The following is a 57671-nucleotide window of genomic DNA, read 5'->3' on the forward strand; positions in this document are numbered from 1 at the left end:
CATTATACACGTGAGCGAATACTTAATCAATGAAGCAATCGGTATGTTCCCGTGTCAAAAAACCAAATAACCCGGGATAATCCACGAATCCCGGGCTATTTGGACATTTTTAAAGGTGTTTTTTAATTCTTAAGAACTTTTAACGAAAAATTATCAAAATATGTGGCTTTATTCGGGACGTCAATCATGGCCTTACGTTGCAGGTAGAGACCTACTTTGGTTGGCTGTTTGATTTGATCTTTTTGCTCGAAAATGAAATTGCCATTTAGATAAACGGAGAGAGTTGAGTCCTTCACTTCGACTTTTAGTGTATTAGTTGATTTTAAAAGATAAGAAGCTTGAGCGAGTACCTTTGCTTCCTTTTGTTGAACGTCTTTCACTTCAGCAATCGTTAATTTTCCTTTTTCCACGAAAATGACTTTGGCAACATCATCTTTTCCGGTGATGAATAAGCCGCCCAACCCATCATTTTTGCGAGCGATCACATCCACTTGAATTTGAAAATTTGACTCATCGGCCTTGTTCCAATCAAGCGGCAAAAAGTAGTGGTGAAGATTCGTATCCGTACTGAAAGCAGTAACGGTTTTATCGACGACGCCCCATGTGCCAAATGAATCGTCCGTTTTCCACTGACTGAGCTTGCTGTCGGAGAAGCTGTCCGTAATGCTTGTTGGAGGTGTAGGGGGCTTGGGGGTTGGAGTTGTTGGCGGGAATACCACTTTCACTTCATCCAACTTGGACCGATACAACAGTGATGCGGCTTCTGCCCGAGTGATTGGCGATTGGGGTCTAAATGTTGAGTCATTAAAGCCTTTGATGAGATCATTTTGAAGGGCGAGCGCAATATAGGGACGCAGCGCCTTGGAGATATCGTCTTGGTCACGGAAGTTGTCGAGTTGGGAGAGTTTCGGCGTTTGGGTGCGATCATAGCCCATTAATCGAACCAGCGCGACTGCGATATCTTCACGCACAGCATATTCATCTGGTTTATATAGATAGACGGAACCCGATTTATATCCGGTTAGGTACGATTTGGCCAGCTCTACGTAATAGAACGCCCAGTGTTTTTTATTGACATCTTCAAAGGTCTGAGAAATGTTGTTGGAGCGTTCAATATCGATGTTGGCGGCTGCAATCATGATTTTGGCAAATTCAGCGCGGGTGATCTTGGCATCAGGACGGAAGGTTCCGTCATTATACCCTGAGATAATTCCTTTGTTGGACATTTCCATGATGGCTTCATAGGCCCAATGGCTTCTGGATACATCTGAGAACCGTTCCGATGCGTGGGCGAGCGGGAGAAGAGTGAAGAATAAAGCAGCTGTCAGCAAATAGGTTAGCAGCTTTTTCATATGATCCTCCTTTAATGTGAAAAGATTTTTCTGACAGATATGACGTTGGAAATTACAGGAAGGTTGCAGAAGGACAAGCTTGATTAAAAAAAATAAGACAGCAGGAATAATTTGCCTGCTGTCTATTTTGAAAATCTAAATCAGGGGAATCTCCAGCGTCTTCTTCTGCGGGAGCATGAGGTAGAGGAAGAGGAAGAGGATTGTCGATCACAGCGTCTTTTACGCTTACAAGCAGAGGAAGAAGAGGAGGAAGAAGAGGAAGATTCTTTATGAATTGGTGGACAGGGGGATATAGGCGGACAGGGTTGTGGAGGTGGAAATGGAGGAAAAGGTTGTATAGCAGGTGGAAATGGAGGGAATGGTTGTACGGGCGGTAGTGGATGAACCTGTACGAATGCTGAGTAAGGCGAAACAACGGATGGGGGTGGCGGAGCTGGTGGGAAAGGTCGAATAGCTCTGGGAGGCGGTGGCGGTGGAGGTGGAGGTGGCGGTGGTGGTAGGAATGGGGCTGTTCTTCCTGGTGGCAGTGGAAATGGTACGATAATCACTCTTTTGCGAGGAAAACGGACATATGGGCTTCGGACGTATGGGTTGTTTTGAATAAGCCATTTGAGATTGATCTTGAAACGGCAGGAAATTGAATGAAGACTTTCTCCTTTTCCAGCGAGATATTGATACAAGATAACTCCTCCTTTCGAGATTATAGGATAATGTATGCGTGACACGGGGACATGCGCCAAGACGGTTGCCTACCAACTGGTAAAATGTACGTATGGCAAATGAATACAAACTCATCCAATACCATTTTCATTAGGAAAAAAAGTCATATTATTGCAATTTGGATTGTGCTCTATGTTTGTTTACAATAGAGTACATGGGAATTGCACCCAAATTCTATTGATTATGGGCATATGGGGGAGCCGTGGTATGGAGGTAGACAAACGAAGCCTTGAGGAGATGGTACACAAGCTCTCCATCGTTCAACAAACCTATCAAGAGATGAACTTGCATGAAGAGTTATTATCCTTGCTGCTCGCAAAGACGGACGAGGTATTCTTGTTACTTGATGAAGAGGGAAACATACGCGCAGCGAACCCGGGGTGTGAACCCAAATTAGGATTTTCCGCTTCTCAAATGGTGGGTCACCAGGTGGCTGAGTTCATTCATCCCGAGGATGTGGAGAATTTCTCGGTTAGTTTCACGACCATCAAGAACGTGCTTCGAGGAGACCTGATCGAATTTCGTTTCCGGCACTCTGCGGGATGGTTTGTATGGATGGAAAGTGTTACCAAGCCGATCTCTCAAGAAGGTCATTGGCAAGCATACTTCATGAAACTTCGGGAAGTGATGAATTGCAGGCTGATTGAAGAACAGCTGGAACTGAAGGGAAAAGTGTTTGAGAATGCGTTGGAAGGCATTTTAATAACCGATTTGGACGGAAAGATCTTATTGGTTAATCCTGCCTTTTGCCAGATCACGGGATATAGCGAGGAGGAGGTATTGGGTCAGAATCCTCGTCTGCTCAAATCAGGCGTTCATCCTCCCGAATTTTTTGAATCCATGTGGGACACGTTAAAACAATCGGGCAAGTGGGAAGGTGAAATCTGGAACCGAAACAAGACGGGAGAAGTTTTTGTTGAGGGAGCCTCCATTCGCTTAATTACGAATGAACAAGGGAAAGCCATGTATTTTGCCTCGGTGTTCACCGACATCACGAAGCGTATAGAGGAAGAAGAAAAATTGCGTCAAGATCTGCAACTGGCGAAACAGGTGCAAAAGCATGTCTTAAGCAGACCGATCGTGAACCAACAAATCGAGATTGACGCGACCTATTTGCCATCCAAGGCGCTCGGGGGCGATATGTACGCGTGGTATGAGATCGACCATCAACGCTATGGCGTTATTTTGCTTGATGTGGTCGGTCATGGTGTAGCGGCATCCTTAATCAGCATGTCAATTCGCTCCTTGCTAGGTGGCTTGATCAAACAGCTGGTATGTCCAGAGCTGGTGATGAAAGAACTAAACCGTCAAATGTACACGTTGTACTCGAATGATGAATTCTCGAATGATCATTTTTTTACAGCCATTTATGTCTTAATCGATACTCGAAATCGTCTGATTGAATACTGTAATGCCGGCCATCCAACCGGTTTGCTTGCCACCGGGAATGGTGAGATTACCCAATTGGATGAAGGAAGCGTTCCAATTGGATTAGTACGAGAGCTTCCGATCAAGAAGCATCAAATCGCCTACACGGATAAGAGCAGACTCCTATTGTTCACCGATGGGATAGTTGAGCCAAGAATGAACTCGTATGAGGAGACCCTTCAGAGTTTGCAAGGGAGTCTTTTGCAAAATCTCAAGATTAGCAACGACCACTATCTTCGGAAAATAAATCGGTTTTATACGGAAAGAGCTTGTCCTCTTGAGGATGACATCTGCGTTGTTTCCATTACCATTCAGTAAAACGATTTTTTACTATTCTAAATGTATTTGGTTTCCAATCCGCCTTTTGTTTACGTGGATTAAAACCTCGGTGCATGCTATAATTATAAATTGGTTCTTACAATTTATATAGCAATTTGCTGAGGTGATAGAATGACTGACAAACAAGGTGGATCGGACTTAAAATCCGCTACTTCTGCCAAAACATCCAAAGATTACGCTAAATACTTTCAACCGCCTTCCTTAAAGGATGCCAAGAAGCGCGGCAAAGAAGAAATCGCGGTCCTTAGCTTCTCTGAAGATCCGCAAATCAATCAAGCTGGCATGGAGATCCGCGAGCTGACCAAAGGAAAAGACCTGAAATTCCTGCTTCGTACGTATGGCTGTCAGATGAACGAACACGATAGTGAAACCATCGCTGGAATTCTCACCCAATTGGGTTATTCTTCAACGGAAGATGAGAAAGAAGCCGATATTATTCTGTTCAATACCTGTGCCATTCGTGAAGGTGCGGAAGACAAGGTGTTTGGAGAATTGGGTCACATGAAGCACTTAAAGCGGAACAACCCCAACATCATCCTTGGTGTATGTGGTTGTATGTCTCAGGAGGAAAGTGTCGTCAACAAGATTCTCAAGAGCTACCAACAGGTAGATCTGATCTTTGGTACACACAACATTCACCGCTTGCCTGTGCTAGTTCGTGACGCGATGTACTCCAAGGAGATGGTCATCGAGGTGTGGTCCAAGGAAGGCGATATCGTCGAGGACATGCCGAAGATTCGTGAAGGCAACATCAAAGCGTGGGTCAACATCATGTATGGCTGTGACAAGTTTTGTACGTATTGTATTGTTCCTTATACACGCGGCAAAGAGCGCAGCCGTCGACCTGAAGACGTCATTGCGGAAGTTCGCGATTTGGCACGTCAAGGCTTCAAAGAAATAATGCTGCTTGGTCAAAATGTCAATGCCTATGGTAAAGACTTGACGGATATGAACTACGGTTTTGGCGATCTCATGGATGAAATCCGCAAAATCGATATTCCGCGCGTACGCTTTACGACCAGCCATCCGCGTGACTTTGATGATCACTTAATTGAAGTTCTCGGCAAGGGTGGCAACCTGCTGGAATACATCCATCTGCCTGTTCAATCGGGAAGCTCCGAGGTCCTCAAGATGATGGCGCGCAAATACACTCGGGAGCACTACCTCGAATTGGTTCGTAAAATCAAGGCAGCGATCCCGAATGTCTCGTTAAGCACGGACATCATTGTTGGGTTCCCTGGTGAAACAGAGGAGCAATTCTTGGAGACGCTCTCGTTGGTGGAGGAAGTTGAGTATGATTTCGCTTATACCTTCATCTATTCTCCGCGTGAAGGAACTCCTGCTGCTGTCATGGAAGATACAGTGCCGGAGGATGTTAAGAAAGATCGTTTGCACCGCTTAATGGAAGTGCAAAATCGAATTAGCTTGGAAAAGAATCTGAAGCTTCAAGGGGAAATTGTTGAAGTATTGGTCGAAGGTGAAAGTAAGACCAACCCGGAAATTTTGGCTGGTCGCACCCGTACCAATAAGCTCGTTCATTTCCCTGGAGACCAAAGCATGATTGGCCAAATTGTCAACGTACGAATCACAGATGCAAAAACTTGGACATTGCATGGCGAGGTTATCAATTAGGTCGAGGTGTAAAGAGAGATGACAGAATCCACTTCAATTCATACAAATAAAGAAATCCTTGAGAAAGCGCGTGAAGTTGCGTTGATGATCGCAAAGTCCAAGGAAGTTGATTTCTTCAAACGTGCGGAGAATCAAATCAAACACAACGATCGCGTGCAAGATCTTATCCATGAAGTGAAGCAAAAGCAAAAACAAATCGTCAAGTTCGAAGCGATGAACAAACCGGAAGTAGCGAAACAACTGGAAGAAGAATACAATCAATTGCAGGATGAACTAGATAGCATTCCGGTTGTTGCCGAGTTCAAACAATCTCAAATGGATGTTAATGATTTGCTGCAAATGGTCACACATGTCATCACGAATACGGTTTCGGAACGGATTATCCTGGATACCGGCGGAGACCCATTGAGCGGAGAAACCGGCGGAGCTCCAAAGCGTCCTCATAAAGGATGCGGCTGCTAGTAAATTGACTGAAGTGAATCTTGCACCCTAGACGAATACCCTGCATACAAATGTACAGAAACGTTGTATGGAGGAGGTAACAGAATGTCGGGTACAGATAAAGATCTGCAGTGCCGGTTACTCATTGCAAAAGCTGTAGTGGGCAAGGGACATAAATTCTCGCAGACTACACATACCATCACGCCAACGCACACTCCTTCGACGATCCTGGGTTGCTGGATTATTAACAACAGTTTCCAAGCAGAGAAAGTCGGAGAAGCGATCGAAATTTCAGGGAAGTGTGATGTCAACCTGTGGTATTCTTTCGCAGACAACACGCAAACAGAAGTGAAGAAGGAATCCGTCTCATATGTCGAGAAAGTCCCTCTTTCCTACTTAGACAAAAATACCCGTGGTGATTTGGAGATTCTCGCCACAGCGGTAGAACAACCGAAATGCATCAAGGCTGAAATCCATGGTGGCCATGTGGTTGTGCGTGTGGAGAAGGAATTTGCAGTGGAAGTGGTAGGCGAAACCAAAGTATGTGTGGTTGTTTGCGACAGTTGCGATGATAAAGACTTCGATTATACCGGAGACTTTAACGATAGCAACAGCGAGTATGGAGACGATGATTTCGACGAATTACTCGATGATTTAGATTAAGAGAGGGACTTTGATTCCTCTCTTTTTTTCTTTTTTATTGGGTATTGGACAGTGCCCACTTCCTCCCGAGACGCATAGGCTATAGGAAAAAGGAGGAGGGGATACGACAATGACAAGATGGCCTATACAGGACGCAGCGTCGATTTGTCGTGATTCCCGTCGAATCCAAGCGATCCTTCACATACATGGGATATGTTCGCGGATACATTCTGTTGAGTCGGGTGGAGGGGCACAGGTTCAAGAGAGTGAAACTTTTCTGAGAACATACCGAATCCAGTTGTACCAATATCATGTCCTGCTTCTGGATCGTGCGGAGGGGACCGGGGTTTGGCTAAATCATCAGGTTAGCAATCAAGAGGAGCAGATTTTTGAGTCGATTCCCTTTTCATCGGAGGATTTGGAACAAAGAAGGGTCGTACAACTGGCTATTCGCAGTATTTACGCCCTTGGTCTGGATTATGGATCGGTCATGGTTGGCGTAAACTCTGTCGCAAACATGACCATTCTTGAGGTGCTGCCTGAATTTTATACGAAAGATGGCTATCAGCAGCTAGAACAAGAGAAGCTGAGTGATAATCTTCGCGTGGGGGAGAGGGTTGGTTTGTCCTCCCATCAAGTGATGTTGGGCGCTGACCCGGAGTTTGCTTTGCGTGATGGCGAAGGCAAAATTGGCGTTGCCTCACGCTATTTGGAGAAACAAGGTGTCATCGGTTACGATTCCGCGAGACTTCGGGAATTAATGGCGCACAATCTGCATCCATTAGTCGAGATCAGGCCACAGCCTTCTCATTCTCCTCGTGAGGTCTTTCGCCATATACTACAGGCTATGAGGATAGGGTTGAAAAAGATTCCTGCGAACTTGGAGTGGATCGCGGGAGGAATGCCCTTTTTTGGTTATCCGATTGGAGGGCATCTTCATTTTAGCGGAATCAAGCTGAGCTTTGCGTTGTTGCGTTGTATGGACGCTTTTTTGGCGCTACCCCTCGCTTTGATTGAAGATGAAGGCTGCAAGCGAAGGCGGTCACGATACGGTTTTTTGGGCGATTATCGCGAACAACCGTATGGAGGCTTTGAGTATAGGACGTTACCCAGTTGGTTGGTTTCTCCGCTAGTTACACAAGGAGTATTGGCCTTGGCGAAAGTAGTGGCTACTCATTGCGATCAATTGACTCAGCCAGCGATAACCGTTTCACTGAATCACTCTTTATCCAAAGCCTATTATCAAGGGGACAAAGAGAAGGTTCGGTCTGCGGTGATTCTCTTGTGGAGAAATTTGCTCAAACTGCCGATGTACCGAGAATATCAGCTGGAACTGGATGCGTTCTACCACTATATCATGTCGAACACGCGATGGAATAACGAACAGGATCTCCGACTCGAATGGGGACTGGTCCCCCACTCAACAACCCCAGCAAAGCATGCTATAATACTAAATGAGAAAATGCCTAGTAGGTGAAAATAAAAAATGTCACAATATACCCCGATGATCCAACAGTATCTGGCGATTAAGCAAGACTACCCAGATACGTTTTTGTTTTTTCGCTTAGGAGATTTTTATGAATTGTTTTTCGAGGATGCGATCCTTGCTTCCCGCGAGTTGGAAATAACATTGACCGGACGAGAAGGAGGGGGAGAAGAACGCATTCCAATGTGCGGAGTCCCTCACCATTCCGCTGAAACTTATATTGCCGAACTGTTAAAAAGAGGCTATAAAGTAGCGGTTTGCGAACAGGTAGAAAACCCGAAGGACGCCAAAGGAGTTGTCAAACGGGAAGTCACTCGCGTTATTACTCCGGGAACGATGATGGAAGGCAATTGGTTAACGGATAAAGAGAATAACTATCTGGTTGTCATTGCAGAGAAGGCAGGAAGCGAAGCTGTCGCCGCATGCGATATGAGTACTGGTGAAATGTATGTTACTTGTTTTGCCAGAAGTGGGACACAGGCGCTGGACGAAGCAATGCAGTATCGTCCGCTCGAAATTGTCTTATGCGACCAAGTAGCACAGCGTTACAAACCAGACGTAACCATTTCCTATTTACAGACACAAGATATCGATCTCGATCTGGCCATTAGCCAGTATGGACAAGAGGCTCAACTGCTTAATGAATCAATGAGACTGGCAGTTAGTTCCCTTCTTACGTACATAGGGGCGACTCAGAAACGTGGTCTTGCTCATCTGCGTGTTCTCAAGCAGTATGAGTCAACCCAGTATCTGCAGATGGACCCTTATTCCCGCCGTAATTTGGAACTGACGGAAACCATCCGGGACAAGAGTAAAAAGGGTTCGCTTCTGTGGCTTCTGGACCGCACGGAAACCGCGATGGGCGGACGGATGCTCCGCAGATGGATTGAACGTCCATTACTAACACTTTCCGAAATCGAACGTCGGTTGCAAGCTGTTGAATTTTTAAAAGACCAGCTATTGCTGCGTTCGGATATTCGCTCCAGTTTGGATGAAATCTATGATTTGGAGCGATTGGTAGGCCGAATCTCGTATGGAAATGCTAATGCCCGCGACCTCGTGCAGCTCCGTCATTCTCTGGAAGCGATTCCTGCGCTTATCCATTTGTTAGAGAATTGTGGCTCTGAGGTACTTGCCGCTCTGGCAGACGGAATGGATAGCTGCAAGGATGTGGCTCAATTCCTGAAGTCATCCCTTGTGGATGAACCTCCGATTTCTGTCCGAGATGGGGGGATTATTCGCTCTGGCTATGATGAATACTTGGACAAGCTGATTACCGCCAGCCGTGAAGGGAAGCACTGGATTGCCCAATTGGAACAGGCTGAGCGTGAGATGACCGGGATACGCTCCTTAAAGATCGGTTTCAATAAAGTGTTTGGTTACTACATTGAAGTGTCTCGCGCCAATCAATCTCTCGTACCACTAGATCGATATGAACGCAAACAGACACTTGCGAATGCGGAACGCTTCATCACCCCTGAATTGAAGGAAAAAGAAGCGCTGATTCTGGAAGCGGAAGAGAAAATGGTTGAGCTGGAGTATCAGCTTTTCACTGAAATCCGTTCCAGAGTCGCTCAACATATTCCTCGCATTCAGACGTTGGCGGAAAAGGTGGCAGCTATTGATGTGCTGCAGTCTTTCGCTACCGTCAGCGAGGAGCGGGGATTTATCCGACCAGAAGTGTCTGCGTCGGGTGAGTTACACGTAGTGGCAGGTCGACATGCCGTTGTAGAAGCTGTACTGGAGAATGAACAATACGTCTCCAACGACGTCCAACTAGATCCTTCTGAACGGCAAATCTTGCTGATTACTGGGCCGAACATGGCAGGGAAGAGCACATATATGCGTCAAATTGCCCTGATTGCCGTGATGGCTCAAATCGGATGTTTTGTTCCAGCCAAAGAGGCCAAGCTTTCGCTGATCGATCAAATCTTTACAAGAATCGGTGCGGCCGATGACCTGGTTGGCGGACATAGTACCTTTATGGTCGAGATGCTGGAAACTAAGAATGCGTTGGTCAAGGCCACAGATCGCAGTTTGATCCTGCTCGATGAGATCGGTAGAGGGACGTCCACATACGACGGAATGGCGTTAGCCCAAGCTGTCATTGAATATATCCACGACCATATCGGGGCCAAAACCCTGTTCTCCACACATTACCACGAGCTGACCCAACTGGAAGAATCGCTTCCAAGGGTGGTTAACGTGAACGCGCGTTGTGAAGAACGAAACGGTAAGCTGCTCTTTTTACACAAAATTGAGCCGGGTAGAGCTGATCGCAGCTACGGTATTCACGTGGCGGAGCTTGCAGAGATGCCAAGACCAGTAATAGAACGAGCACGAGTTATTCTGGAAGGTTTGGAAGCGGAGAAAAAGCGTCTGGACACGGAACAATTGTCCTTCGAGACTTACTTCCGAGAACCTGCTCCAGTGGCAGCAACTCATCAAGTGAATGAACAACCTGTCCAAACGGTAGAAGTAACATGTCCAAGACCGCAGGAACAGTCGATTCTCGAGCAGCTTCGTCAGCTAAACCTGAATGATACAACGCCGATGCAAGCTTTAATTACCCTGTCAGAATGGAAACGGAAGATCGATGAGTAATAACCAAGCGGGGGAGGAGAGATAAGCGAGTGGGCAAAATCCAAGTGCTTGATGAACACCTAAGTAACATGATCGCTGCTGGTGAGGTAGTAGAGAGACCAGCGTCTGTTGTGAAGGAATTGGTTGAGAACTCAATCGATGCGAGCGCAACCAAAATTGAGGTTCACATCGAAGAAGGCGGCCTCCAGTTGATTCGGATCATAGACGATGGCAATGGAATGGATCGGGAGGATTGTGTGATCGCCTTCGAACGTCACGCCACAAGTAAGCTTCGGACGGCCCGTGACTTGTTTCAAATCCGTACGCTTGGCTTTCGCGGAGAGGCACTTCCGAGTATCGCCTCTGTCGCGCGTCTGGAGCTGTTGAGCAGTCAATCGAGCAGCGAAGTGGGGACCAAACTACTGATCGAAGGCGGGCATGTCAAACAAATAGAAGATTCGGCGATGGTAAGAGGTACTCAGATTTTGGTTCGGGAGCTTTTCTACAACACACCGGCCAGGTTGAAATACATGAAGTCGATTTCTACTGAAGTTGGCCATATTTCTGACTATGTGAATCGTCTCGCCCTGACTCATCCGGATATTGCGTTTACGTTGACGCATAACGGCAAGGCTCTTTTGCAAACGTCAGGTGACGGGAAGATGCTTCATGTAATGGCTGCGATTTACGGCGTACAGATTGCCAAGCTCTTGCTCCCTATTGAAGGAGAGTCACTTGATTTTAAATGGCGTGGCTTTTTGTCCAAAACCGAAGTTACTCGCTCTAACCGTTCGTATATCAGCACCTTGATTAATGGTCGTTATGTGCGCAGTAACGCCTTAACAGCAGCGATTATGCGAGGATATCATACTTTGCTTCCAATTGGACGATATCCGATTGCGGTGATCGACATCGAGATGGACCCCACCTTGGTTGATGTGAATGTTCACCCATCCAAGCTGGAGGTACGTTTTAGTAAAGAGCAAGAGCTTTGCCAACAGATTGAGAAGTCGGTGCAATCCGCGCTGCGAGAAGGGCTTGGGATAATCAAACCACTGCAGATAGAGAAAAAGGCAAGAATTATCACAGAGAAACCGATTCAGCCGCAATTTGATTTGGCTCCTCCTTCGTCAGTTAATCGGCCTGCACAGACACCCACTCAAATGTGGACAGAGCGGGTAGGTGAGAATCGACCGCCAATTATCCGTAAACTGGAGCCCCATCCTGACTCGATTCAGGTTGTTCGCGATTCGAATCAGGATGGTTACGAGTCTGCTTCACAGACATGGCGAGAGCAGACGAAATCGGAGTTGATTCAATCCAATCCTGTTATAATCGACGAGTTGAAAGAAGAGCGCGAAGAATTAATGGAGCCAGCTGAATCAATGGCTACAGTTGAATCAGATAATCCGACACAGTCCGTCTATCCCCAAGAATCTGTGAATCACACTGAATTAATCGATTTTCTAAATTCTAGCGACAGTGAAGAGGTAGCCCAACAACACCCGGCTGTCCCGGCGCTTTTTCCTGTTGGACAGGTTCATGGAACGTATATCGTTGCCCAGAATGACAACGGAATGTACCTCATTGATCAGCATGCAGCGCAGGAGCGAATTTACTATGAGCTGTTCATGCGCAAGCTCGCCGAAGAAACCTCAATCAGTCAGCTTCTGTTACTCCCGCATACGATTGAGTGTACCTCAGCGGAAGAAGTGAAGCTGAAGAAACGTCTTGATTTACTTCTATCGCTAGGATTAGAGATGGAATGGTTTGGCAACCGAACTTTTGTGGTTCGTTCTCATCCACAATGGTTTCCGGAAGGGGCTGAACTTGAGATCATCGACGAATTAGTGCAATATAGTATTGGACTATCGGATAAAGAAACCGCAGATATTCGTCCAATTCGCGAAAAAGCAGCGATCATGATGTCGTGCAAAGCCTCGATTAAGGCTAATCGATACTTGACCATACCAGAGATGGAAGCGTTACTCGGAGATTTGCGTTCGACTTCCAGCCCGTTTACTTGTCCGCATGGTCGACCGATTATTATTCATTTCTCGTCCTATGATTTGGAGAAGATGTTCAAAAGGGTCATGTAATTCCTGTCGACAATGGAAAAAGCGCATAGAATTTGAGTTATTTCGCAACTTTGGAAAAGCCTAACTTTAGTTAGGTTTTTTTCATTTTGATTATTGCTATACTCGTCCAAGAAATTCCGACAAAAAGCGTGAATCGCTGAATTACCAGTGCAATCATTCTAATGAAGTAAGAGGTGTTTATGCACATGAATCAATCTGAACCCAGAATCAGGCTTTGGTCTCGCCGTTTAGGAAGTATATTCTTGGCGTTTCTCATTGCAATGATGTCCTTCATGAGTACAGAAAAAACGGCCAATGCGGCCTCGTCAACCTGGACAACGGTGGGATCAATGCCACCGCCAAACGTGTATTCCATAGTCGATGTAAACGGCACGCTGTATTCGGGGACATGGAACAACAGCAACGACGTATGGTCGTACAGTAACGGTATGTGGACACAGATAAGCGGCTCGCCGAGCAATGTGGTTTCCTTGCTTAATGTAAATGGCACGCTGTATGCAGGGGCGAACGATGGCGTCTGGTCGTACAGCAACGGTACGTGGAAGAAGATGAGTGGCTCGCTGAGCAATGTGCAAACCTTGGTCGAAGTAGACGGAACGCTGTATGCGGGGACAGAGAACGGCGGCGTAGGTGTATGGTCGTACAGCAATGGTGAGTGGACGCCGATGGACAAGTCGCCGGGCTATGTGCGTTCCTTGGTCGAAGTAAACGGTATGCTCTATGCGGGTACACGGCAAAGTAGTAATGGCGTATGGTCGTACAGCAATGGTGAGTGGACGCCGATAGACAAGTCACCGAGCTATGTGCGTTCCTTGGTCGGAGTAAAAGGTACGCTGTATGCGGGGACAGAGAACGGCGGCGAAGGTGTATGGTCGTACAGTAACAGCACGTGGACACAAATGAGTAAATCGCCGGGCAATGTGCGTTCTTTGCTCACGGTAAAAGATACGCTGTATGTGGGGACGCAGTACGGGTACAACGATGTATGGTCGTACAATAACGATACATGGAAGCAAATGAGCGGCTCACCGGGCGGTGTGTATTCCATGGTCGAAGTAAACGGCACACTGTATGCAGGAACGCAATCTGGAAGGAACGATATCTGGTCGTACAGCAACGGTACGTGGAGCGGCTCGCCGAGCGAAGTCTATTCCTTGCTCGAAGTAAACGGAAAGCTATATGCAGGTGTGTGGAACAACGGCAACAACGTATGGTCGTACAGTAACGGTACGTGGACAATCATGAACAACTCGCCAGGCAATGTGATTTCCATGCTTCTTTTAAACGGTACGCTTTATGCGGGGACGTGGAACGGCAGCAACGACGTCTGGTCGTACAGCAACGGTACGTGGACGTCCATGGACAAGTCGCCGAGTAATGTGTATTCCTTGCTAAATGTAAATGACACCCTTTATGCGGGGACATGGAACGGCAACAACGGCGTCTGGTCGTACAGCAACGGTACGTGGAAGCAGATGGAAGGTTCACCGAGCAATGTCTTTTCCTTGCTTAATGTAAACGGCACGCTTTATGCGGGGACGGAAAACAACGAAGGAGTATGGTCGTACAGCAACGACACGTGGAAGCAGATGGACAAGTCGCCGAGCAATGTGCATTCCTTGATAAATGTAAACGGCACGCTGTATGCAGGGGCGAACGATGGCGTCTGGTCGTACAGCAATGACACGTGGACGCCGATGAAAGACTCGCCGAGCAATGTGTATTCCTTACGATATGTTGGCGGCACGCTGTATGCGTCGACGGATGACGACAAAGGAGTATGGTCGTACAGCAACGACACGTGGACGCCGATGAGTGGTTCGACCAGCGGTATGTACACCTTGCTTCAAGCAGGCGGTACGCTGTATGCAGGGGGATATTATGGTGTAGGGCAATTTGTGCTTCCTGTTCCCGATGTACTGGACAATCTGCAAGCCGGCAACACGACGACGACAACAACTACGCTTACGTGGAATGCAGTTTCTGGAGCAACGGGCTATAACATCTACGAGAATGGGGGCAAAAAGGCGATCGCGACCGTATCTAGCCCTACCCACACAGTGAATGGCCTGACACCAGGCACCGTATATACGTTTACGGTGAAAGCACTCAATGAAACGATTGAATCGGCGCAGAGCAGCGCAATCGATGTTTGGACTGTTCCGAATGCTCCCATAGATCTGACAGCAACAACAAAAGATTCCCAAGTGGCGTTAAGCTGGTCTTCTGTAACTGGGGCAACAAGTTACAAAGTATACAGAGGGACGTCGAGCGGAAGTTATGATGCGACGCCAGTGGCAACTGTTACAAGCGAGACGACGTACACAGCGACAGGACTAACCAACGGGACGAAGTATTATTTTGTAGTAGTGGCAAGCAATACGGGAGGAGACAGCGTTGCCTCCAATGAAGCGAGTGCAATGCCCATCGTGTCCAGTGATGCGACCTTGAACGGACTGGCGCTGTCGAGTGGTACACTAAGTCCCGGTTTTTCATCTGGGAGAACTTCCTACGTATCCTCTGTGCCCAATAACGTATCCAGTCTGACGGTATCCGCAAGTGTAGCTAATGTCAACGCCACGATGACGGTAAACGGAAATCTGGTAGGAAGCGGTCAACCAAGCGGAGCGATCCCCTTGAAGGTTGGTAGCAATGCCATTTACATAGTTGTGACCGCGCAAGACAACACTGTGAAGACTTACACCATTGACGTGACAAGAGCACAACCTTCTCTTCCTTCTCCTTCTCCGTCTTATTATCCGGTTACAGACGTGAGCCTGAATCCGACGGAACTCAGCTTAACCGCTGGCGGCGAAACCTCAGTCATGCATGCATCGATCAAACCATCTTACGCTACCAATCAAAGCGTGACATGGAGTAGCAGTAATCCGCAAGTGGCGAAGGTTAGTAGTGATGGGGTTGTCACACCACTTGCTCCAGGTACCGCAACGATTACAGTTACGACTGTAGACCAAGCCAAGACAGCGACGTGCAAGGTGAATGTTGTTGAAGAGAATAAGTTGGTCGGATTTGAGGCGTCAGAAGATACGATTCTTCTAAAACCGAACCAATCGTCTCCCGTTACTCTGTATGCCGTCTATTCTAATGGCACCAAAGAAGACATCACCAAGAATAAAGAAGTGAAGTATCGTTCCAGTTCGAAGACAATCGCGACTGTAACGAAAGGCGTAATTAAAGCGGGGAGAAAAGAAGGTGAGGCGACGATTACCGTTACCTACCAAGGTAAGAAAGTAGAAATCTCCGTGGTGATTTCGATGCTGGATGTAACTAAATTGGAGCTAAAGCCGACCAACCTGCAACTAGGAGTGGGTCAAGAGGAACAGCTTCAACTGACTGCAACGCTATCCAACAAGAAAACTGTGGATGTAACCAAACGAGCGAAGTGGTCTACCAGTGACCCAGATTTGGCATCTGTTGATCCAACTGGCAAGGTGAAAGCCATTGCCCCAGGTACGGCTGTCATCAAAGCCATATATGGTGGCAAGACGTCCGAAATGTCCGTAAAAGTAGGCGAGGCAGACCAGGTCAAGCGCCTTCTCACAAGCAAACGGAAGGTGACGATAGCTGCAGGAAAAAAACAAGCTGTCAAGCTAACCGCTTATTATGAGAATAACTCGAAAAAAATCGTAACCGAGCAAGCAGATTGGTCGAGTGAAGACGAGGCGGTTGCTACCGTGGAACATGGTGTAATTAGTGGAGTAGCCAAAGGAACAGTGAAAATCAATGCGACGTACCAAGGGAAAACAGTGACAATCACGGTTACGGTTGCGGAATAAACAAGGAAAAGGCTTGCATCTCATTGAACTGCACACCAATTGTTAGACACACCTAACAATTGGAGGTGCAGTTTTTCTATGACCAAATTTACAGTAGACCCAACCCCGGACTTTATTAACCTATTGAATCAATGGTAATATGTTGGTAAAGTTATATAGCCGACCGTACGACAATCGTGGTAGAAGAAGCGGTAGATGAAACGAGTGATGCAGATTGATCATTACAACAGGCCTTGATCCCAGCGTAAGCACGCTAGAGCACGCGAAGCGGCTTGCCGAGCAGTTTGGCTTGCCGATAGTTGAGCGTAAAGACGCTTCTCTGGCTGCACTTCGACGCAAGTATCAAGTAGAGAAAATTCTAGTCGTATCGTCCAAGGGCGCAAGGATCGAACAACCACAAGGTCAGTCGTTCTTTTTTCACCCAAATACCGCAGCTTTTCGTATAAAGCGGCTGGAGCGGGGCGATACTGATACTATGCTTTCTGCTTGTCAAATACAACCGGGAGATTCAGTGTTGGATGCAACTCTCGGATTGGGCGCCGATGCGATTGTCTTTGCTTATGCTGTAGGCCCAACTGGTCAAGTGGTTGGCTTGGAATCTGAGAGAATCATAGCCCTTCTTGTGGCAGACGGATTGACGCATTGGGAAAGTGCCGAATCATTGCAACAGGCAATGGGGCGTATTCAGGTTGTCGCAAGTGATCACTTGGACTATCTGAGCGCTTTACCTGATCGCTCATTCGATGTTGTATACTTTGATCCGATGTTCGAACATGCGGTGGGAGAGTCTACGGGTATTTCGGGTTTGCGAGAGTTTGCCAATCACGCACCTCTGTTGGAACAAGCGATTCAGCAAGCGCTTCGGGTTGCGAGAAAACGTGTGGTGTTGAAGGAAGGCAAGGCAGGCAAACTTTTTGAACGATATGACTTTCTTCCGTATCGTAATCGAGAGCATCACGTCGTATACAGTTATAGAGAAGTTTAGGAGGGAGTGACTTGGCGGAGCACAAAGAAAAACTGGTCGTTATTGTGGGACCAACCGCGGTTGGGAAAACTTCATTGAGTCTGGATCTGGCACAAGCCTTCCACGGCGAAATCATTTCCGGAGACTCCATGCAAGTGTATCGGTATATGGATATCGGAACGGCTAAAGCCTCCCCAAAAGAACAAGCAGTTGTTCCCCATCATCTGATTGACATCATTAATCCGGATCAAGATTACTCTGTTGCTAGTTTTCAAGAGATGGCCAAGAGACTTATAACGGAGATGAATCAGCGTCAGTGTCTTCCTTTTATGGTAGGAGGGACTGGGCTATACATACAATCAGTCACACACAGCTATCAGTTTTCTCAAGCAGAGCAGGATTCAGAGCTTCGCGACCAGCTTCAGCGGATGGCCGATACAGAAGGTCCAGAGGTTTTGCACGAACGTCTTCGCGCGATCGATCCAATTACGGCGGATCGACTCCATCCCAATGATGTGAAGCGAGTGATTCGCGCAATTGAAATTTATCAGCAAACAGGTCAAACGATGGCTGATTACCAGCACCGAGCCGAATATTCACCGTATGACATTGTCATGATCGGACTCACCATGGATCGTGCCAAGCTGTACGAGCGAATTAACCAACGCGTTGATCTCATGATTGAAGAGGGACTGATTGAAGAAGTGCGTAACTTGCTGGATGCAGGTTTCGATCCATCCCTTCAATCCATGCAGGGTCTTGGCTACAAAGAAGTAGTCCCCTATTTGTATGGTGAAATTTCTTTGGATCATGCCATCCATGAAATAAAAAAACGTACCAGACATTTTGCCAAACGTCAGTTGTCCTGGTTTCGTCGTGTTCCCGAAATTCAATGGTTTGATTTGACCAACCCTGGTGAAACCGACAAGGTAATGGAAACAATTCGCCTATCTATGGCAGGAAAGTTTCACCAAATGCCGAATATATAAACTTACAAGTCCTTTTAGGGGGTATTTTCGAATGAAGCAATCCATCAACATCCAAGATACGTTCCTGAATCATCTACGCAAAGAAAACATCGCGGTCACCATCTATTTGGTGAATGGCTTTCAACTAAGAGGCTATATTAAAGCGTTCGATAATTTCACTATTGTGATTGATAGTGAAGGAAAACAACAGCTCGTTTACAAACACGCAATCTCCACATTTACACCGCAACGCCCAGTATCGCTCATGACGCAAGAAACCAACCAATAACCGTTGATATTGCTAAGATGATTGGAAAAACAAGAAGGTGAACCAGCCGGTGGTTCACCTTTTTTATTTTAACCTCCTGGAAAGAAACGGGCAGGTTTTTGGGATAGGGGAGTATACTGAGGTATGGGGCGAAGGAAGGTGAACGCTTGTGAAGCAACCAGCGAATGGTTCGGGTGAGAGAGTGGTTGGTACCACCAATCTTCCTAACCGAATACAAGTGGTGTTTCATCATACAGAAAAACAAAAAACACCAGAGACCCTGGCCGAAAGAGTTCGAACAACCGCATCTGTCAACCTCGTTCAGGTCTTTGACGAATTAGAAACGATGATCGGCCTTGCGGAAGCGAAGAAGCTGATGTATGAAATCTACGCCCTCCTCCGTGTCAATCAGGAAAGGGCCAAGCACGGCATGAAAATTGAACAGCAAGTGTACCATATGGTGTTTAAAGGGAATCCGGGAACTGGAAAAACCACTGTAGCCCGTATTGTTGGACGTATATTCAAGGAAATGGGAATAGTAAGCAAAGGGCATCTGATTGAAGTGGAACGAGCCGATCTCGTGGGTGAATTTATTGGACACACAGCTCAGAAGACACGGGAGTTGATCAAGCGAGCGATGGGAGGCGTCTTGTTTATCGATGAAGCCTATTCGCTTGCGAGAGGCGGAGAAAAAGATTTTGGCAAAGAGGCGATTGACTGCTTAACCAAAGCAATGGAAGACGCCAAGAACGAGTTTATTTGCATTTTGGCTGGGTATACAGAAGAAATGGAAGCGTTTTTGCAATTAAACCCGGGTTTGCCTTCGCGATTTCCGATTCAAATCTCTTTTGTGGACTATTCGGTAGAGGAATTAATGAATATTGCCGAACATATGGCTTCCACGAAGCAGTATGAATTGTCACATGCTGCCAAAGAGAAACTACGGATGCATTTAAACCATTGCCTTCAGAATCCGTTTCTCGAGAACTTTAGTAACGCTCGTTATATTCGCAATGTCATCGAGCAGTCCGCACGATTGCAGGCGGTAAGATTGTTGAAATCTGCGCAACTAACAAAAGAAGATCTACTAACCCTGCGCGCTGAAGATATCGTGTTTACCTAGAGTAACAATCGGTTTGTATCTGTGATAGAATAAGGGTTTAAAGGGCTGCAAGGAAAGGATGTCCATATAGATGACAGATAATCTGATCAAAACACATGAAACAGCGATACTAGTTGGCTGCAATCTTGATAATCGAGATGAAGAACGTGCTCGACTCTCGATGGAAGAATTACATGAGCTTGCCCGGACGGCCGACGTGGAAGTACTGGATGTCATGACACAGAATCGTGACCGGGTGGATTCGGCATGGTATTTGGGAACCGGGAAGATTCAAGAGATTGCCGCCAGATCCAATGACCTCGGCGTAGATATCGTGATCTTTAATGATGAATTATCTCCTAGCCAGAATCGAAACCTGGAAGGGTTATTTGATTGTAAAGTAATTGACCGTACCCAGTTGATCCTCGATATTTTTGCTGGACGCGCACATTCGCGTGAAGGGAAAATTCAGGTCGAGCTTGCCCAATACAGCTATCTGTTACCTAGACTAGCTGGTCAAGGAAAACAGCTGTCGCGTTTGGGAGGCGGTATTGGTACAAGAGGTCCGGGTGAAACAAAACTGGAAAGTGACCGTCGTCATATTCGCAAACGCATTAGCGAGTTGAAGGCTCAGCTGGATGATGTGGTTCGTACTAGAAACCTACATCGTGAACGGCGGAAAAAGAATCAGGCGTATGAGATTGCTCTTGTCGGGTACACCAATGCAGGCAAATCTACACTTCTGAACCGCTTGACCAACTCCAGCACGTTGCAGGAAAACAAATTGTTTGCGACGCTCGATCCAACGACACGCCAGTTGAATCTGCCAAGTGGTCAGGATGTGTTGCTCACCGATACGGTTGGATTTATTCAAGACTTGCCAACGAGTTTGGTTGCGGCGTTCCGTTCTACATTGGAAGGGGTCAAGGAAGCCGATCTTATTTTGCATGTGGTGGACGTTCACCATCCAGACTTCGAAATTCATATGGAAGTCGTTGATAAGGTGCTCGCAGAACTGAAAGCGCAAGAAATCCCTCAACTCATCGTCTATAACAAAGTGGATTTGGTTCATTCAGGCACCTACATCCCCAACCAATCCGACTCGATCGCCATGTCCGCCCTTCATGACGATGACCTGCAACGGCTTTTGAATCGGATTGAACAGATTGCGCTTCAATCTTTTCATGAAATGGTCCTGCAGGTTCCCGTTGAGCGGGGTGATATTCTCTCGCTACTTCATCGGGCTGGAGTGGAGATGGAACAGGAGTTTGACGAAGACTCGTCCGCTTATCGCATAACAGTCCGCTTAAATCAGGACAATCCGATCTATGGCAAGGTATTTGAGTTTCTGGAGAATAAACCAGAGGTTACACTGGAACCGTGGGAGTAAGATCATCTATCCCAACTATCATTGTTTGGTAAGAAAGGAAGTAATACTAGATGTTTAACCTTTTTACATATGGCAAAGAACTTCAACCAATCGTTGAAGACGTAGAACAACAAGTTGCCACTCGTCATAAAGAAATCGCATCATTGGTGGATTACAACCAATTGCGTGTTCTCCGTTCTTTTCAAAAACATGAAGTAAATGAGTTTCATTTTGCTCCTTCCACTGGTTATGGCTATGACGATATGGGACGATCTACACTAGAATCCATCTACGCTGACGTGTTTGGTGGGGAAGCGGCACTGGTTCGTCCGCATATTATCTCTGGAACGCATGCGATCGCCATCTGTTTATTCGGTTTGCTTCGTCCTGGTGACGAATTGCTCTATATCACTGGGAAACCATACGATACGCTTGAAGAAGTGGTTGGAGTGCGCGGAGAATCCCAGGGCTCTCTTAAGGATTATGGAATTGGATACAACACGGTTCCGCTGACAGCTGAAGGCGAGATTGACTTTGCGGCTGTTCAGAACGCCATAACATCCAAGACAAAAGTAATCGGAATCCAGCGTTCGCGAGGCTATGCTGACCGACCTTCTTTCACTATCGCCAAGATAGAAGGAATGATTCGCTTTGTAAAAGAAATCAATTCGAATCTGATTGTTTTCGTGGATAACTGCTACGGTGAGTTTACGGAAGAAAAAGAACCGTTACACGTCGGAGCAGACATCATGGCGGGATCTCTGATCAAGAATCCGGGTGGTGGTCTTGTAAAAACCGGTGGCTACGTGGTCGGAAAAGAAGAATACGTCCGTTTAGCCTCTTACCGTATGGCTGCACCTGGGATTGGAGCGGAAGGGGGAGCGTCGCTTTATTCGCTTTTAGAGATGTTTCAAGGGTTCTTCTTGGCCCCTCACGTAGTAGGAGAAGCGCTCAAAGGCGCCATATTTTCCTCGGCTATGCTGGAGAGACTCGGATTTAGAACCAATCCGCTTTGGCATGAACCGCGAACTGATTTAATACAATCAATTGAGTTCGGCTCTGCTGATCGCCTGATTGCGTTTTGTCAGGGTATTCAAAAAGCGGCTCCAGTCGATTCTCATGTTAAACCTTTGCCAAGTGAAATGCCAGGTTACGCTGATCCAGTTATTATGGCCGCCGGTACCTTTATCCAAGGAGCAAGTATCGAGTTTTCGGCTGATGGTCCGATTCGCGCGCCTTACCTTGGCTTTGTTCAAGGTGGACTTACCTATTCTCATGTCAAAGTGGGGATTCTTACTGCGTTGGATAATATGCTCACCCAAGGTTTGCTCGAGCTGCCGGCAAAGTAAGTTTCTCTTATGAGGGTATAGGAAAGAAGGCGGCATCTATTGAACATAGAACAGTCAGAAGTAAAAATGCGAATTTTGCAAGCTGCCAAGAAGCTTTTCGCAAGACAAGGCTATGAAGGAACGACCGTACGTCAGATTTGTGAAGCGGCGGGAGTGAATGTTGCCCTGGTCTCGTACCATTTTGGGGGCAAAGAAAAGGTATTTTATACGCTAGTCGATACGTTTTTTAGGACCCAGCAGCTACTTGAACAAATTCAATCCATTGAGAGTCCCGTTGAAGTGATGAAGAAGCTGATCCATGAGGCGATTATGTTTCGTGACAGAGAACCGGAGTTAACGCTTATTTTTCAAAATGAGGTTACCTTGCAAAGCCCGAGAACGAGTGAACTACGGATGTATACCTATCCGCTCTGTCAGTTTATTCGGGACAAGCTGTTGGAAGGGAGAGAACAAGGCGTGTTTTCCTTTCGGTCACTGGATTACACGCTTGTTTTTGTGATGCAGACCATTATGTTTTCAAACTGTCATCCGTTTTTCCAACCCATTCTTTCTGGTGAGATGCGAAGTCAAGAAGAAGCCGTACAAGACACGGTTTCTTTTGTTTTGAGAGGCTTAGGGTGTCCAGTATAAATTGAATGTATCAGGCTATGTGAGTTAAATTACGATTTCTATGTAACATTTCCTAACATAACGTTTGACATATTTCTTCACAGAGCGTATTATAGGAATAGATCAAGTGCACGACATACTTGATAAGACAAGTAAGTAAAGGGGGAGCATCTGATGAGTGATCAGATCCGTCGTAATATGGCTCTCTTCCCGATCGGCATTGTGATGAAGCTTACTGAATTAACTGCTCGGCAAATTCGCTATTATGAGCAGAACGACTTGATTCATCCGGCAAGAACGGAAGGTAAGCAACGTCTATTTTCTTTTAATGATGTAGATACTTTATTAGAGATCAAGTCATTGATTGAAAAAGGCCTAAACATCGCAGGCATTAAACAAGTTATGGATATGAAAGGCGCAGAAGTTGAGGAAACACAGATTACTGAGAAATCTGAAGCGAAGCGCAAAGAAATGTCCGAGAAAGAGCTTCGTCAACTATTGAAGCAACAAATTATGAATCCCGGTGCATCTCGTTTAGGCGAGACCGCACTGATTCGTGGAGAGCTATCACGCTTCTTCCACTAAACTATAAATCATACTGAGAATTGGATGAGGGGGAGATTGTTTTGAGACGTTACACCAAAGAGGACATTATTCGACTGTCGAAGGAAGAAAATGTGAAGTACATCCGTTTGCAATTTACTGACTTGATGGGTGTTATCAAGAATGTAGAGATTCCAGTCTCTCAGCTTGAAAAAGCGCTCGACAATAAAATGATGTTTGACGGTTCTTCCATCGAAGGTTTTGTGCGTATCGAAGAATCTGACATGTATCTGTATCCTGACCTCGACACTTGGGTAGTATTCCCTTGGGGCACTGAGGAAGGCAAAGTAGCTCGTTTGATCTGCGATATCTACATGCCGGACGGTTCTCCATTCGAAGGTGACCCTCGTCAAATTCTTAAAAAAGTAATCAAAGAAGCTGAAGCGCTTGGCTTCACTGACTTCAACGTAGGTCCAGAACCAGAATTCTTCCTCTTCAAATTGGATGAAAAAGGTGAACCTACTCTTGATCTGAACGACCAAGGTGGTTACTTCGACTTCGCTCCACTTGATATGGGTGAAAACTGCCGTCGTGATATCGTATTGACCCTTGAAAAAATGGGCTTCGAAATTGAAGCTTCTCACCATGAAGTTGCACCTGGTCAACACGAAATCGACTTCAAATATGCGAATGCAATCCATGCTGCAGACCAAATCTTGACTTTCAAGCTGGTTGTTAAAACAATCGCTCGTAAACACGGTCTCCATGCTACTTTCATGCCAAAACCATTGTTCGGCGTAAACGGTTCCGGTATGCACGCTCACCAATCCTTGTTCCGCGGCAAAGAAAACGCGTTCTACGAAGAGTCCGACGTGTTGGGCTTGAGTGAAACTGCTAAGCAATACCTCGCGGGTATCCTGCTTCACGCACGTGGTTTTGCTGCGATCACCAATCCATTGGTAAACTCTTACAAGCGTTTGGTTCCAGGTTACGAAGCACCTTGCTACGTTGCTTGGTCCGCGAAAAACCGTTCTCCATTGATCCGTATCCCTGCATCCCGTGGAATGGGTACTCGTATCGAAGTGCGTAACCCAGACCCAGCAGCTAACCCATACCTCGCTTTGGCCGTAATGCTGAAAGCTGGTTTGGACGGTATCAAAAACAAATTGCAAGCACCTCCTGCAATCGATCGCAACATTTATGTGATGGATGAGCAAGAGCGTGAAGAAAACGGAATCGATAGCTTGCCATCCACATTGAAAGAAGCAATCGAGTGCTTGAAAGCTGACCCAGTAATCTGCGAAGCTTTGGGCGAGCACGCTTTGCTCCACTTCATCGAAGCAAAAGAAATCGAATGGGATATGTTCCGCACCCGCGTACACAACTGGGAACGTGAACAATACATGAATACGTATTAAGATAAAAGCTGAAACCCTTACGCCACTTGGCGTGAGGGTTTTTTGTGGTGTTTTTTTAAATATAAATTGTCATCGGCTCGTGGGTCTGGAGGAACTGTACACCCAAAATGCAGCCCAAGCAGTACAAATGAAACGGATTAATGTATACGACTCTTTAGATTCAATCCTGCTCAATGGAGATTTTTGAAACTTTTAGGGTAGAATGACGTAATGATTAGAGAATATTGGATGCTCTAACAGGTAGTTGAATGTTTCTTGAACGAGGAGGTTTTCCATGGAGATCTTATTATGGATTATGATCATTACGTTATTCGGATTAAGCCTTGCTGGAATCTTTTTTCCGGTATTGCCTGATTTAATACTGATGTGGATTGGGTTTCTCTTATATCAGTTTGTTTTGGTTGCACCTGGGGCACCGGGACTTCCACCTTCTTTCTGGTGGGGGATGGGGATCTTAAGTGCGCTTTCTTATGCTGCGGATATACTGGCCAATATGTATTTTGTGAAGCGCTCAGGGGGGTCTCGGTTATCTTCGATAGGGGCTATTGCGGGGGTTATCCTCGGGATCTTTGTATACCCTCCACTCGGAATGATTCTGCTTCCATTTTTATTTGTGATAGCGATTGAGCTGTTCATCCAAAAGCAGTCCATTGAGAAAGCGATCAAAGTTGGATTTGGTTCACTTTTCGCGTTATTAAGCAGTGCGGTAGTTAAGGTATTCATTCAAATTTTGATGATTATCTGGTTCTTCATCGCAAGGTAATAAGCATGGATTAATCATTCACGTTGAAGGGGTGTTTCAATTGAGCGATCTGAAGTTGATTGAGGAGTACAAAACCAACTTGCAAAATTATTCGCTGGATCAACTGAGGCATATATCCGAGCAAGGGGGTTGGTCGCTCGGTCAAATGTACAGCCATGTGATCCTTGTGGCTCTGGAATACCTTGACAACGTGGAAGCATGTGCAGCAGCAAGTGGGGAGCAAACGCTCGGCAAGACGATGGCCGGTGAGAATTTGTACAAGAACGGTGGATTTCCGCCGATTAAAATCAAGTTGCCGGACTTGCCTGAAAACACACCCAGCAATTCGGAAAGTAAAGAGGACCTCTCCGACGGACTCGATCAAGTAAAGCAGAAGATGTTGGAATGGGAAGGAAAAGTGGAAGGCGTGAACTCCAACTATAAAGTTAAACATGATGGCTTCGGCTGGCTGAACGCGAAGGAGTGGTTTGATCTTATTGATATGCATTTCCGCCATCACCTGAGTCAGAAGAGGGAATTGGAACAAAAGCTAGGGTTATAAAATTTAATTCATATTCAACAAAACAGCTCCCCGACTAGCGGTGTTCGCTAAATGGGGAGCTGTTCTTTTGAAACAATGTTCAAACCAGTTTAATTAATGAATGGTACGGTAAACTCCGATGACCTTTCCAAGGACGGAAACGGATTGAAGAATGATTGGTTCCAAAGAGGAGTTTTCTGGCTGTAAACGAAAATGCGTCTTTTCTTTAAAGAATCGTTTTACTGTAGCTTCGTCTTCCTCAGTCATGGCTACCACGATATCGCCGTTGTTTGCAACACTTTGCTGACGGACAATGACATAGTCGCCGTCCAGAATTCCAGCTTCAATCATACTGTTACCGGAAACGCGAAGCATGAACACGTTATCGGACGACACGACATTTTCAGGGAGCGGGAAGTACTCTTCGACCTGCTCGATGGCGGTGATCGGTTGACCGGCTGTTACTTTACCAAGAACGGGAACTCTAACTACACTAAGGTCGAAATCTTCCTGGAATCGGTCGGAATCACCCAGAAGCTCAATCGCCCGTGGCTTGGTCGGGTCACGGCGGATCAACCCTTTTTTCTCCAGACGCGCCAAATGACCGTGAACAGTAGAGCTAGAGGCTAGTCCTACAGCTTCTCCGATTTCTCGAACAGATGGGGGATATCCTTTATCTTTTACTTCTCTACGAATGAATTCAATAATGGCTTGTTGACGATTGGAAAGCTTGGACATTTCCACACCTCGATCCTCGAGTCTTTTACTACATTATACCATGGGATCTTGCGTTCGACAAACATAAGTTCGTTTTTCTAGGACATCTCCTATTAAAAGAAGCGGGGTTCGTTAAAACTTCTGGTTTCTTCGTCTAACCTTACGGTGAAATTTAGCAAATGTTCCAATAGCCAAGTGGTATCCCCCGGAAAGCAACAAATAAAATCTGGAGTAACTCCACTTTTTTGATAAAAATTGAGTTTAGTGGCTATTGACTAGAAGATAACTCCAATTTATACGATGAACCCATTAACATAAAACGAATGGGTTGTTCGATTAATTAATTGAAAACTCGGAATTCTCGATTGCGTTATCGTGGGGTATTGCATCACATATATCATCTCAAAAGGAGGAGTAGTCCAAACCGAATGAATGCAAGGGAGATGGCTCTAGAATCTCTGTTCGGGGAAAATAAATGTAAGCGCTTTCTATAGTGATATCGTCAAGTTTGTTGAGCGAGAGGTATTTCTATAATGTAAAAAGGGGGAAGAACTAGTTATACTAGCCTGTGTTCAAACCATCCGAAGTTACTTCAGTTACAGCCGTAAAACTGTTTGAGATTATCAAGCAGGCAGGTATCCAGGCAGGAGTAGCCAATATGATTAAGGAACCTGTCGAATGGTTCAGGGGGTGGGCATGGGGAATACTGTATTCGAGTATCAGAATTATATCGAATCCAACCCAATACAAGTAAAAGACAACAAGAGAGTTCGGCACCAAAAAAATTAGCACGCTGTTTTTACGCTACACGATAGTCGCTATTCTAGGCAATTTGTCTTTTGCGGGTCGGTCGGTTATTGACGGGATGATCGTAGGAAATCTAGTGGCATCAGAATTAGCGGGTGTTGGTATCGGCTATACCATCATGGTATTGAGTCGCGCGGTCGGTACCCTGATGGCGGCTGGTGCTGGAGCGGTAGTTGCGCTCCGACTAGGGGAAGGAAAAACGGAAGAAGCGAGGAATATTGTAGGACAATCCCTTTGGTTTACCACCATTTTATCAATAGTTATCGCAATATTTGGATTATTAAACAACGAATCATTGATGCTTTTTTTGGAGCGACCGGCGATGCTGTCCCATTTGCTGTATTGCCGGTCATGCTTAGCTTCTTTGTTAGTGTCGATGAACGACCAGCTCGCCACAGGCTTCTCCTCCTTTTCCGTACAACTTACGATGTTTATTGCGATTGTGATCGATAATATTCTGCTTTCGGACTATGGGGGAGAATTACATGTCTTTGCATTTACGATCCAAAATGGATATATCATCAATTATCTTGTGCTCATGGCATTAGGGGCTGTCACAGGAGTTCAGCCGATTATTAGTTATAACTATGGCGCAAAATTATACGGCCGTGTGAGAGAAGCAACGTGGGTGGCGATCCAAATTTGTAAGATCTTGGCGTTTGGACAATAAAGGATATTTAATTTCACATTCCCGCTGGGCGCAATTACCTTGTTGATCTCAGGTTACTTTGAAGCGGTCGAGAAAAACGGTAGATCACTCTGATCGCGATTGGGAGAACGTTTTTATTCCTTCTGCCCCTCATCTATATTTTGCCTCACTATTATGGGGTGGATGGGGTATGGTACGCGGCGCCGCTAGCTGATCTGCCTTCGTTCGTTGTAGCTGCCATTTTTATGATCAGATAATTCAAAAGATTAAGAAGTCCGGAAAACTAATCAGTTAGGAAAGAAATGTATAAATCGACTAAAGGAGGATTACGATGCACACAGATTACGTTTTTCTTAATGGAGAGGTTATTACTGTAGATTGTCAAAATGGGATTGCAGAAGCGGTAGCGGTAAAAGAGAACCGGATCGTCGCAGTTGGCTCAACTGAAGAGATCAAGCAATTCATTGGAGAAAAAACAAGCGTTATTGACCTTCAAGGAAGAAGTCTGCTTCCTGGTTTTATCGACTCTCATTTGCATATTCTTGCTTATGGAATCGACAAATTAGGTGTAAGCTGCAAAGAGCCCCACATTCAATCTCTGCAAGATATCTTGAATGATTTGCGCGCCAAAGCCTTGGAGCTGTCAAAAGGAAAGTGTGTGAGAGCGTGGGGGTTCAATGAATCAAAAATAATCGAACAACGGTACCCTACCCGTGACGAATTGGACGAAATTTCAACCGAACATCCGATCATTGTCGTTCGCGCATGCAATCATATCTCAGCGGTCAATTCCAAAGCGCTAGAGATGCTTGGTATCACCAAAGATACACCTAATCCCAAGGGAGGCATTATTGAACGGGATGATCAGGGGGAGGCCACAGGACGTTTGTTTGAAAACGCTCATTTTCAAGCGACCAAAGCGTTTCCTTTTTCTGAAGAGGATCTTCGTCGCGCTTTGGCGATGGCGTCTGCCGACTATGTATCAGCGGGCATTACGAGTGTGCATGATGCCGGAACCAATGATTCTGACAGTTTCAGAGTGATGCAACAAGCAGCGCGCAGCGGTTTGGTCAAGGTGAGAATCTATGCGATGGTGTGTGCGATGGACAATCCGGAAGAGTTTATCAAAAACATGATGGCAGCTGGAATTACAACCGGTGTTGGAGATGAACGGTTCAAAATTGGGCCTGCCAAGCTGTTTACGGACGGCAGTAGCAGCGGTCCAACCATTGCCACAAGAAAGCCGTATACCAGCAACCCTGAGGATTACGGAATCCTATACTATACGCAGGAAGAAGTGAATCGCATTTTGGGTGAGGCGCATCAAAAAGGCTTTCAAATAACAGCTCACGCTCAGGGAGATCGGGCTATCGAAATGGTGCTGAATTGTATCGAGGAAGCCATGACGAAATATCCTTCTTCCAATGCCCGTCATCGTATTGAACACGCAGGGGTTACAGAACCTGACTTGCTTGCCAGAATGAAAAAGCTTGGCGTAGTTCCCATTCCTAATCCGCCATTCTTTTATGAGTACGGTGACGGATACATCAAAAACTACGGAGATCGCGTCAACCACATGTATCCACTGCGTGATTTCTTTGATAACGAAGTCATAGCGGCTGCTGGTTCGGATAGCCCTGTAACTGATTATCGTCCACTTTTTGGTATCCATGTAGCCGTTAACCGTAAAAGTAAACAAGGGACTGAAGTCGGGGGAAATCAGAGAGTCAGCGTGATGGAGGCCATTCGAGCCTATACGTGGAACGGCGCTTACGCCAGCTTTGAAGAAGATATAAAAGGAAGCATTGAAGTTGGAAAGTTGGCCGACTTGGTCGTATTAGATGGCAGCATTATGCGAAGTGACCTCACTTCGATCGCTGATCTGTCGGTTGAGATGACCATGATTAATGGTGAGTTGGTGTATCAAGCCGCCAAATTGAATCAAGAGAAAATAACGGAAGTCTAAAGTCTCTTTTTATGTTGCATATTTTTGGGGGGAATTCGCCTTGATAAGGAAAAGAATCTCACTTAATTTCCAAGTGATCGTCATTCTTACTCTTCTGCTAGTTCTCCCGATTTCAGGGATCGGATTCTATCTGTTCTCCAAGCTAGAACAGGATCTGCTCAGCATCGGAGGCGAGCAGATTGTCAGTTCAAGTCATTCTGTTAACCATCTGCTGGAGAAAACCGGAAGTGACTTGTTGGATCTCGTTACTCCGAACTCCCACTGGAGTGACTTTCGGAACGCGGTTTCTAAAAAAGACAGCAACTGGATTAAAGAGAATATCAACATTGCAAAAGGAAACCTAACGGGAATTAACTTTGTTATCACTTCTGACCTTGATGGAAACATTCTTTCACAGACAGACGCAATCGACGGTTTTACCAGCTCCGTGCCGATGAATATGACGGAACGAATGAAAAAGGAAGCCAAATTTAATGGGATTATCCCAGTCAAAAACGGGCTAGCAATGATTGCAGCCTCAAGCATTACAGATGAATCGGGAGCGGCGACTCCAGTCGGATGGCTTATCTATGGTCGACATTTGGACAAGGAAACATTGATCGAAATGAAAGAGACATTGCAGGTTGATGTCGCCCTAATGACAGAGGATCAGTCCTTCTTGACGACAGATGCAACCATAACCCAGGCGACACTCAAGCCGTATCTGGCGAGCGTGATTGCCGGAACAACCGATCTGCAAAAAGTTTTTGCACAATACAACGGTGTGGACAAAGCACAGATGTATTCGCCTGTTCACGATCTCACCGGAAAGCCAATCGGCGTTATGGCGGTCACACAATCGTTATCAGCCACAACAAAAGTAAAACAAGAACTTAAAACAGGGGCGTTCATCTCCGGCTTTGTCATTTTACTGTCCTTTATCCTATTGAATATCGCGATTCGGAAACGTGTTGTTACTTCCATTAAGCAACTGGTCAAAATTCTGGACGGTATGGCACATGGAAATCTGCATACACAAGTGGATGAACGGTTGGTGAAACGAAGAGATGAAATAGGGACTTTGTTTCAGTCACTCTCTGTGATGCTCGGGAGTATGCGGAGTCTATTGCGTAACGTCAACGTAACCGCGACAGAACACGCTACTCATGTAGCTTCGTCAGCTGTGCAACTGGCTTCTACGGCAGAGCAGACATCAGGTGCTACGGAGCAGATTGCGCTTGCGATCAAGGAAATTGCCAGCGGTTCTGACAAACTGATCCAGGAAGCAACTCATTCGACTGCCTTGCTGGACGAAATGAACGAAGGAATTCAAAAAATTACGGATACCCTGTCCATTGTTAACGAATCATCCACGCTCACTACCCGTGAGGCCATCCAAGGCGGAAAAGTAGTAGAGGACGCGGTACATCAAATGGAAGCGGTGAATGATTCCTTCCAGAGTCTGATGAGTTTGATCCGTAACGTGGAAGATAGTTCTAAGGAGATTGACAAGATCATCCGCTTTATTACGGATATTGCCAGTCAAACGAATTTGCTTGCACTTAATGCGACAATTGAAGCAGCAAGGGCCGGGGAACATGGAAAAGGATTTGCGGTGGTGGCGGATGAGATACGAAAACTTGCCGAACAAACCCAGGTTTCTTCTAATCAGATCAAGCAGATTGTGCAACTGATCCAACAGCATTCTTCTTCATCGACAAAGGCCATGGATCAAGTGTACTCGGAGACTTCCAAAGGTTTAATGGCTTTTCGGGATGTAGGCGGTATTTTTGAACGAGTATTGGAAGCTGTTCATAGGGTACAGGAGCAAACCGATTTGGCAAATACAGCATCGACTACCCTTTCTCATTCATCGGAAAAAGTGGCCATAGCGGTATCCAACACAACGAGCTTTGCAAATGAGTCGGTGGGGAAAACCCGTACCGTTGCCGCATTAGGTGAAGAACAATTGGACGCGATGAAAGAAATTTTTTCTTCATCGGAACGGTTGAAACGTACAGCGAATGAACTACAAGTTGTTTTGCAAAATGTTAGACTTGAGGAACAGTAATTTTGAAGGTCTTAAAATATCCCATTTGTGTTAACAGCCATAGTGTCATTCTTGGTTGTCTGCGCAGATGGGATATTTATTTTGGGGGGATGATGTTTTTTCTTGACATGAACATTTGTTCGCATTATGATAGAAACAAGAGATGGGAACAAATGTTTGGGGGTAATGTCATGACGAATACAACACTTTACTATCAACCAATCCGGAAACTTGACGATAAACCGAAGACGAAAGAAAAACTCGGGATTACTCGAGGACAAGCTGCCATACTAATTTTTGTTGCTGGTGCTTTGTTCCTTTTTCTTAGTGGAGTCTTTACTACTGAAGTTAAAGCGGATGAGACAACCTATCAGATCATCACGGTACAAGAGGGAGATAATTTGTGGAAGATTGCACAGTCTACCGTGCATTCACCTGATACGGATCTGAGAGATTTGGTAGAAGAGATCATGGCGTTGAATCATTTAACGGATGAAACGCTTTACCCGGGACAGAATTTACAAATCCCAGGTAGAACGAACAAGTGATTTTATCATCTCAATGCTTCATCCCATTCTTTTGTTATGCTATAATGGAAGGATATCGCTATCAGATAGTTCATTTAGGTAACTGAAAGTGTGGGAAGGAGGGCTATCATGGTATCAGATGAAGAAATCAAACGAATAAACGAATTAGCGAAGAAATCCAAGGAAACAGGGTTAAATGAAGAGGAAAAGCAAGAACAGCATGAATTGCGCCAGAAATACATTCAAGCTGTACGCTCTTCTCTCAGAGCCAATCTTGAATCCATCCGTTACGTTGAGGACCTGGAGGAAGAACAAAATCAGGGCCCTAAACATTAATGATAAAGCAGGTTTAATGGTAACACTACAGCTATGAGCACCCGAATACTTGATTTGGGTGCTTTTTCTGTCGTGTTGTCTTTGTTTGAACCGAGAAGTATTGGAGGTCCTTTATAGATGAACTGGTTAGCTGTTGCAATTGGTGGAGCGATCGGCAGTATGCTACGATATCTGTTATCCCTCACTTTAAATCAAACAAGTTGGCCGTATGGAACGTGGTTCACTAATCTTCTAGGCTCGTTTCTCATTGGATTCATCTTTGTCTGGGGACGAGAAAAGGGGCTGCTTCCACCGGTGGTCTATACGTTATTGGTGACTGGTATGATGGGCGGGTTTACAACCTTCTCGTCTTTCTCATTAGAAGTTGTACAGTATTTACAAACAGGAGAATGGGAACGCGCATTCTTGTATGTGTTAGCAAGTGTAGGTCTCGGTCTGTGTGCTGTATATCTAGGCCTTGTTGTTGGCCGCCAGTTTCTTTCATAGAACAATCATTCTAAGAGAATTTGATTTTCAATAAAGGGGGAATCACTTTGTCTATTCGTCATTCCGCTTATGAATCTGAGCAACAGTACCTGGATAAAACCATGCAGGTGATCGAGAAAGAAATCTCACAATTCAAGGAAGACATCCGTGAGGCGACGGATGATTACGTGAAACAGGTTGTGAACTCCAACAAGGCGCGCGAACTTCGACATTTGGAGAACGCTCGCTCTAAACCATACTTTGGACGAATTGATTTTTTGAAAGATGAAACCTATGACGTTGATCGGGTGTATATCGGTAAGCGCGGGATTGTGAAAAGCGATAACTTTGATACGGTCGTAGTTGACTGGAGGGCACCTATTTCTAGTCTTTACTATTCCGGTGAGAGTCAGAACGCATTTTATCGAATACCCAATGGGATTGTCCGTGGTGAAGTTCAGTTAAAGCGCAATTTTGCCATTGAGGATGGTCAGATTAAAGGAATCTTCGACGGGGCTCTTAAAGAAGTAATCGATCGCGAGGTAGGAGACCCAGAAGAATATCTGAACGAAGGATATATTGACGAGTTTTTAGCATCCACCTTGAATGAGACGAATGATGGCAGACTGAAAGATATTGTTGCAACGATTCAATCGGAACAAAATGATATCATCCGCGCGCTAAAAGATCGCCCAGTGATCGTTCAAGGGGTAGCGGGTAGTGGAAAGACCACAATTGCTCTGCATCGGCTCTCGTACTTAATTTATAATTATCAGGATACGCTGGCTTCCAAGAAATTCATGGTGTTCGCACCGAATAAACTCTTCTTGAATTACATATCTGAGGTATTGCCGGAATTGGGAGTTGAAGACGTGCAACAATCAACGTTCCTGGATTGGGCGGCCAAATTGATTAAAGCCGATTTGCCAAAAGGGTGGAGAATCATGGATCCAAACAAGCCGCTTCTTCTCTTTTTTGGTGAGCAACTCAAAAAGGAAACGGATCGTTATCATGAGTGGCGCCGGGAGCAAGAGATTGTAAGGCGACGTATGCATTTCAAAGGTTCACTGGCATGCAAACAAGCGCTGGAGAACTACATTCCATACTTGATTAACGAGCGCATTCAGTTTAAGAGTTTACGATTTATGTACAACAAAACACAAGAGTCGTTCGGGCTGGATGGTACTGCGATCAAACAGCTGTTCACAGAGCAATATGCGAATCTCCCGCTCAAAAACCGCATGATCGCTCTTCGAAAGCACTTGAAACAAGAGATTAGCAAGCAGTTCTACACCCATCTGCGTGAAAGAAAAATAGATTTGGATAAGAACGGGCTGGCCAAATTCGAAGGTAAAATCGAACAGATTATCGACAAGTACTTAAAGGATTGGCCATCCTTTGAAGTATTTGCTTTGTATCAATCCCTGATGAGTGAGGAAGAGTTGCTTCGTGCGTTGGTTCCTGAGGAAATTACAGAGGAGATGATCTCGGATATTGCTTCTTCAACACGGCAAATTTTTGCCGAGAATCGAATAGAAGCTGAAGATTTGGCTCCAATTCTTTATCTAAAGGATAAAGTTGAAGGTCTTGATCAGAATCCCCAGTTTGATCATGCTGTAGTGGACGAAGCGCAGGACTTAAGCCCAATGGAAATCGCTATGATCTCGCGGATGACGAAGATGACTTCTGTTACGATTGTGGGAGATATTGCACAAGGAATACACAGTTATCGCGGGTTACATACGTGGGATGATCTGATTTCGGGAATATTTGCCGGTCGTCAGGTTGAGTTTTATAAATTGGAACAGAGCTATCGCTCCACCATCGAAATTATGAGATGGGCGAACCTTGTGCTCGCTAAAGTGGATCGCTTGGAAGGGACTCAGGCAGTTCCGGTGCTTCGAAATGGCAAAGAACCTGAGCTAATTCGAGTCAGATCGGACAAAAATAATGCATTGGAACGAGAACTTGGGGCCAAGGTTAAGGAGCTGCTTGAAGAGAAGTTCGTCTCCATAGCCATTGTTACGAAGACAGTAGAGGCGAGCAAACAAGTGTATAAGCGTTTAAAAAAGGATATTCCCGAGCTGGTATTGCTCTCAGCCAAAGATCAAGAGTATCCTGGCGGAATCAGTGTGGTTCCTGCCTTTTTAACCAAAGGCTTGCAATTTGATTGCGTACTGATTGCTGATGTCGATGCAGAGATGTATCAAGCCAATGAAGAGGACGCTAAGCTTCTTTATGTAGCGATGACGCGACCGGTGCATCGGTTATCCTTATTTGTAGGAAGTGATGCGAATTTGTCGCCATTGCTTAAGGAAAAAGAAGAGGTTCTAAAAGCATAGGAAAAAAAGAAAACGTGGAGTGACAATCTCCACGTTTTTTTATCAATTTGTGTGCAGCTTTGGGCCAGCCGTAGGATTAGTGATCCCCGTGGTTCCCTTTGCTTGGGTTTGTAATCACATAGCCTTCTTGTGGAGTGTACAAGTAGTCAATGACCACTCCATCAAGGAATTCTTCACCTTGTTCAAGAATGATGTCGATTTCTTTGTCTGTACTCACCACAACGTCTTTCTCGGTTGGCTTGTCTAAAGCCATTCCATAATGTGCGTGATTACCGTGTTTATGTCCAACGTAGACACGGATTTTCAATTCTTTATCTTCTTCTTGCGCCAATACCTCGCTAAGTTTTTTGGCAGCATTACGGGTAATTTTGCATTTCATGAGAACATTCTCCTAACTATGTATAGTAGACTTCCTTTATCTTAGCAGAGAATCTTTTGTTTAGGCAAACGTTACTAGGTTATTTTGGATGGAGATTGTATTTTCGACCTGAGGTTTCAAGCCATTTATCGATCGCATCGACTGAATAAAATATGGTGAGATCTGTTCGAATACAAGGAATGTCAGTATGATCACTCTGACATATTCATATTATTTGTGATCGTGATGTCTCGGATCGCGTTAGATATCAGGTAAGAACCAACGAGCATACATAACCCTAAAAATATAAGGGCTTTATTTGACGCATTTTCCGACATGCGATACCGCCTTCCTTAAATCCCAAAATATAACATATCCTATAATGGTACTATATCCAAAACATTCAAATAAATAGGGATTTAACGTAAACAACCGTTCCTAAACCCCTTATTTTTATTAAACGAAATGACAAGTTAGAACAAAATGACCTATGGTATAATTGATGAAATAAACACCTTAATTTAACTCGTAGTTGCAGGTGGATTAAGTATTAGCTATGCCAACAGCGCATTTTTATTAAATCTGTGAGGTGGAAAAATTGAAAAATAAAATCGTTTTACTTGCATCAGACCAGCTTGGTAAGGGAGAAGCGGAACTGGGTGAAGGAATATTAGAAACCTTCTTTACCATTCTTAAGCAAAAGGAAGAGCTGCCTGCGGCTGTTTTTTGCATGAACCGCGGTGTGTTCGCATTATCGGAACGTTCGCTTGTTTCTCTCCAATTAAAAGAACTGGAAGAAAAGGGTGTTGACGTTCTTGCTTGTAAAACATGTGTAGACTATTATGAGCTTGACGATAAGCTTGTAGCCGGGAAAATTAGCGGGATGGCCCAATTTATTGAGTTAGCCTCAAAATATGAAGTCATTACATTATCTTAACTTTAAAGCGGTTGTCCCTCAGGTGTCTGGCATCCATTTCCTCAACAACTCCATAAAAAGAAAAAAGCAACGCAATTCACGTCGCTTACAAATAACGGTCTGAACGATTGTTCTCACATCGGATCGATCCACTCGGGCCAATCTGTGAAGTCATTGTACATCTCAAGGTCTCGTGGCGGAAAGTAGAGTTCATATAAATTGTGCAACAACATATCGGATGGTTCCAGATACCGATTCGGGTCCGCCTGTTGGAATTTGTCCATAGAATCAACTCCTTCCTCATCCATTTTCTCCAAAATGCTTATAAAAAATGTGGAAGTTATGTAAAAAAGCTATTGATCTTTGGACAAGGACATATTATACTCTGAATCGTAAGTGAATTTTCACGCCAATTACTAGAAAAATCAACGCCGGTGTAGCTCAATTGGTAGAGCACCTGACTTGTAATCAGGGGGTTGTGGGTTCAAGTCCTATCGCCGGCACCATTACATATTTCAATGCAGACGCCTCTTTGGGGGTGTCTTTTTTATTGCCTTTACTATCGTAAATCTTGCGGCTCATGAGAGAAAACAAAATGATTGTCAAACCGTCAGCCTTAAATGAGCTGTCGTTTTTTATTGGAGAGTTTCGATAAATTAGTAAATGTGTCCATTTTTCGAAAACTGTATTACGTCAAGAAAGCGCTGTTATAGTATCTGTTATAGTTATATGTCGATAAAAATTAATACAGAAAAATCTTTTTATATCAAGGGTGTGAAGTAAATCACTTCGCTCTGTACTTTTTTCTGATAACCTTGTGTATGAATCAAGAGAGCGATAGAAAACTTACTCGATGGCAATCTATCGTGTCCGATACTTACATGCTAGGGGAGAGGTTCAACATGTCCAAATTACCGAAGAAGAATGAGCTTGGCTTCTTTGAGATCCGCCTTGAGTCAATTGGTGGATTAGGGGCTAACTTGGCGGGAAAAATGCTTGCCGAGGCAGGTGTACTTGGTGTTGGATTGAATAGCTCCAACTTTTCATCATATGGTTCAGAGAAAAAAGGTTCACCTGTTAAAGCCTTTGTTCGCTTTTGTGATGAAGATACGGAGATCCGCGCACACAGTCCAATCGAAACGCCGCACGTTGTTGGTGTATTCCATGAAGCACTTTACAAAACGGTTGATGTAGTAAGCGGACTTGTTCCAGACGGAATCGTGTTGGTTAACACAACGCGTGACGCAGAGGTAGTTCGTAAAGACCTGAAACTAGAGTATGGCACGTTGGCTACGATCGACGCGATGGGTATTGCCGTTGATGAGAAAACCAAAGTAAATACCGCAATGCTGGGTGCATTGTATAGAATCTGTGATTTCCTTGATGCAGACGCAATGCGTAACATCATCCGCAAAACGTTCGAGAAAAAATATCCACACCTGGTGGAACCAAATATTCGTACATTTGACCGAGGATATAACGAAGTGAAGTTTATTACGATCGAAGCTTCCGCGGATGCCCAAGGAAAAGAGTTCGTTCGTCCGCTTCCTATGTTTGGTTATATGACACAAGCAATCGGTGGCACGATTTTAAACCCAGGTAACAGTATCTTAAAAGACCTGAGCGGTTCCCGCCAAGGGTTCTTGCCTGCTTGGGAAGAAGAAAAATGTATCCACTGTGCAGCATGTGATACCGTTTGTCCAGATTACTGCTTTGTTTGGGAAGAAAAAGAAGATAAACGCGGTCGTATGCAAATGATGCTGACCGGTATCGACTATCAATATTGCAAAGGTTGCCAAAAGTGTGTGGTTGCCTGTCCGACAGATGCGCTTTCTACTTTGCGTGAAGAGATTGGCTACGCGGATGAGAATCGCGTAAAACAAAATTTTGTGCTGGCATCCAACTGAGTGAGGAGGTAGTTCAACATGGCGATCAATTATGAAAAAGAAGCAGAACAAGTAAGCACCAATCGTCCGGAACAAAAACTGGTGTTTGAATCAGGGAATGAAATGGCTGCAATGGCAGCAGCACAAATCAACTATCACATCATGGGTTATTTCCCAATCACTCCATCTACTGAGGTAGCACAATATCTTGACCAAATGAAAACACGCGGCGAGCATGATATCGTGTTGATCCCTGCCGACGGGGAGCACGGTTCTGCGGGTATCTGCTACGGTGCAGCTACGGCGGGCGCTCGTGTGTTCAACGCAACAAGCGCCAACGGTTTCTTGTACATGTTGGAGCAAATGCCAGTACAATCTGGTACGCGTTTCCCAATGGTATTGAACCTGGTAACTCGCGCAATCTCTGGTCCGCTTGATATTCGTGGAGATCACTCCGATTTGTATTATGGCTTGAACATTGGTTGGCCGATCCTGATGGCTCGTACTGCACAAGCCGTTTATGATATGAACATTATGGCGTTGAAATTGGCAGAGCACTCCGATGTTCGTTTGCCAGTAATGGTTGCTTACGACGGTTTCTTCACTTCTCATCAAAAACGTCGTGTATCTTACTTTGCTGATCGTAAAGTAGTACAAGATTTCGTGGGTCCGCAACCAACCAACTACCCACATGTACTTGATCCACAAAACCCAATCACTGTGGGACCATACATGAATGATCCTGACTTGATCAACAATAACTTCCAACAATCGGAAGCGATGTATCGCGCAGGGGAAGTATTCCAACAAATCGCTGCCGCTTACAAAGAAATGTCCGGTCGTGAATACCCAGTTCTTGATCTTTACAAAATGGAAGATGCGGAAGTTGCTTTGTTCTTGCTCAACTCTGCGGCAGAAACAGCAAAAGACGTAGTAGATAAATTACGTGCCCAAGGTATTAAAGCAGGGGTAATCAGCCCAAATATCATCCGTCCATTCCCAGCAAAAGAAATTCGTGAAGCATTGAAGAATGTAAAAGCACTTCTCGTAGGGGAACGCGCAGATTCTTACGGTGGTCATGGCGCAAACCTGACACACGAAATCAAAGCTTGTCTGCAAGAAGATAAAGAGAACAACACAATCGTGTTGTCCCGTATCTTTGGTGTAGGTGGTAAAGACTTCTTCGCAGACGACGCGGAAGAGTTCTTCCGTTTGGCAGGTGTTGCAGCAGAGAAGGGTTATGCTGAGAAGCCATTTGATTATTATGGTCACACACCTGGTAACCCGGATATCACAATGAAACGCGTGCTTGAACCACTTCACGGCGATGCGTTCAAGACCGGATTAATCAACGTTACCCAAAACGAAGAAACTGGCAAGCTGAATGTGAAAATCCCGCCGCTTCGCCAATTGACCAAGAAACCAAAACGAATCGCGTCTGGTCACGGTGCATGCCCTGGTTGCGGTATTTTCCCAGGATTGGAAATGTTCTTTAAAGGAATTGAAGGAGACATCGTTACCCTGTTCCATACAGGTTGCGCAATGGTAACCACAACAGGTTATCCATACAGTTCTCACAAACAATCCTACATCCATAACTTGTTCCAAAGCGGTGCGGCTACCTTGTCTGGTGCGGTAGAAGCGTTTTTCGAATTAAAACGCCGTGGTGAAGTACAAGTAGCAGACGATTTCACCTTTGTTATGGTAACTGGTGATGGTGGTATGGACATCGGTATGGGACCAGCGATTGGTACTGCGCTGCGTAACCACAAAATGATCGTTCTTGAGTACGATAATGAAGGTTACATGAACACTGGTAGCCAATTGTCCTACTCCACACCGCTTGGTCATATGACCTCTACTTCTGGTGTAGGTAAGGCTCAACAAGGTAAGAAGTTCCACCACAAAGATACACCGCAAATTATGGCTTCTACCAATATTCCTTATGTGTTCACAGGTACAGAAGCATTCCCGCAAGACCTCTTGAAGAAAGCGGCGAAAGCGCAATGGTACGCTCAACACGAAGGAATGGTGTACGGTAAAATCTTGATTGCTTGCCCATTGAACTGGAAGACTCCAGATGAACTTGGCGAAGTAATCGTAGGTGCAGCGGTTAACTCCAACTTCTTCCCGCTCTATGAAGTGGAGAATGGCACCACAACCATTACGTACGATCCAGAAGAAAAAGGTAAAAAGATCCCGGTTAGTGACTGGCTCAAAACGTTGGGTAAATCCAAACATATGTTGAAACCAGAAAACGCCGAGATGCTTGAAGCCTTCCAAAAAGAAGTAGATCGTCGCTGGATGAAACTGAAAGCCAAACACGAAAGTCCATACTTGTAAGAATTGCGAGAGGGAAAGAAAAATTCTTTCCCTCTTTTTTGGCTAGATAAAGCCTGTTACTGTCGAATAAATATCGAGAAACGTCGAGTTTTCTTCGGTCTTAAGGGAATATTTTACTTGTTTTGGGAATGATACTTCTTATACAATGACTACAGGCAACCTTAGCCAAAATTTTTTTATTAGACTTTACCGTAATAGGAGACCGAGAACATGACAATGAACTGTATTACAATTTATACCGACAACCACGAATCGTTTTCTGACATCTTTGAGACCATTCTCACCACTCCGCTTGCTGAAAATGAAGAGAAAGAAATCGATGGCATTCTTGTTAGCCACTCTGGTGAAGTGCCAGTTGACTATATCGACAAAATGAAAGCAAAGCCTGAAGTTGCCGTAATGAAAGTAAAGCGCAAGGGAATTACGATTATTCAGCGAAAAGATTGCTTTGAAGTATTAGTTCCAGTTACAGCAGCCGTTTCTTAACGGTTGCTGTATCTTTAAAAGACCTTATTGAGAAGAAGGCGAGGAGGAGCATATGGAACAAAGGTGGAGTTTGGCAGAATTGTACCCTTCATTTGAAGCGGAAGAATTCAATAAAGATATGGAAGCTGTTGGATATGCCATTCAGAAAATGAAGGAATGGGCATCTCAAAATCTACAAGATCAATCCAATGCGGTCGATAAAATTGAAACTTATCTCAACATGCAAATTGATTTTTCGAAATTGTTTACCAGATTATACAGCTTTGGTGAACTTACCTTGAGTGTAGAGGCTACCAACGAAAAAGCTTTGTCTGTCGTCGAGCAATTGGAGCTTAAATCTACGGAATTGACAGAACCAAGTGTGCTATTCCAAAAATGGATCGGCTCTTTAACCAATTTACATACCTTAATTGAGCAATCGCCGTTGCTGCAAGAGCACCGGTTTTACTTAAACGAAATCGCCAGCAAGACGAAATATCTCTTGAGTGAGCATGAAGAGATTTTAATCTCCAAAATGAAGAACACAGGCTCCAACGCATGGTCCAAACTGCAAGAGATGATTACCTCGACACTTCTGGTGGACATCACGGTAAAAGGTGAAGCGAAGCAGCTACCACTCCCTGTGGTTCGCAACATGGCTTATGAAGCGGACGAGTCCGTTCGTAAAACCGCATATGAGGCGGAATTGGCGTCCTATAAGAAGATTGAGCAATCTTCCGCAGCCGCTTTAAATGGAATCAAGGGCGAAGTCATTACGCTGGCTAAAGCTAGAGGGTATCAATCAGCGCTTGAGAAAACATTGATTGATTCCCGAATGGATGAGGCAACGCTTGAAGCGATGCTTACAGCCATGAAAGAAAGCTTGCCCGCCTTCCACAAGTTCTACCGGAAAAAAGGAGAGCTGTTAGGCCATAAAAACGGACTGCCGTTCTACGATCTGTTCGCGCCAATCGGTGAGGTGAACATGACCTTCACCTATGAAGAAGCGCGCAAATTCATCGTGGAAAAATTCCACACGTTTAGTAAAAAGCTGGCGGATTACGCTGACTATGCGTTCGAGCACAAATGGATTGATGCCGAGCCGCGCGAAGGTAAACGCGGAGGAGCGTTCTGTCATAGCCTGCACGTGATCAAAGAAAGCCGGATCATGGCGAACTTCACTGGAAGCTTTAGTGACATGACGACTTTGGCGCACGAATTAGGTCATGGTTATCACGGACATTGTCTGAACGAAGAGAGTTACTTGAACTCTGATTATCCAATGCCAATTGCCGAGACCGCCTCGATTTTCTGTGAGACGATCATCAAGAATGCGGCGCTGAAGAATGCAAGCCAGGAAGAAGCGTTCGCTATTCTTGAGAACGACATTTCGGATTGTGGCCAAGTGATCGTGGATATCTACAGCCGTTTCTTGTTTGAGAGCGAATTGTTCCGTCGTCGCGAGAACAACTCTGTTTCGGTGAACGAATTGAAACAGATCATGATGCAGGCGCAAAAAGATGCGTATGGAAATGGCCTGGACCCTGAATTCCTGCATCCGTATATGTGGGCTTGCAAACCTCATTACTACTATGGGGATTACAACTTCTACAACTTCCCGTATGCGTTTGGCTTGTTGTTCGCCAAAGGCTTGTATGCCGTATACCTGCAGCAGGGAGACCAGTTCGTGGAAGCGTATGATCGTCTGCTCTCCATTACGGGTAAGAACGACATTGCCTCCGTTGCCCAAACTATGGGCGTTGATGTGCGCTCCGTTGACTTCTGGAGAGGTTCATTGCGTTTAATTGAAAAAGATATCGAGAAGTTTATTTCATTGAAATAAATCGCTTATGAAAATATGCCTCATCCGACAGTGGATAAGTTTTGTTGGATGGGGCATTTTTTATATCAACATTAGTAGCAAGGAATGAATTGAATGAAATTGACAAGTGATTGGCGAGCTTTTGTTCGAATGATTTGGGAAACTCGACCTTCTAAGACAAAACTGGGAATTGCCCTATTCATGAGTGTGGCAACGACGATATCGGGACTTATCGTTCCGTATTTTACGAAAAATCTGGTAGATAGCTTCTCCCATGCAACCATTCAGAAAGGACAAATTGTGATCCTGTTGGGAGCATTGCTGGCGCAAGCCATTGCTGGTGGCGTATCTATTTATCTTCTGAATCATGTAGGGCAAACCGTTGTAGCTGGGATTCGTGATCGTTTGTGGAAAAAGCTACTCATCTTGCCTGTTTCCTATTATGATGGGCATCAAACAGGTGAAACGGTTAGTCGAATGACGAATGATACAGGGGTTGTGAAAGAGTTAATCACCGATCATTTGGCAAACTTCGTTACAGGAATTATTTCGATTGTGGGATCTTTGATCATCTTGCTAATGCTCGACTGGAAGATGACATTATTGACCCTTACGGCTGTACCACTCGCTGCGGCTATTCTTGTCCCTTTGGGGAGGCAAATGTATAAGATCTCCAAGAAAATGCAGGATGATACAGCAAAGTTTACGACGGTGTTAACCCAAGTATTATCAGAGATCCGCTTGGTGAAAGCTTCTAACGCGGAAATGTTTGAATATCAGAACGGCAACAGAGGAATTACCAGTCTGTTTCGATCAGGTTTAAAAGAAGCAAGGGTTCAGGCGTTAATAGGGCCACTCATTTCATTGGTGCTAATGCTTCTCCTTGTCATAATCATGGGGTATGGTGGAATGCGAGTTTCTTCTGGGGCACTGTCCGCAGGGGATTTGGTGGCCTTTATCCTGTACCTGTTCCAAATAATCTTACCAATGGGGCAATTTACTCACTTTTTTACCGCACTGCAAAAAGCAAAAGGAGCAACGGAGAGAATTATTACGACCCTTCACGACGAAGAGGAGGATCATGCGAGCGGCAAACCGTTGGAAGATGCGAATCAGCCGATTGTAGTAGAACACGTGAGTTTCTCGTACGAGACGGGTGAAGAAGTCTTAAAAGATATTCATTTCACCATTCAGCCAGGAAAGATTACGGCGATTGTTGGACCAAGTGGTAGCGGGAAGACCACGCTTTTTTCCCTTCTAGAGAGATTTTATCTACCTCGATCAGGTCAAATACTGCTAGGTGAAGTTGATATCAATCACTTCTCTCTGAAATCATGGAGAAGGAAGATCGGGTATGTTTCACAGGAAAATCCACTTATCTCTGGGACAATCCGGGAGAATATATGTTACGGTGTAGACGAGGAAGTAAGTGAACAGGGGCTTCGTAGGGCAGCGAAGATGGCGTATGCCGATCAGTTTATCGATGAGTTGCCGAATGGTTTTGATACTGAAGTAGGTGAGCGTGGGATTAAATTATCTGGCGGACAGCGTCAAAGGATTGGTATAGCCAGAGCTTTAGTGCGCAATCCCCAAATATTAATGTTGGACGAAGCTACTTCCAGTTTGGACAGCAAATCCGAAATTGTTGTCCAACAGGCACTGAGCAACCTAATGTCGGGGAGAACGACACTCGTTATCGCTCATCGACTCTCAACTGTCGTGGACGCCGATCAAATCCTGTTTATCGATAAAGGCAGACTTACCGGGGTGGGAACGCATGAGGAACTCCTGCGAACCCACTCCTTATACAGAGAGTTTGCCACTCAACAGTTAAGAATCAAAGAGTTGGTATGATGAGGACTAAAGCTTAACGTTTATGTGTAGAAAATGTAGAAAGTATAGAAAGCGTAGAAAGGAAGCGGAGTATGGGGAGATTCGAGACGTTACTAGCCTATATGGATCGTTTAATCGAGCTGAAGAAATTAAATTTCGATGTTGATCGGGATATTAAGGAATGCAACGATGCCATACGGCAAGAGATTGGGTGTATCATGGGGAGTAAAGAGAGCAGTGGTGCTCTTACGGGATCGGGTGAAAAATCGATGGATTCCGAGCTTTATCCGTTTCTCAAACGCAAGCCACATCAGGAGGCACTTGCAGGAAGAAAGTTTAACCCGTTTTTTGATGAGTAAAATTGATAAATAAATTCAAAAAGCCAAGCCCATGAAAAAATCAGTCCAACACGTCATATGCGGACTGATTTTTATGTTTAGGAGAGATATTGGATTCGATAGATTAAACTTCGCATTTTAAGACTCTGCTATGATTTCCTTCATCTGCTCCGCTTCCTTCTTCGAGCTTGTCATGAACGGATATAATACAAAACCAACAAGGAACAACCCGATCCCGAGGCCAAACGTCTTCAGATCGGAGGTTCCGCTTTTGATTACCCAGACGGAATATATAACAGCAACGGAGGCGATGATGCCGTCTTTTACACGTGCGCTAGATTCGTTGGCGTAGGTTTGTCCAGTTACAACAAGTTTTAGCTGGAAGATAGCCGATACCAAATACGGAAACAAAAAGGCAAGCGTGGCCACGATCGTAACGAAGTTGAATGCTTGTGCAATCGTTGCGGAAATCGTGGAGAAAATAAACAATTGAGACATCATATTGGTCAAAAGCAAGGAGCTAGAAGGGCTGCCGTTTTTGTTTACCTTGGCGAATGCCCTTGGGAAAAGCCCTGCTTGAGCTCCTTGGAAAGGGATCTCAGCACTTAAGAGAATCCATCCTACTGATGTACCCAAAAGAGAAGCGACGGCAAGAAGCGCCATTAACGTACCGCCTGTATTGCCCATCACAGCGCTTAACGCATCAACCAGCGGCTTATCGGAAGCTTTCAATACCTCTTGAGGCAATACTCCCATCGTTAAAAGCGTGATTCCTAAATAAATGACAACGGCAATGAATAATCCAGTAACAGTTGCTCGTTTCACATCTCTCTGGGATTTGGCGCGGCCAGAGAAGACGACCGCAGATTCGATCCCGACAAAAGCCCATAAAGTAGACAAAGCGGCCAGGTTGATCTGACTTCCCAACCCGTGTACGACCCCATCTTCCCCCGTTACAGGTACGTAGAACTTTCCTAGATTAGCTGAGTTAAAGGCGTAAAGTGCAACTAAAATAAAGAGAGCAAATCCAATTACTTTTGTAGTTGTTGCAAAAAAGTTCAATTTACCTGCACCATTCAAACCACGTAACAAGATGGCGTTTAACCCCCACAAAAGAGCGGAACATACGGCAAAGGTGATTAATTTCCCGATTTCTATTGGAAAAGATCCGATGGTAAATAATATACGCTCATCCTTCATGATCGGAAAGAACGTAGAGAGATACCCAGCGAATGTGGTGATGATTGCTACGTTACCAGCCCAATTGGCCACCCAATAACCCCAGACCATGCTAAATCCAGCCATGTTCCCAGCTTTAGGCGAGGAGAATAGGGCGCGAGCATAGCTTTGAGGCCCTCCAGTTAGTTCGGGACGACGAACAGACAGATTACCGAACACCAGAGCAATGAAAAGAACTCCCACTCCTGTTAAAGCCCAGGCGAGTGTTACTCCAAGTGGGCTTGCTATTTTAGCAAGGGAGCTCGGAAGCATAAAAATCCCAGAACCGACCATATTCCCTACGACGAATGCTGTTAGGAGCCAGAAGCCCCATTTACTTGTTGTCATGTTACATCTCTCCGATAAAGTGATAAATTGATAATGCACTAAAGTTATTAGGGCTAAAAAAACACCGTGAACAGTCGTCCACAATGCTTTCTATATGAAAACACCAATTCGTTTCTCTTAAAAAACTTCGGTTATTCTTTCATTATATGTGATAGATCAAGTTTTTCAGTCACCCGAGCAAGTATAGCAATTAGAAGAAAGCTGCGTCAACTAGGAATTTGAAGCAAACGAGTAATTCTTAACTGTATTTGGGATACTATGCGTAACAATTCCATTCAGAAGGAGAGGAATGTACGATGATCTCTGCTAAACAGCGCGAAATTATCAATAAACAAATGAAGCTTGAGGAAAGCAAAATTGTCAATATCGTGCTAAAAGACGATACCCAAGTAGCGGGTGAAATCGATCAGGCCACTAGCCAGGGTATCCATTTGACAGACGGGCGACGATACGACTATGAACAGATCCAAGAGATCAACGGTTTAATTTGAAACGTTCATTTAGTTTATTAAGCAAAGAAATGACGAATCGCATTAGGTAGTTGGCTTTGCCATAACCCCCATACGTGTCGGCCCGTTCTTTCTCTATAGTCTAACCGCACGTTCGCTTGCTCGAGGGTAGACTTAGCGCGGCGATTGAGATCTACGAAATCAAAGGTTCCGATGCTCGTCTCAACTTCAGTCTCATCCAAACCCACGACCATCCACATATTTAGCCATGAGAGGTCCTGTTCTTGTTGAATTCGGTCCAACGATGGTTGAAAGAACGCCCCGGAAAGTGAAATCAGATTGGTGAAGACCTCGGGATGATCTAGTGTCAAATGCAGTGAAACAGTTCCGCCAAGAGAATCTCCAGCAATCACACGGGACTCTTTGTTTGAGCGAATCGGGTAATGTGCTTCCATATAAGGAATCAACTCTTCCATAAAAAAACGCTTATATTGACTGTTTAGCTCACCAGTGGCAGAGTATTCGCTGGTTCTTCTGCTTCGATCTACTGAGACGCCAACAATAATCATCGGCTGAATGTCTTCTTCCAGGATTAATTGATTGGCAATCGTAGCTACCCGACCCATCGTAAAAAATTCATTTCCATCCTGACAATAGATCACAGGGTAGGAGAGCAGTTCATTGTAGCCAGGAGGAAGGTACACCTTGCAAGACCTATTAAGCTGAAGGATGCTGCTGGCTACTTCTTCCTTGATAATTGTGCGTTTTACATAATCGTTCATGGCAAGGCCTCCCAAGGGTTAACACTATATCAAATATAAAAAATAAGAAAAACGTAAAAATTACCTTGAAAAATACTGATACAGATTTTATCATAAAAAGTAACAGGAACGAAATAATCAATATTTCAACTGATTTAATACAGGAAAACAGAAAAATGAATTGATTATAACAGAGTGTTTCTCGATCGTGAACAATTTCGTTTCCAATTTTAAAAGAGGTGAACCTAATGAGTATTACTGCTGAAAAGCTCAATGATCAAACTCCGCTTCAAATACTTTCACCAGACGGTACTGTGGTTAATGCTGACATGATGCCAAAAATCACAGATGAACAATTGCGTGAACTCATGCACAAAATGGTCTTCACTCGCGTGTGGGATCAACGCGCGATCAGCTTGAACCGTCAAGGACGTCTTGGTTTCTACGCTCCGGTAGCAGGTCAAGAAGCAGCGATGATTGGTTCTCAATCCGCTTTGGATAAACAGGACTTCATTCTTCCAAGTTATCGCGACATTCCACAAATCGTATGGCATGGATTGCCGCTTCATCAAGCATTCCTGTATTCCCGTGGACATATTCAAGGCGGCCAAATCCCTGAGGATGTCAATGTCTTGATGCCACAAATTATCATCGCAGCCCAATGTACGCAAGCGACTGGCGTAGCGATGGGCTACAAACTTCGCGGAGAAAAGCACGTTGCGATCAACTACTTTGGCGACGGTGCAACTTCTCAAGGTGACTTCTATGAGGGAATGAACTATGCGGGGGTATACAAACTGCCTGTAATCTTCTTCTCTCAAAACAACGGATACGCGATCTCTGTTCCATTCGAGAAACAAACAGCTGCTCGCAACGTTGCGATTAAAGCGGTTGCTGCCGGTATCGAAGGCGTACGTGTAGACGGTATGGACGTTCTCGCTGTATTCAAAGCGGTTCAAGACGCGAAAGAACGTGGGATCTCTGGCGAAGGCGCAACTTTGGTTGAAGCACTTACGTATCGTTTTGGCCCGCACACAATGGCAGGCGATGACCCAACTCGTTATCGTACAACAGAAGAGCAAAGCGAATGGGAGCTTAAAGACCCATTGATTCGTTTCCGTAAATACTTAACAGCTAAAGGCTTATGGTCTGAAAAAGACGAAGAAGCCGTAATCGAAGAAGCAAAACAAGCAGTTGCTGACGCGATCAAAAAAGCGGATGAAGTAGCAAAAATGAAAGTAACTGACTTGATCGATGTAATGTTCGAAACACTGCCTCCAGCGCTGGAAGAACAGAAGGCAGAATATCTGGCAAAGGAGTCAAAATAAACCATGGCACAAATGACAATGATTCAAGCCATTACCGACGCGATGCGCGTTGAACTGGCTCGTGACGAGAAAGTTTTGGTCTTCGGTGAAGACGTTGGACATAACGGCGGGGTATTCCGCGCAACAGATGGTTTGCAAAAAGAATTCGGTGAAAATCGCGTGTTCGACACACCACTTGCTGAATCTGGTATTGGCGGTTTGGCAGTAGGTCTTGGCGTGAACGGTTTCCGTCCAGTAGCGGAAATCCAATTCTTTGGTTTCGTATTTGAAACCATCGATGCGATTGCTTCCCAAGCAGCTCGTATGCGTTTCCGTTCCGGCGGCAAATACCACAGCCCAATTACATTCCGTTCCCCATTTGGCGGCGGGGTTAAAACACCTGAGCTTCATGCGGATTCTTTGGAAGGTTTGTTCTTGCAAACTCCAGGGGTAAAAGTAGTGATCCCATCCAATCCATACGATGCCAAAGGCTTGTTGATTTCAGCGATTCGTGACAACGATCCTGTTATCTTCCTTGAGCATATGAAGCTGTACCGTTCCTTCCGTGGCGAAGTTCCAGAAGGTGAATATACCGTTCCAATCGGAAAAGCTAACATTGTGAAAGAAGGTACTGACGTTACCGTTATTACTTACGGCGCAATGGTGCACACCAGCTTGAAGGCGGCTGAAGAGTTGGAGAAAAATGGCGTAAAAGTTGAAGTCATCGACTTGCGCACGATTAATCCATTAGATATGGAGACCGTCCTCGCATCCGTACAAAAAACCAACCGCGCCATTGTTGTACAAGAAGCGCAACGCACCTCTGGTGTAGCTGCGGAAATCATGGCACAAATTAATGAAAAAGCGATTCTTCACTTGGAAGCACCTGTACTTCGTGTAACTGCTCCTGATACAGTGTTCCCATTTGCGCAAGCTGAAGATGTTTGGTTGCCAGATGTGAAACGTGTCATTGAAGGAATCAATAAAGTTTTAGAATTTTAATCAACCTCAATTTACTTAAGCGCGATCTGGTGTCAATTGGGACCCGGAGCAAGCATGAAGTAGAATGCATGGCGGAAAGAGAGTACTTTCCGCCTTCTTTTGAGGAATTGTCGGTTTTGATTTGTTATCGCATTAATTGTTGACTAGGAGGGACTTGCGTGAGCCGTTTTGAATTTAAACTCCCGGATATTGGTGAAGGCATACATGAAGGTGAAATTGTCAAATGGCACGTTCAACCGGGTGATACCGTAGAAGAAGATCAAGTAATTCTTGAAGTGCAAAACGATAAAGCAGTTGTCGAAATTCCATCCCCTGTAAAGGGTAAAATATTGGAATTGAAAGTAGCGGAAGGAACCGTAGCCGTAGTAGGCGATACTTTGGTTGTCTTCGAGGCAGAGGGTGAAATTCCGAACCTGCCAACACACGGACATGAAGAAGCGCCGGCAGCTGCGCCTGTTCCACAAGCAGCCGCACCGGGTGTAGAGCCTGGATGCGACATTGGAGCGCAAATTAACCAGAACGCTACCAAACCGCTTGATACACCGGTTGCTACAACAACCGCACCAGCAGCGCCAATCGATCGCAAACACGTATTGGCGACTCCTTCTGTTCGGAAGTATGCGCGTGAAAAAGGCGTAGCTCTTGCGAATGTTCCAGGAACAGGCAAGCTTGGACGCATTACGCGTGAAGATGTGGATCGTTTCTTGGCTGGAGGAGCCCCTGTAGCACAACCGACTGCACAGGCTACAGCACCTCAAGCAGCAGCTCCACAAGCGGCTCCAACCGCACCAGCGGCAGCAGCGCCAACTGTTCACTATGCGGCACAAGCTGGCGAATTGGAAGAACGCGTTCCACTCAAAGGTATGCGTAAAGCAATTGCCAAGGCAATGGTCAAATCCGCTTATACCGCTCCACACGTAACTATCTTTGATGAAGTGGATGTAACGGCGTTGGTGGAACTGCGCAAACAAGGCAAGCCATTAGCTGAGCAAAAAGGACTCAAACTTACTTACTTGCCATTCATCGTGAAAGCAGTAGTTGCGGGCTTGAAGAAATTCCCTGAACTGAACGCTTCTATTGATGATGAAAAACAAGAGATTATCTATAAAAAATACTACAACATCGGTATCGCAACTTCCACCGAAGAGGGCTTGCTCGTACCGGTTGTAAAAGGCGCAGACCGCAAGTCGATCTTCGATATCTCGGGTGAGATCTCTGAGCTTGCATTGAAAGCGCGTGACCGTAAAGCAACGGCTGATGAATTGAAAGGCTCTACATTCAGCATCACCAATATCGGTTCCGCTGGCGGTATGTTCTTCACTCCAGTGATCAACCACCCAGAAGTAGCCATCCTTGGCGTTGGCCGCATTAGCGAGAAACCAGTCGTGAAAAATGGCGAAATCGTTGTAGCTCAAATGCTTCACCTCTCCTTAAGCTTCGACCACCGTCTGATCGATGGAGAACCTGCACAACGTTTTGTCAACTACCTCAAACAGATGCTGGAAAACCCAACACTGTTGATCATGGAGGGATAATGCAATGGTAGTAGGAGAATTTACCACAGAAGTCGACGTACTTGTCATCGGAGCTGGCCCAGGTGGATACGTTGCGGCGATTCGTGCGGCTCAAATGGGGAAAACCGTAACCGTAATTGAACGTGGAGCGGTAGGTGGAGTTTGCCTTAACGTAGGTTGCATTCCATCCAAAGCGATGATCCACGCATCACATACGTATCAGCATGCGCAGCACTCTTCCAATATGGGGATTACGGCTGAGAACGTAAAAGTCGATTTCACCAAAGTACAAGAGTGGAAATCAGGTATCGTGAAGCAATTGACTGGCGGTGTGAGCTCTCTTTTCAAAGGGAATAAAATCCAAGTGATTGATGGCGAAGCGCTGTTTGTTAGTCAAAATGAAGTGCGCGTATTCCACGGATATGATGTAAACCGATACAAATTCAATCACTGCATCATCGCGACAGGTTCCCGTCCGATTGAATTGCCAGCCTTCCCATTCGGCAAACGTGTGCTTTCTTCTACCGAAGCTCTCAGCTTGCCTGAGATTCCGAAGAGCATGGTCGTAATCGGTGGCGGCTACATCGGGATCGAGCTTGGGTCTGTGTACGCACGTTTTGGCACACAAGTAACCATCCTAGAAGGATCTGACCAAATCCTGCCAGGTTTCGAACCAGAAATGACTCGTCTTGTAGAACGCAAGCTCAAGAAAAACAATGTCGAGATCCACACCAAAGCTTTGGCGCAAGGCATGGAAGAAAAAGCAGACGGTGTAATCGTAAAAGCGGAAGTCAAAGGGGAAGCCAAATCCTTTGAAGCCGATTATGTACTCGTAACGGTTGGACGCAAACCGAACACCAATGAGCTAGGTCTTGCGGACATTGGAATGGAGCTTACTGATCGTGGTTTGGTGGTTGTTAATAAACAAGGTCAAACCAGCATTCCGAACGTCTACGCAATCGGGGATATCGTTGCTGGCCCAGCGCTTGCTCACAAGGCATCTTATGAAGGTAAGGTAGCGGCTGAAGCAATTGCCGGGCACCCAGCTGAAGTAGACTACAAAGCGATTCCAGCGGTTGTTTTCTCCGATCCGGAAATCGCAAGCGTTGGACTAAGCGAGAAGGAAGCCAAAGAGCAAGGCATCAATTACGTGGCGGGACGTTTCCCATTCGCAGCCAACGGACGCGCTCTTTCTGTCAACGAAGGAGAAGGATTCGTAAAGCTGATCGCGGAAAAAGAAACCAACCTTGTCCTCGGCGCTCAAATTGTTGGGCCAGACGCTTCCAACATTATCGCTGAGATCGCTCTGGCGATCGAAATGGGAGCGACTTTGGAAGACATCGAACTCACTATTCATGCTCACCCGACCCTTGCCGAAGTGACGATGGAAGCATCCGAGTTAGCTTTGGGACGACCTATTCATGTCATGAAATAAGAAAAATAAATAAGCAATCACAACAAAGAGAAGGAAGCATAACAGATTCCTTCTCTTTTCTCCATTATCCTTAAAGGGGGTTACCCAACGTGAAATTAATCTATTTGCACAGTCTTGTGGCAATACCGACAATTCTCTGTGTCTTTATCCCATTGTTCGCCTTGTCGTTGAAGAAGCAAACAGCGGATGGAGTAGCGAAGAAAGCCCAAAAAATGGTCAGCTATCTCCGGATCCCTAACTTCTTGTTATTCGTATCGTTGATTACAGGGCTATTGCAAGTCGGACTAACATTCAATTCATGGGTGTTAACCGTTCTAGTACTTTTTTTGGGAATTTCCGCGCTGCTTGGAATTACCAGCAAAACCTTAAAAAACATTAGTGAACTTGCAAGCCAAAACGAAAATTACCAAGCGCAAATTTCTAAATTGATGAAGGTTAGTATTCCACTTAGCGTACTTATTGTTGCGATGGTTTTATTCAAAACTTTACCTTGAGGTAGCGTTTGGTTCTATTGATTCAACCCCTTTCTTTATGTAAAATATTGGTATACGCCTTTTGGGGGGTCACAAGCAATGAAACCATCAAGTAAAGCTATCGAGGAATTGCGCTCCCATTTGCAATCAGCTGCCAAGAAAGAAAAATATAACTTTTTAGACCCGGATATTGTTAGGATCAGTCAACAGCTGGATCAACTCATCGTCGATCATATGACGCCTTCATCCAAACGACTGTGATCAGTCGTTTTTTTCATAATATCGGAATGTTTAATTGCTTTACATAGGTAAAGTGAATAAACATTCCTTCCTTTCGTATTGAGAGAGCGGACTTTTCAACATCATTGCGAGCTTTCACAGAGCGAAAGGGACGAAGTCTTTTCTCATTTTAAGCGGCGATTCCGTAAGTTACGCACAGCTTGTCGGCAATTATTTTAAAAGATGGTTCACCGATAAACCAACTTGGAGATAAAACCAAGGATGTGATTGGAAGCGATGTGTCATCTGGAGAATTTTTTGGCCGAGGAATTGAAATACATTCGGTTTCGACATCGTATTGAATGGTGGGAAACCAGCTTCTTAGCAATTGAACCAGGTCTGGGTGAGAGAGAAGTATGGAGGATTTGGATTCAATATCAAGGACAAGCTTTGGAGCGAGTTGCTCCCATTTGGATTCAAAAATGGACTGCATAAATGTGCAGAGGAACAAAGTAAAGCGAGCTTTCACTACCTTAGGTTTGTCTGCGAGATCCTGTTCAACGGGAGTAAGAGAAGGGTCCTCTTCGGTTCTTTGAGAGAAAACGTCAAGAATCGCTTGGACAAACACCTCATTGGGCAAATCCACCAAATAGTCGTATTGTTGTTCAATCCCGTTCGCCTGGTAAGATTCGTGTGAAGTCAGGAAAGCTGGAATATCATGAGCAAAAATGGGGGAGAGATACTCCCATTCGGCTAGCAAATCTTCTTCTTTAAAACGCTGAAGGGTCTCCTCAATCCAAGGGTAATGCAGGGAAGAAGTGTGTGATTGGCAAGCTCGTGATGACTGGGCGATCGCCTGAAGACTGGCAGCCATTTCAAATAAGGGAGAAACATTGTATTGAAGAGATTGCCGAACATTACCAATTAACGAAAGGTTCAATTGAATCATAATATCTCCTCCTTGCGTATTGCTTTCATCATACGCAAGAATCTGGGACAAATTCAAGAAATAAAGGCTAAGGAGACCCTTAGCCTTCACGAGTTTGAACTTGGCGTGAATGATTTGCCTGTTTTACTTTTTTTGTTCCTTCCAATGGTTCCCCTGTTTGCTTTTGTGGCTCAAATTCGTTATTGTAAGATTCATGTGGGTTACCACCAGTAAAATCATCATTTTTACGCATCAGCCCATCTCCTTTCACAGGTAGTATGTGAAGCGACCATGTTGTTTCATTCAGCATGGATTCGTCTTTTTTAAGTGATAAGGAGATGCTATGAACATCAAAAACAGATCAGCAATGCGTATCAAAGGAGAGTAGTCATAATGAAAAAACAGGCCTCTTGGCTCTTAGTGGCAGCAACAACCGTACTTTTATTGCAGGGATGCAGCTCATCTGCTCAGCCTAATACACAACCAGCACCAGCTCCTGCTGGACAAACGTCTCAAGCCGTTCCGCAAAGTGGCGCTAATCAGGGAACGCTTGATCTCACCCCTGAATTGGAACTTAATCCGTCGATGAAAATTGGAACGACCACTTATGACGAACTTGTTGCAAAATTTGGCAAAGCGGATGAAGTGAAGGACCACAAAACTCCATTTCGTACAGGCTTAAATAATCCGCAAAGCAAATATCCGCAAATTGTGAATACAGCGGCGAACTTTCATATCAATCCATTGACAGGAGAGAAAATGGACCAAGCCTTCCCGTATTTCTTCACGAAAGATGACAAGAAGGTGTTAGTGTCTTCACACATTTTCCTGAAGAGAGGGGATTTGTTGGAGAAGGAACGAGATCATACCATCACCCTTGACGATATCAAGAAGGTTTACGGCAAGCCGTTGCGTGAAAGTCCGGTGAGTATTGAATACTATGATTTTGACCACAAGATCGCTTTGGATATCATGGTTGCAGGAAAAGGTAAATTCGGTTGCATGCTCACGAAATACGATCTATTGTACGGCAGCGATACACAAGATATGCAAAAGCATGAGGAAAAGATCAAAGAATTGGCAGCTAAACTAAACCAATAGGACTTTAAAGACCGACTAAGTTTAATCCTTAGTCGGTTTTGTTCAATGGAGAGTGATAAGCATATGGCGTTTTTGGTTGCTCCCGTATTTAATTCCATCACAACGGAACCAGTATCTATTCCCATCAACGAAACTTTTCGCTTGCTGTCCGGTAATGATCAGTTATATACGTTGTGTTATCGATCTCTGCGCGATTACATGAATGAAAATAAGCATTTTTTCGAAGACAGGGTTTCTCCCGAAAGCTTATATATCTGCGCCGAATATCCCGACTTGAAGGTCACAGAGGATCGAGAGCTGTTTGAGGGGATTGAAAACAAGCTGAATCTCTCCAGTTCATCTGGTGTTTGCTCCATTCCGTATATCATTATTATCGAGGGTCAAAAATACGGAATTACCTACCTTAAACGCTCTGTGAAGGGTAAAAAGTTTACTTTTGAAGGGGAGACCCGAGCTATTTTTGAAAAGCTCCTATCAGGTGAGGGCAGCTTTCCTAAGCTGGCGTACCGCAGGTATTTGCTTTCACTCGAGAAGGGAAGCCCAGAAGATCAGCTGTTGGATATGTGGATTGCCCTAGAGTCTCTGTTTGTCCCAGATGGAAAAAAAGGCGAGATTACCTATAAAGTTCGTCTGCGGATGGCTTATTTCTTCACTTCCGACTATCAGGAACGCGAGTGGCTTTCCGAATTTATCAAAGCTTCGTACAATCACCGCTCTGAAATTGT

At 45.1% G+C, this 57671-nt stretch carries 51 protein-coding genes and 1 tRNA gene (1 of these 52 cut by a window edge); 44 read left to right on the forward strand and 8 right to left on the reverse strand.

Annotation, left to right across the window (positions count from 1 at the left end; genetic code table 11):
- Nucleotides 1–122 precede the first annotated feature (122 nt).
- A complete protein-coding gene (locus ACQCN2_RS14170) occupies nucleotides 123–1352 on the reverse strand; it encodes an S-layer homology domain-containing protein (RefSeq protein WP_426929577.1) in 1230 nt (409 codons plus the stop codon).
- Between the two features lie 927 nt (nucleotides 1353–2279).
- Between ACQCN2_RS14170 and ACQCN2_RS14175 the strand changes: the two genes are divergently transcribed.
- The 19 genes from ACQCN2_RS14175 to ACQCN2_RS14265 all read left to right on the forward strand — a co-directional run bounded on the left by ACQCN2_RS14175 (nucleotide 2280) and on the right by ACQCN2_RS14265 (nucleotide 26413).
- A complete protein-coding gene (locus ACQCN2_RS14175; RefSeq protein ID WP_426929578.1) occupies nucleotides 2280–3818 on the forward strand; it encodes a PAS domain S-box protein in 1539 nt (512 codons plus the stop codon).
- A 132-nt stretch (nucleotides 3819–3950) separates the two neighbouring features.
- Entirely contained in the window at nucleotides 3951–5471 is a 1521-nt protein-coding gene (gene miaB / locus ACQCN2_RS14180) for a tRNA (N6-isopentenyl adenosine(37)-C2)-methylthiotransferase MiaB (protein WP_426929579.1), read from the forward strand.
- 18 nt (nucleotides 5472–5489) lie between these two features.
- Nucleotides 5490–5933 carry a YlbF/YmcA family competence regulator gene (locus ACQCN2_RS14185; RefSeq protein ID WP_426929580.1) on the forward strand — a complete coding sequence of 148 codons (444 nt, stop codon included), beginning with the start codon at nucleotides 5490–5492 and terminating at the stop codon, nucleotides 5931–5933.
- An 84-nt stretch (nucleotides 5934–6017) separates the two neighbouring features.
- On the forward strand, nucleotides 6018–6575 hold the full coding sequence (cotE, locus tag ACQCN2_RS14190; protein ID WP_426929581.1) for an outer spore coat protein CotE: 558 nt from the start codon (nucleotides 6018–6020) through the stop codon (nucleotides 6573–6575).
- A gap of 109 nt (nucleotides 6576–6684) precedes the next feature.
- Nucleotides 6685–8031: a putative amidoligase domain-containing protein gene (locus tag ACQCN2_RS14195; RefSeq protein ID WP_426929582.1), complete on the forward strand. Its 1347-nt coding sequence runs from the start codon at nucleotides 6685–6687 to the stop codon at nucleotides 8029–8031.
- Nucleotides 8032–8040: 9 nt separating this feature from the next.
- Entirely contained in the window at nucleotides 8041–10644 is a 2604-nt protein-coding gene (gene mutS / locus ACQCN2_RS14200; RefSeq protein ID WP_426929583.1) for a DNA mismatch repair protein MutS, read from the forward strand.
- 29 nt (nucleotides 10645–10673) lie between these two features.
- A complete protein-coding gene (gene mutL / locus ACQCN2_RS14205; protein ID WP_426929584.1) occupies nucleotides 10674–12722 on the forward strand; it encodes a DNA mismatch repair endonuclease MutL in 2049 nt (682 codons plus the stop codon).
- A gap of 185 nt (nucleotides 12723–12907) precedes the next feature.
- Complete coding sequence (locus ACQCN2_RS14210; RefSeq protein WP_426929585.1) at nucleotides 12908–16519, forward strand: Ig-like domain-containing protein; 3612 nt, start codon at nucleotides 12908–12910, stop codon at nucleotides 16517–16519.
- Nucleotides 16520–16733: 214 nt separating this feature from the next.
- Nucleotides 16734–17504, forward strand: a complete 771-nt coding sequence (locus ACQCN2_RS14215; protein WP_426929586.1) for a class I SAM-dependent methyltransferase — start codon at nucleotides 16734–16736, stop codon at nucleotides 17502–17504.
- Nucleotides 17505–17515: 11 nt separating this feature from the next.
- Complete coding sequence (gene miaA / locus ACQCN2_RS14220; protein WP_426929587.1) at nucleotides 17516–18472, forward strand: tRNA (adenosine(37)-N6)-dimethylallyltransferase MiaA; 957 nt, start codon at nucleotides 17516–17518, stop codon at nucleotides 18470–18472.
- A gap of 31 nt (nucleotides 18473–18503) precedes the next feature.
- Nucleotides 18504–18740: an RNA chaperone Hfq gene (gene hfq, locus ACQCN2_RS14225; RefSeq protein ID WP_426929588.1), complete on the forward strand. Its 237-nt coding sequence runs from the start codon at nucleotides 18504–18506 to the stop codon at nucleotides 18738–18740.
- 148 nt (nucleotides 18741–18888) lie between these two features.
- Entirely contained in the window at nucleotides 18889–19842 is a 954-nt protein-coding gene (locus ACQCN2_RS14230) for an AAA family ATPase (protein ID WP_426929589.1), read from the forward strand.
- A gap of 70 nt (nucleotides 19843–19912) precedes the next feature.
- A complete protein-coding gene (gene hflX, locus ACQCN2_RS14235; protein ID WP_426929590.1) occupies nucleotides 19913–21211 on the forward strand; it encodes a GTPase HflX in 1299 nt (432 codons plus the stop codon).
- Between the two features lie 50 nt (nucleotides 21212–21261).
- A complete protein-coding gene (locus tag ACQCN2_RS14240) occupies nucleotides 21262–22539 on the forward strand; it encodes a methionine gamma-lyase family protein (protein ID WP_426929591.1) in 1278 nt (425 codons plus the stop codon).
- A gap of 39 nt (nucleotides 22540–22578) precedes the next feature.
- Nucleotides 22579–23169 (forward strand): TetR family transcriptional regulator, encoded by a 591-nt coding sequence (locus tag ACQCN2_RS14245; RefSeq protein ID WP_426929592.1) that lies wholly within the window; start codon nucleotides 22579–22581, stop codon nucleotides 23167–23169.
- 153 nt (nucleotides 23170–23322) lie between these two features.
- Nucleotides 23323–23733: a MerR family transcriptional regulator gene (locus tag ACQCN2_RS14250; protein ID WP_426929593.1), complete on the forward strand. Its 411-nt coding sequence runs from the start codon at nucleotides 23323–23325 to the stop codon at nucleotides 23731–23733.
- 41 nt (nucleotides 23734–23774) lie between these two features.
- Nucleotides 23775–25109, forward strand: coding sequence for a type I glutamate--ammonia ligase (glnA, locus tag ACQCN2_RS14255; RefSeq protein ID WP_426929594.1), 1335 nt, complete (start codon nucleotides 23775–23777; stop codon nucleotides 25107–25109).
- A gap of 274 nt (nucleotides 25110–25383) precedes the next feature.
- Complete coding sequence (locus ACQCN2_RS14260) at nucleotides 25384–25872, forward strand: DUF456 domain-containing protein (RefSeq protein WP_426929595.1); 489 nt, start codon at nucleotides 25384–25386, stop codon at nucleotides 25870–25872.
- Between the two features lie 31 nt (nucleotides 25873–25903).
- Complete coding sequence (locus ACQCN2_RS14265; RefSeq protein WP_426929596.1) at nucleotides 25904–26413, forward strand: DinB family protein; 510 nt, start codon at nucleotides 25904–25906, stop codon at nucleotides 26411–26413.
- 93 nt (nucleotides 26414–26506) lie between these two features.
- Here ACQCN2_RS14265 and lexA read toward each other — a convergent pair whose 3' ends face one another.
- Nucleotides 26507–27130: a transcriptional repressor LexA gene (gene lexA / locus ACQCN2_RS14270; protein ID WP_426929597.1), complete on the reverse strand. Its 624-nt coding sequence runs from the start codon at nucleotides 27128–27130 to the stop codon at nucleotides 26507–26509.
- Between the two features lie 547 nt (nucleotides 27131–27677).
- On the opposite strand from lexA, the gene ACQCN2_RS14275 reads away from it, so the two are divergent.
- The 8 genes from ACQCN2_RS14275 (at nucleotide 27678) to ACQCN2_RS14310 (ending at nucleotide 36230) form a co-directional block, all read left to right on the forward strand.
- A complete protein-coding gene (locus ACQCN2_RS14275) occupies nucleotides 27678–27863 on the forward strand; it encodes an aldehyde dehydrogenase family protein (RefSeq protein WP_426929598.1) in 186 nt (61 codons plus the stop codon).
- 66 nt (nucleotides 27864–27929) lie between these two features.
- Nucleotides 27930–28586 carry an MATE family efflux transporter gene (locus tag ACQCN2_RS14280; RefSeq protein ID WP_484479032.1) on the forward strand — a complete coding sequence of 219 codons (657 nt, stop codon included), beginning with the start codon at nucleotides 27930–27932 and terminating at the stop codon, nucleotides 28584–28586.
- 310 nt (nucleotides 28587–28896) lie between these two features.
- Complete coding sequence (locus tag ACQCN2_RS14285) at nucleotides 28897–30531, forward strand: amidohydrolase (RefSeq protein ID WP_426929600.1); 1635 nt, start codon at nucleotides 28897–28899, stop codon at nucleotides 30529–30531.
- Between the two features lie 40 nt (nucleotides 30532–30571).
- On the forward strand, nucleotides 30572–32581 hold the full coding sequence (locus ACQCN2_RS14290) for a methyl-accepting chemotaxis protein (protein WP_426929601.1): 2010 nt from the start codon (nucleotides 30572–30574) through the stop codon (nucleotides 32579–32581).
- 170 nt (nucleotides 32582–32751) lie between these two features.
- The gene (yneA, locus tag ACQCN2_RS14295; RefSeq protein WP_426929602.1) at nucleotides 32752–33108 is read left to right on the forward strand and encodes a cell division suppressor protein YneA; all 357 of its coding nucleotides are present in this window, start codon (nucleotides 32752–32754) and stop codon (nucleotides 33106–33108) included.
- A 108-nt stretch (nucleotides 33109–33216) separates the two neighbouring features.
- Entirely contained in the window at nucleotides 33217–33423 is a 207-nt protein-coding gene (locus tag ACQCN2_RS14300; RefSeq protein WP_426929603.1) for a DUF896 domain-containing protein, read from the forward strand.
- Nucleotides 33424–33540: 117 nt separating this feature from the next.
- Nucleotides 33541–33909, forward strand: a complete 369-nt coding sequence (crcB, locus tag ACQCN2_RS14305) for a fluoride efflux transporter CrcB (RefSeq protein ID WP_426929604.1) — start codon at nucleotides 33541–33543, stop codon at nucleotides 33907–33909.
- Between the two features lie 47 nt (nucleotides 33910–33956).
- A complete protein-coding gene (locus ACQCN2_RS14310) occupies nucleotides 33957–36230 on the forward strand; it encodes a HelD family protein (protein WP_426929605.1) in 2274 nt (757 codons plus the stop codon).
- 76 nt (nucleotides 36231–36306) lie between these two features.
- On the opposite strand, the gene ACQCN2_RS14315 is transcribed toward ACQCN2_RS14310, so the two are convergent.
- Entirely contained in the window at nucleotides 36307–36609 is a 303-nt protein-coding gene (locus tag ACQCN2_RS14315; protein ID WP_426929606.1) for an iron-sulfur cluster assembly accessory protein, read from the reverse strand.
- A gap of 577 nt (nucleotides 36610–37186) precedes the next feature.
- Between ACQCN2_RS14315 and ACQCN2_RS14320 the strand changes: the two genes are divergently transcribed.
- Entirely contained in the window at nucleotides 37187–37525 is a 339-nt protein-coding gene (locus ACQCN2_RS14320; protein WP_426929607.1) for a DsrE family protein, read from the forward strand.
- Between the two features lie 113 nt (nucleotides 37526–37638).
- Here the strand turns inward: ACQCN2_RS14320 and ACQCN2_RS14325 are convergent, their stop codons facing one another.
- The gene (locus ACQCN2_RS14325) at nucleotides 37639–37788 is read right to left on the reverse strand and encodes a hypothetical protein (protein WP_426929608.1); all 150 of its coding nucleotides are present in this window, start codon (nucleotides 37786–37788) and stop codon (nucleotides 37639–37641) included.
- A 146-nt stretch (nucleotides 37789–37934) separates the two neighbouring features.
- Between ACQCN2_RS14325 and ACQCN2_RS14330 the strand changes: the two genes are divergently transcribed.
- The 7 genes from ACQCN2_RS14330 (at nucleotide 37935) to ACQCN2_RS14360 (ending at nucleotide 46212) form a co-directional block, all read left to right on the forward strand.
- Nucleotides 37935–38010, forward strand: a tRNA-Thr gene (locus tag ACQCN2_RS14330).
- A gap of 396 nt (nucleotides 38011–38406) precedes the next feature.
- Nucleotides 38407–39411 carry a 2-oxoacid:acceptor oxidoreductase family protein gene (locus ACQCN2_RS14335; RefSeq protein ID WP_426929609.1) on the forward strand — a complete coding sequence of 335 codons (1005 nt, stop codon included), beginning with the start codon at nucleotides 38407–38409 and terminating at the stop codon, nucleotides 39409–39411.
- Nucleotides 39412–39429: 18 nt separating this feature from the next.
- The gene (locus ACQCN2_RS14340) at nucleotides 39430–41733 is read left to right on the forward strand and encodes a transketolase C-terminal domain-containing protein (RefSeq protein ID WP_426929610.1); all 2304 of its coding nucleotides are present in this window, start codon (nucleotides 39430–39432) and stop codon (nucleotides 41731–41733) included.
- 210 nt (nucleotides 41734–41943) lie between these two features.
- Nucleotides 41944–42219, forward strand: coding sequence for an NAD/NADP transhydrogenase alpha subunit (locus tag ACQCN2_RS14345; RefSeq protein WP_426929611.1), 276 nt, complete (start codon nucleotides 41944–41946; stop codon nucleotides 42217–42219).
- A 52-nt stretch (nucleotides 42220–42271) separates the two neighbouring features.
- The gene (locus ACQCN2_RS14350) at nucleotides 42272–44041 is read left to right on the forward strand and encodes a M3 family oligoendopeptidase (protein ID WP_426929612.1); all 1770 of its coding nucleotides are present in this window, start codon (nucleotides 42272–42274) and stop codon (nucleotides 44039–44041) included.
- Nucleotides 44042–44134: 93 nt separating this feature from the next.
- The gene (locus ACQCN2_RS14355; protein ID WP_426929613.1) at nucleotides 44135–45874 is read left to right on the forward strand and encodes an ABC transporter ATP-binding protein; all 1740 of its coding nucleotides are present in this window, start codon (nucleotides 44135–44137) and stop codon (nucleotides 45872–45874) included.
- A 71-nt stretch (nucleotides 45875–45945) separates the two neighbouring features.
- A complete protein-coding gene (locus ACQCN2_RS14360; RefSeq protein ID WP_426929614.1) occupies nucleotides 45946–46212 on the forward strand; it encodes a hypothetical protein in 267 nt (88 codons plus the stop codon).
- Nucleotides 46213–46329: 117 nt separating this feature from the next.
- Here the strand turns inward: ACQCN2_RS14360 and ACQCN2_RS14365 are convergent, their stop codons facing one another.
- Entirely contained in the window at nucleotides 46330–47757 is a 1428-nt protein-coding gene (locus tag ACQCN2_RS14365; protein WP_426929615.1) for an amino acid permease, read from the reverse strand.
- 296 nt (nucleotides 47758–48053) lie between these two features.
- On the opposite strand from ACQCN2_RS14365, the gene ACQCN2_RS14370 reads away from it, so the two are divergent.
- Nucleotides 48054–48248 carry a hypothetical protein gene (locus ACQCN2_RS14370; RefSeq protein ID WP_426929616.1) on the forward strand — a complete coding sequence of 65 codons (195 nt, stop codon included), beginning with the start codon at nucleotides 48054–48056 and terminating at the stop codon, nucleotides 48246–48248.
- Between the two features lie 17 nt (nucleotides 48249–48265).
- On the opposite strand, the gene ACQCN2_RS14375 is transcribed toward ACQCN2_RS14370, so the two are convergent.
- Nucleotides 48266–48988 (reverse strand): alpha/beta hydrolase, encoded by a 723-nt coding sequence (locus ACQCN2_RS14375; RefSeq protein ID WP_426929617.1) that lies wholly within the window; start codon nucleotides 48986–48988, stop codon nucleotides 48266–48268.
- Nucleotides 48989–49215: 227 nt separating this feature from the next.
- Here ACQCN2_RS14375 and pdhA point away from each other — a divergent pair, with 227 nt between their 5' ends.
- From pdhA to ACQCN2_RS14405, 6 genes are all read left to right on the forward strand, one after another.
- Entirely contained in the window at nucleotides 49216–50295 is a 1080-nt protein-coding gene (gene pdhA / locus ACQCN2_RS14380; RefSeq protein ID WP_426929618.1) for a pyruvate dehydrogenase (acetyl-transferring) E1 component subunit alpha, read from the forward strand.
- Between the two features lie 3 nt (nucleotides 50296–50298).
- Nucleotides 50299–51276: an alpha-ketoacid dehydrogenase subunit beta gene (locus ACQCN2_RS14385; RefSeq protein ID WP_426929619.1), complete on the forward strand. Its 978-nt coding sequence runs from the start codon at nucleotides 50299–50301 to the stop codon at nucleotides 51274–51276.
- 158 nt (nucleotides 51277–51434) lie between these two features.
- Nucleotides 51435–52811 carry a dihydrolipoamide acetyltransferase family protein gene (locus tag ACQCN2_RS14390; protein WP_426929620.1) on the forward strand — a complete coding sequence of 459 codons (1377 nt, stop codon included), beginning with the start codon at nucleotides 51435–51437 and terminating at the stop codon, nucleotides 52809–52811.
- A gap of 4 nt (nucleotides 52812–52815) precedes the next feature.
- Entirely contained in the window at nucleotides 52816–54225 is a 1410-nt protein-coding gene (gene lpdA, locus ACQCN2_RS14395; protein ID WP_426929621.1) for a dihydrolipoyl dehydrogenase, read from the forward strand.
- 89 nt (nucleotides 54226–54314) lie between these two features.
- Nucleotides 54315–54719: a hypothetical protein gene (locus ACQCN2_RS14400; protein WP_426929622.1), complete on the forward strand. Its 405-nt coding sequence runs from the start codon at nucleotides 54315–54317 to the stop codon at nucleotides 54717–54719.
- A gap of 78 nt (nucleotides 54720–54797) precedes the next feature.
- Nucleotides 54798–54959 carry an aspartyl-phosphate phosphatase Spo0E family protein gene (locus ACQCN2_RS14405; protein ID WP_426929623.1) on the forward strand — a complete coding sequence of 54 codons (162 nt, stop codon included), beginning with the start codon at nucleotides 54798–54800 and terminating at the stop codon, nucleotides 54957–54959.
- 148 nt (nucleotides 54960–55107) lie between these two features.
- Here ACQCN2_RS14405 and ACQCN2_RS14410 read toward each other — a convergent pair whose 3' ends face one another.
- Both ACQCN2_RS14410 and ACQCN2_RS14415 read right to left on the reverse strand, forming a co-directional pair.
- Nucleotides 55108–55866, reverse strand: a complete 759-nt coding sequence (locus tag ACQCN2_RS14410) for a hypothetical protein (RefSeq protein ID WP_426929624.1) — start codon at nucleotides 55864–55866, stop codon at nucleotides 55108–55110.
- Nucleotides 55867–55945: 79 nt separating this feature from the next.
- Nucleotides 55946–56098: a small acid-soluble spore protein P gene (locus tag ACQCN2_RS14415; RefSeq protein WP_426929625.1), complete on the reverse strand. Its 153-nt coding sequence runs from the start codon at nucleotides 56096–56098 to the stop codon at nucleotides 55946–55948.
- Between the two features lie 140 nt (nucleotides 56099–56238).
- Between ACQCN2_RS14415 and ACQCN2_RS14420 the strand changes: the two genes are divergently transcribed.
- Nucleotides 56239–56946, forward strand: a complete 708-nt coding sequence (locus tag ACQCN2_RS14420) for a hypothetical protein (RefSeq protein WP_426929626.1) — start codon at nucleotides 56239–56241, stop codon at nucleotides 56944–56946.
- A 63-nt stretch (nucleotides 56947–57009) separates the two neighbouring features.
- On the forward strand, nucleotides 57010–57671 hold the 5' portion of the coding sequence (locus tag ACQCN2_RS14425; RefSeq protein ID WP_426929627.1) for a hypothetical protein. Its footprint extends 196 nt past the window's final position; only the first 662 of its 858 coding nucleotides appear in the window; the start codon lies at nucleotides 57010–57012; the stop codon falls past the right edge of the window.

It is taken from the genome of Brevibacillus ginsengisoli (assembly GCF_050113715.1).
Classification (GTDB): domain Bacteria; phylum Bacillota; class Bacilli; order Brevibacillales; family Brevibacillaceae; genus Brevibacillus_H; species Brevibacillus_H ginsengisoli.

What these genes read in the sequence shown, in the direction of transcription:
- ACQCN2_RS14170 (WP_426929577.1), bottom strand. Translation starts at nt 1,352, where the DNA reads ATGAAAAAGCTGCTAACCTATTTGCTGACAGCTGCTTTATTCTTCACT.
- ACQCN2_RS14175 (WP_426929578.1), top strand. Translation starts at nt 2,280, where the DNA reads ATGGAGGTAGACAAACGAAGCCTTGAGGAGATGGTACACAAGCTCTCC.
- miaB (WP_426929579.1), top strand. Translation starts at nt 3,951, where the DNA reads ATGACTGACAAACAAGGTGGATCGGACTTAAAATCCGCTACTTCTGCC.
- ACQCN2_RS14185 (WP_426929580.1), top strand. Translation starts at nt 5,490, where the DNA reads ATGACAGAATCCACTTCAATTCATACAAATAAAGAAATCCTTGAGAAA.
- cotE (WP_426929581.1), top strand. Translation starts at nt 6,018, where the DNA reads ATGTCGGGTACAGATAAAGATCTGCAGTGCCGGTTACTCATTGCAAAA.
- ACQCN2_RS14195 (WP_426929582.1), top strand. Translation starts at nt 6,685, where the DNA reads ATGACAAGATGGCCTATACAGGACGCAGCGTCGATTTGTCGTGATTCC.
- mutS (WP_426929583.1), top strand. Translation starts at nt 8,041, where the DNA reads ATGTCACAATATACCCCGATGATCCAACAGTATCTGGCGATTAAGCAA.
- ACQCN2_RS14210 (WP_426929585.1), top strand. Translation starts at nt 12,908, where the DNA reads ATGAATCAATCTGAACCCAGAATCAGGCTTTGGTCTCGCCGTTTAGGA.
- hfq (WP_426929588.1), top strand. Translation starts at nt 18,504, where the DNA reads ATGAAGCAATCCATCAACATCCAAGATACGTTCCTGAATCATCTACGC.
- hflX (WP_426929590.1), top strand. Translation starts at nt 19,913, where the DNA reads ATGACAGATAATCTGATCAAAACACATGAAACAGCGATACTAGTTGGC.
- ACQCN2_RS14240 (WP_426929591.1), top strand. Translation starts at nt 21,262, where the DNA reads ATGTTTAACCTTTTTACATATGGCAAAGAACTTCAACCAATCGTTGAA.
- ACQCN2_RS14250 (WP_426929593.1), top strand. Translation starts at nt 23,323, where the DNA reads ATGAGTGATCAGATCCGTCGTAATATGGCTCTCTTCCCGATCGGCATT.
- ACQCN2_RS14260 (WP_426929595.1), top strand. Translation starts at nt 25,384, where the DNA reads ATGGAGATCTTATTATGGATTATGATCATTACGTTATTCGGATTAAGC.
- lexA (WP_426929597.1), bottom strand. Translation starts at nt 27,130, where the DNA reads ATGTCCAAGCTTTCCAATCGTCAACAAGCCATTATTGAATTCATTCGT.
- ACQCN2_RS14285 (WP_426929600.1), top strand. Translation starts at nt 28,897, where the DNA reads ATGCACACAGATTACGTTTTTCTTAATGGAGAGGTTATTACTGTAGAT.
- yneA (WP_426929602.1), top strand. Translation starts at nt 32,752, where the DNA reads ATGACGAATACAACACTTTACTATCAACCAATCCGGAAACTTGACGAT.
- ACQCN2_RS14300 (WP_426929603.1), top strand. Translation starts at nt 33,217, where the DNA reads ATGGTATCAGATGAAGAAATCAAACGAATAAACGAATTAGCGAAGAAA.
- crcB (WP_426929604.1), top strand. Translation starts at nt 33,541, where the DNA reads ATGAACTGGTTAGCTGTTGCAATTGGTGGAGCGATCGGCAGTATGCTA.
- ACQCN2_RS14315 (WP_426929606.1), bottom strand. Translation starts at nt 36,609, where the DNA reads ATGAAATGCAAAATTACCCGTAATGCTGCCAAAAAACTTAGCGAGGTA.
- ACQCN2_RS14325 (WP_426929608.1), bottom strand. Translation starts at nt 37,788, where the DNA reads ATGGACAAATTCCAACAGGCGGACCCGAATCGGTATCTGGAACCATCC.
- ACQCN2_RS14335 (WP_426929609.1), top strand. Translation starts at nt 38,407, where the DNA reads ATGTCCAAATTACCGAAGAAGAATGAGCTTGGCTTCTTTGAGATCCGC.
- ACQCN2_RS14340 (WP_426929610.1), top strand. Translation starts at nt 39,430, where the DNA reads ATGGCGATCAATTATGAAAAAGAAGCAGAACAAGTAAGCACCAATCGT.
- ACQCN2_RS14345 (WP_426929611.1), top strand. Translation starts at nt 41,944, where the DNA reads ATGACAATGAACTGTATTACAATTTATACCGACAACCACGAATCGTTT.
- ACQCN2_RS14350 (WP_426929612.1), top strand. Translation starts at nt 42,272, where the DNA reads ATGGAACAAAGGTGGAGTTTGGCAGAATTGTACCCTTCATTTGAAGCG.
- ACQCN2_RS14355 (WP_426929613.1), top strand. Translation starts at nt 44,135, where the DNA reads ATGAAATTGACAAGTGATTGGCGAGCTTTTGTTCGAATGATTTGGGAA.
- ACQCN2_RS14360 (WP_426929614.1), top strand. Translation starts at nt 45,946, where the DNA reads ATGGGGAGATTCGAGACGTTACTAGCCTATATGGATCGTTTAATCGAG.
- ACQCN2_RS14365 (WP_426929615.1), bottom strand. Translation starts at nt 47,757, where the DNA reads ATGACAACAAGTAAATGGGGCTTCTGGCTCCTAACAGCATTCGTCGTA.
- ACQCN2_RS14370 (WP_426929616.1), top strand. Translation starts at nt 48,054, where the DNA reads ATGATCTCTGCTAAACAGCGCGAAATTATCAATAAACAAATGAAGCTT.
- ACQCN2_RS14375 (WP_426929617.1), bottom strand. Translation starts at nt 48,988, where the DNA reads ATGAACGATTATGTAAAACGCACAATTATCAAGGAAGAAGTAGCCAGC.
- pdhA (WP_426929618.1), top strand. Translation starts at nt 49,216, where the DNA reads ATGAGTATTACTGCTGAAAAGCTCAATGATCAAACTCCGCTTCAAATA.
- ACQCN2_RS14385 (WP_426929619.1), top strand. Translation starts at nt 50,299, where the DNA reads ATGGCACAAATGACAATGATTCAAGCCATTACCGACGCGATGCGCGTT.
- lpdA (WP_426929621.1), top strand. Translation starts at nt 52,816, where the DNA reads ATGGTAGTAGGAGAATTTACCACAGAAGTCGACGTACTTGTCATCGGA.
- ACQCN2_RS14405 (WP_426929623.1), top strand. Translation starts at nt 54,798, where the DNA reads ATGAAACCATCAAGTAAAGCTATCGAGGAATTGCGCTCCCATTTGCAA.
- ACQCN2_RS14410 (WP_426929624.1), bottom strand. Translation starts at nt 55,866, where the DNA reads ATGATTCAATTGAACCTTTCGTTAATTGGTAATGTTCGGCAATCTCTT.
- ACQCN2_RS14415 (WP_426929625.1), bottom strand. Translation starts at nt 56,098, where the DNA reads ATGCGTAAAAATGATGATTTTACTGGTGGTAACCCACATGAATCTTAC.
- ACQCN2_RS14420 (WP_426929626.1), top strand. Translation starts at nt 56,239, where the DNA reads ATGAAAAAACAGGCCTCTTGGCTCTTAGTGGCAGCAACAACCGTACTT.